We start from the raw sequence: 57,671 nt of genomic DNA, 5'->3' as shown, positions 1-57,671 counted from the left end.
GCGCTGCTCGGGGTCGCGCTGACCTGGAATCCGCTGCGGCTCCTCGGGGTGGCCGTCGCGGTGATCCTGGGCTCGGCCTTCTTCTCCTGCCTGTCGATGACCATCGCCGGGATCGTGCTGACCCGCGACCGGCTGATGGGCATCGGGCAGGCCATCACCATGCCGCTGTTCTTCGGCTCCAACGCGCTGTACCCGGTGGCCCTCATGCCCGGCTGGCTCCAGGCCGTCAGCACCGCCAATCCGCTGAGCTACCAGGTCGACGCGTTGCGCGGACTACTGCTTGGCACCCCGCACCATCTCGCACTCGACTACGCCGTCCTGCTCCTGGCCGCCGCGGCCGGTATCACGGCGGCCTCCTCCCTGCTGGGGCGGCTGGCGCGCTGACCAAAGGCGGACTGAACGCGGTCATCAGGGAGCTGGCGATCGACTATGCGCCCCGTGGCATTCGGGTCAACACCGTCGCGTTGGGCACGTGGACGGTGGCCAGAGCGCTGGACACTGAGTCAGCCGGTGACCCCGGCCCCACTCGGACATCGGGGGCGACGGCCGCCACACGTCCCGTGGTCGAGCCGACGTCTCGTGACCCCCTGGGGGATGGCGTGGTCAGACCGTGGTTGCCGTGGTCGTGAGCAGGTCGAGGGAGGTCTGCCACAGGCGGGCCGCGTGGCGAGCGTCCAGTGCGTGGGCGGCCACTCCGCGCCGGACACCGGGCTGGTGGGGTCCGGCCTCGTTGCAGTCCTCGAAGTACCGGCCGGTCACGCCCTCGGTCAGCGGGGAGGCGGCGAGCAGCACGGAGGTCGCGGCCCCCTTCTCGATGTTCTTCCAGGACACGTCGGTGCTGGTGGGGTCGAACGAGGCGGGGCTGTGGGAGATGTCCCCGATGTGGCGGCCGAGCCGGGTGCTCGACCCGGACCCTGCTCGCCGAGGCGATCGACCACCTGCTGTCGCCCGGCGAGGGCCGGTCGGCGGCGCGGCCGGAGGCCGACGCCCAGGACGTGCTGATGGCCCTCGGCGGGATCAGCCTCATGGCCGCCGGCGAGGACCAGCGTGAGCTGGCCACCCGGCTCATCGACCTGCTGCTGCGCGGCGTCGTGAGGAGCTGACACGGTCGGCCCTGCCGAGACGATGGAAGCCCTTTGGAACTCGTCGCCCGACGGCCGAGATACGACGCGCTGTGTCCACATCCGGACTGCCAAGATGAGCGAATGATCTATCCAGCCGATATAGACCGGTCGACTGCGAATCAGACACGGCTGTTACTGATCGAGGACGACCGGGAAACCGCAGACATGCTGGCCGAATTGTTCAGCTCAGAGGGTTACGACGTCGAGGTGGCATTCGACGGCCATCGGGGGCTTCATCTCGGGCTCAGCCGACGACATCAGGTGATGGTGGTCGATCGTATGCTTCCGGGTATCGAGGGCCTGGACCTGGTGAAACGATTACGGCGGGTCGGTGTGACCACGCGGGTCCTGGTACTGACCGCGCTGGGCGAACTCGGCGAGCGGGTCGCCGGCCTCGATTCGGGCGCGGACGACTATCTGGTCAAGCCCTTCGAAGTGGACGAACTGCTGGCCAGGGTGCGGGCGTTGCACCGGCGCGACCTCTCGGGCGCCGAAATCCTTCCGCTCGGCGACGGAGAGCTGGACCTGCGGCGCCGCGAGGTCCGCCTTGCCGACGGCACGGGCATCGAGCTGTCCTTGCGGGAATTCGGCCTGCTCCACGCGCTCGCCGAAGGCCCCAAGATCGTGCACGACCGTTCACACCTTCGCGAGCGGGTGTTTCCCGACACCTCTGCGGAGTCCATTGTCGACACCTATGTCTACTACCTGCGGCGGAAACTGGGCCGGGACGTCGTCCGCACCGTGCGCGGGCGCGGCTATCAGATGGGGACGCTGTGAATTCGATTCCGATCCGTTTCCCGCGTCGCACGGCGCCCGGCCCCGAGCAGCGGAGACTCTCCTCCGCCCAGTGGACGATAACCCGGCGCATCTCGCTGGTGATGTCGGTGATCATGCTGATCATCGGGGTCATCGTCTATGGCGTCATGCTGTTCGCCCAACGTGCCGACGCGGAGCGCGAAACCCAGTGGGGGATCGACCACAACACCATCGACAGCCCGCCGGTGTGCGTGTGGATGACCGTGGAGCGGGACGGAGTGATCAGCAGCACCCCCGGCACCCCCGCCGGGCTCCCCGTGAGAGCCAGCCTGGCCGCGGTCCGCGCGGGCGCTCCCGCGATGCTGGAACGGGTGAAGCGAGGTGGCGAGGAGTACACGGTGCGCACCGCGTGGCGTGGCGCGGAGGTCGTCCAGGCAGCTTACGGCGAACGGTTCCAGCGTGCCGACCGCAACCATCTGCTGCTCGCCTTCGCGGCGGCCGAGGCGGTCGGTCTGCTGCTCGTCGCCCTCGCCAGCGGCATGCTCGCGCGACGGGCGATGCGGCCGCTCTCCGAGGCACTGGACCGGCAGCGGCGGTTCGTCGCGGACGCCAGTCATGAACTGCGCACACCACTGACCCAGTTGCACACCCGCGCCCAGTTGCTGGTCCGGCGCTCCGGCACGGCCACCCCGCAGCAGCTCGCCACCGACCTGCGGCGCCTGGTGACCGGAACGCGGCAGCTCGGCGACGTCATAGACGACCTGCTGCTCTCCGCGCGGCTGTCCCAGTCGCCGGGATCCCGCGAGCCGGTCGACCTGGCCACGCTCGCCGAGGAGGCGGTGTCCGCCGAGGATGCCCGGGCCCAGACGATGCGGCTGACCGTGGGGCTTCGGTGCGGGCCGGGGCGGCATGTGGTGATGGGCACCACGTCGGCGTTGCGCCGGGTGATCGCCGCGCTGGTCGACAACGCGATGGGGCACACTCCGCCCGGTGGGGAGGTCGTGGTGTCCGTGGACGCCCCGCTTCCCGGCATCGTGTCGCTGTCCGTACGCGACACCGGCGTGGGGTTCGCACCGGAGGAGGCCACCCGCATGTTCGAGCGGTTCGCCAGGGGGGCCGCCGGCCGTGGCAGACGGTTCGGGCTCGGACTGGCACTGGCCCGTGAGGTGGTCGAAAGCCATGGCGGGCGGATCACCGCCGGTGGACGGCCGGGGCAGGGTGCGCTGTTCACCGTGGAGCTGCCGGCGGCGCGGGCGGGGGAGACCATTCCGCGGCAACGGACGATCGCCTCGTGCCTCTCCGCGGGAGGCGGACGGCCGGATGTTTCCGGGCACTGACGCGAAGGTCGGGCAGCCCGAGGACATATCGGTGCCAGGGCCGGTTCATGAGGCCTGCGGCCGACGCCAGTCGAGGGCACCGCTGTCGAGATCTTCGGCGAGCCCGGCCAGCGGCGACTCGGCGTCCCACACCAGCCGTGTCCGGCGCCACAGCCGGCCGTTCGCCAGCCGCTTCAGCGCGACCCCCGGGCAGTGGTCGCCCGGCGCGAAGAAGGCCCCGATCGCGTTCCCGGCGCTCACGATGGCCGACGCGGTCGTCTGGTCGGCGCCGAAATACCGGAACCGAGGGGTGAACCCCGCACGCTCACACGCGATCCTCAGGCTCAGGCCGAGACCGTCGGAGCGGTCGCCGGGGGCGACCCAGGTGTCCTCGGCCAGTTCTTCCAGGGTGATCAGCTGCCGATGGGCCAGCCGGTGGCCGGGGGAGAGGCCGATCAGCACCGGTTCGGTATCGAGGTCGCGGACGGTGAACTCGCGCACCGGGGGCGGCACGACATCCGGGAACTCACTGACGACCGCGAGCGCGATCTTCTCGGTGCGCAGCAACTCCAGCACGGCCTGGGAGGAGGGTTCCAGATAGGTCAGCTGTTCATGGTGCGGCAGCCGCTCCCGGATGAGTACGGCGATCAGCGGCACCCAGGGGTTGTCCACTCCGCCCAGCCCGACGGCCTGCGGCGGTTCGGCCGGCTGGGCCAGTGTCCGTGCCGTGGCGAGCAGATCACCGAACTCGTCGAGCAACTGCCGTGCTCTGCCCAGGACATGGACGCCGAGCTCGGTCGGCTCGACACCGTGCGGGCGGCGGCGGAACAGCGGCCCGCCGAATTCCTGCTCAATGCGTCTGAGCTGGGTGGACAGGCCGGATTGGGCGATCTGCAAAGTGGCGGCCGCATGGCTGATGCTGCCCGACTCAGCCACGGTGAGCACGATCCGAAGATGGCGCAGCCCCATGTCCACTTCCTGCCTCCGTCGTTGATGGTCGCGGCCGGAAATATCCGATGACGAGAACGGCACCGGCCACGGACAGCAGCGTCGTCCACGCGGCGGTGACGTACATGGCGTGCAGATAGGCCCGGTTCGCGGCGGCGAGGAGGTCGGGGCGGCTCAGCGACCGCGCCACCGCCCGGGCGGCCTCCGCCGAGTCCAGGGCCGTCTCCCGTGGCCCGGGAGGCAGATCGGTGAGCGAGGGCCGGATGGCCCCGCGGTAGGCGGTGGCGAGCACCGAGCCGAGCACCGCGACCCCGAGGGTGCTGCCCACCGGCCGGGCGGCGGCGTTGATCGCCGCACCGGCGCCGGTGTATCGCGCGGGCAGGGAGGCCATCATCTCCGCCGTCATCGGCGCCACCACCAGGCCGATACCGGCGCCCTGCGCGAAGAGCACCCCGGCGATCCAGGCCACCGGGGTGCCCGCATCGAAGAACACATAGCCGCCGAAGGTGACGCTGGACAGGAGTATCCCGGCGACCGCGCACCAGCGGACGGTCAGCCGCCGGGACAGCGCCGGGGATATCTGGTTGCCGAGCACGATGCCGCCCGCGGCGGCCGACATCACGGCCCCGGCGGCCAGCGTCGACAGCCCGTGCACCCCCTGCAGATAGAAGGCGCAGTAGAAGAGCTGCCCCGCCAGGCCGAAGAAGAGCAACAGCAGGGTCACCGTGCCGCCCGCGAAGCGCGGCTCGGCGAACAGGCGCACATCGAAACCCGGCGCGGCTCGGCGGCTCTGCGACCTCACGTACGCCGCCAGCAGGGCGAGACCGACCGCCAGCGGCAGCAGCGTGGCCGGGCTCGACCAGCCGGCCGGGCGGCCGCCCCGGATGACGCCGTACACCACAAGACCCAGCCCCAGTACGGACAGCGCCAGGCCCAGTGGGTCGAGCACCCTGCGCTCGGCGTAGCGCAGCCCGGGCACCAGGAGCCACACGCCGAGCAGGCACACCGCCACCACCGGAAGGTTGACCAGGAACACCGAGCCCCACCAGAACCGGGTCAGCAGCGCACCGCCCACCACCGGTCCCAGCGCCACGGCGGCGCCGCCCGCGGAGGCCCAGACCGCGATCGCCCGCGTCCGGTCGGCCGGTGCGCCGGCGCGGGTGACGATCGCCAGCGTCGCCGGGGTGATCAGCGCCCCGCCCGCGCCCATGACACCACGGGTGACGGTCAGCTCCGTGGCCCCGGCCGAGAACGCGGCCAGTGTGGAGGCGCCGGCCAGCACCACCAGCCCGGTGACCAGGATGCGCCGCGGCCCGTAGCGGTCGGCGAGCGCGCCTCCGGCGAAGCTGCCCGCGGCGAAGACCAGCGAGTACGAGGCGTTGGCCCACGCCAGGTCGGCGGAGCTCGCCCCGAGCCCGTGCACCGGATCGGCGAGGGTTTCCATCGCCACGTTGAGGACCGTGTTGTCCAGCAGGACCAGCGTCTGCGCCAGGACCGCCACGGCCACGGTCCACCACTGCCGGGCGGAGGTGGCCACGCCGCGGCCCTCGCCCCCGGCCGCGAGCGACACCGCGGGCCGGTGGCTCACGGCGCCAGCGCTCGTCTGCCCGCGACCAGGGTCCGGGTGAGCTCCGCGACCCGGTGCCCGAGATGTTCCGCGGTGGCGAGGTCGGACTTGTGCACCGCACCCGATCTGTCGTCCACCGCGGACTGCGCCGCGGCGCCCTGGAAGAAACCGAGCCGGTTCAGGTCGAACTCGCTGCCGGAGGAGGAATTCCACCCGGGAGGCAGGCCGAGGCTGGCCCAGAGCATGCCGTGCTGTGCGGCGAGAGTGGCGAAATAGCCCAGGGTGCCGGCCTTGTCTCCGGCCATCGAGCCGGAGTTGGTGAAACCCGCCGCCAGCTTGTCCTGCCAGCGGCGGGTGAGCCAGCGCCGGGCGCTCGCCTCCGCGAAGGCGTGGAACGCCGACGAGGCCGTGCCCATATAGGTCGGCGCACCGAAGACGATGGCGTCGGCATCGTCGAGCCGATGCCATTCCTGATCGGTGATCCGGTCGACCCGGATGGCGGCGACCTCGGTGTGCGGGACCCGGCTCGCCCCGGCTCGTACGGCCTCCGCCAGCCTGGCGGTGTGACCACGTCCGCCGTGACAGGCGATCGAGATGCGTACCGGATCGGTCAAGGCGGTCACAACAGCCTCCTCGAAAACGCGGTTTTCGGGCTCCGGCGTAATAGCCGTCGGACAGCCTGTCAGAGCAATCTCAGAAATTCCTCAGAGCCGCATAACCGCGGAGTGATGGAGATTCGATATCCGCTCGGCATTGCGCGGACGTGCCATTCTGGCCGAGCAATCCCCCTGCGTGGTTCGCCCCTTGGGAGAGGTGTGCCTGGCACATGACCGATATTGGTAAATCATTCCGGATGCGGCGGCTCTCGGGCGTCGGGGACGGAAGATATCTTTTCGTCCCGCTCGACCACAGTGTGTCCGATGGGCCGGTGGTGTCCCAGGCCCGCTGGAACGGGCTGCTCCGGGCGCTGGTCGACGGCGGCGCGGACGCGGTCGTTGTCCACAAGGGCCGGGCGCGGGCGATCGCACCGGACATCCTGCGCCGCTGCGCCCTGGTGGTTCACCTGAGTGCGGGTACGGTGCACGCGGCCGACACCGATGCCAAGGTGCTCGTCGGCGACGTCGAAGAGGCCGTACGGCTGGGCGCGGACGCGGTGAGCGTGCATGTGAATCTCGGATCGGACACCGAGCACCGGCAGCTCACGGACCTGGGGGCCGTCGCGGCCTCGTGCGACATGTGGAACATGCCGCTGCTCGCGATGATCTACCCGAGGGGGCCGCGGATCGCCGATCCGCACGATCCCGCGCTGCTCGCCCACGCGGTCAACATCGCCGCCGATCTCGGCGCCGACCTGGTGAAGACTTCGATCGCGCTGCCGATGGACCGGATGGCCGAGGTGGTGAACAGCTGTCCGCTGCCGGTCCTCGCCGCGGGCGGCCCGCCCGACGGCTCGGACCTGATCAGTCACGCGACCTCGTTGATGCTCGCCGGGTGCCGCGGCCTCGCGGTCGGCCGTCGGATCTTCTCCTCGCCCTCACCCTCCTCGCTGGTGGCGCGGCTGGCCGCCGTCGTGCACGCCGTCGACGCCGGAACGACCCCCCACCCCCCGACGATCGCGACAGGAGCCGTATGAAGTTCGCATGGATCGATCTCCGAGCCGTTCCGCAGACCCAGCTCGAATCCATCGTCGACGCCGCCATCCATACGCGGATGCAGGGCGTGCTCTGCGATGACGAAGCCGTCCTCGCCGCACTGCCCCCCACCGTCACCGGCGTCACCACCACGGTGGTGACCGAGGAGAAGGAGCTGTACGACCTCGGCGCCGACACCGCCGCGTGGGTCGACGTACACGACGAACCGTCGCTGCGGCTGGCGTGCGAGGCCGCCGTCGCGCTGCCCCTCACCGTGGTCCGCTTCGCCGACCCGACCAAGATCCCGCTGGAGATCGTGCTCGCCGCCGCGGACCGCTCCGCCGGAAAGCTGATCACCGTCTGCGCCGATCTGGAGGAAGCCGCCACCGTCCTGGAGGTGCTGGAACGCGGTTCGGACGGAGTCCTGCTGGCTCCCTCCGACGCCGGCGAGGTGTTCGCGCTGGCCCGGCTGCTCGAAGCCGGAACCTCCCCACTGGAGCTGACGACGCTGACCGTCGACCGCATCGAGCACCATGGGCTCGGCGACCGGGTGTGCGTGGACACCTGCACGCATTTCGCCGAGGACGAGGGCATCCTCGTCGGCTCGTACTCGACCGGCTTCATCCTGTGCTGCAGCGAGACCCATCCGCTGCCGTACATGCCGACCCGCCCGTTCCGGGTCAACGCCGGCGCCCTGCACTCCTATGTGCTCGGCCCGGAGAACCGGACCAACTACCTGAGCGAGCTGCGCTCGGGCAGCACGACCCTGGCCGTCAACGCCGAGGGCCGGACCCGGCCGGTCACGGTCGGCCGGGCCAAGCTGGAGTCCCGGCCGCTGCTGACCATCACCGCGAGATCGGCCGACGGCATCGTGGTGAGCCTCGCCGTCCAGGACGACTGGCATGTGCGGGTGCTCGGGCCCGGCGGCAAGGTGCACAACGTCACCGAGCTGCGGCGCGGCGACGAACTCCTCGGCTATCTGGCCACGGACCAGCGCCATGTGGGCTTTCCCATCGGCGAGTTCTGCAAGGAAAACTGATGAGCGTCCGCATGCGGGAGCTCCTTGAGCGGCTGTTCGACGCCCATCCCGACGAGCTGCCCTACCTCGTCCACGGTGACCACCCGGTGAGCCGCGGCGAGGTCCGGGCCGCCGTGGCCGCGGAAGCGGCGGTCTTCGCCGGGCACGGCGTCGGCGAGGGGCATACGGTGATGCTCCAGATACCACCGAGCTGCACCCAGATAGAGGTACTGCTCGCGCTGTGGCGGCTGGGCGCCCAGGTGATGCTGGTCGACCACCGGCTCAAACCGTCGGAAGTCGACGCCCTGCGCTCGTTGTGCCACCCGCAGTTCATGGTCGGCGCGGGTACGGCGGGCCGCTCGTCGCTCAGGTTCGAGCCCCGGTACGAGGTGGTCACCTCCCGGTACCCGGACGGCCGCCCGGCGGCGACCGAGCACCGGCTGGTGCAGTTCAGCTCGGGCTCCACCGGGCTGCCCAAGGTGATCGGGCGGACCGCGGCCTCCCTGGCGGCCGAGATCGAGCGGTTCACCCGGATCGAGGGGATGCCGGCCCCGGGCGAGCGGGTGTTGCTGCTGAGCTCGACCGCGCACAGTTTCGGCCTGATCGCCGGGGTGCTGCACTCCCTCGCCGCGGGCGTCTCGGCGGTCTTCGCGCGACGGGTGTCGGCCAAGGACATCCTGGCCGCCGCCGCGCGTCACGACGTCCACGTCATCTTCGGCACACCGTTCCACTACGAGCTGCTGAGCACCGCCCGGGACCTGCCCGCGCTGCCCGCCCTGCGCGCGGCGGTCTCGGGCGGGGAGATCATGCCGGCGCAGACCGCCATACGGTTCGCCGACCGGTTCGGCACCGGCGTCGGCGAGTCGTACGGGACCACCGAGACCGGCGTCATCGCGATGGAGGTGAGCGGCGCGTCGAGGCCCTCGGCCGGCCGGCCGGCCCCCGGGGTGCGGCTGCGCGTCCGCGAGGGCGAGCTGGACGTCTGGCTGCCGGACGGCTCACCGTATCTGCACGATTCCGGCGGCGACCGGTACGCGGACGGCTGGCTGCACACCCACGACCGGGCCGAACTGGATGCCTCCGGCGCCGTGCGGCTGCTGGGCCGTGGCGACTCCCTGGTGGTCATCGGCGGCCTCAAGGTCGATCTGACCGAGGTCGAAGCCGTGTTGTGCCGCCACCCCGGGGTCAACGGAGCCGTGGTCGTGCACGCCGGCGCCACCGAGGCCTATGTGTCCGTCGCGCCGGACGGCCCCTCGACGGGGGAATTACTGCGCTGGTGCCGGGACCGGCTGGCCGACTACAAGGTGCCCCGCGTCGTCCATGTCCTGGCGGACCTGCCCCGCACCTCCAACGGCAAGCTCGTCAGGCGCCGCGACACCCTGCTCGCCCGCGCTCCCGATCGCTGAGGACCCGCCGCCCCCGGCCCTTGCCGCCCGCCCCCACCGATTCCGTGGCACAGAAAGGTTGCGCACCATGCAGACGGCGTTGCAGAAGGAGATCCGCGACTTCGTGCTCAGCACGATCAGCGAGGAGATGAACCATCCGCTCGACGCGGACGAGATCAGCGATGACAGCCCCATGGGCACCGGCGGAATCGACATCGACTCCCTGGGCCTGATCGAGCTGCTTCTCCGTCTGGAGCGCCGGTTCGACGTGAAGTTCCCCGACGGTGACATCGAACAGGCCGGCGCCATGAACCTGGGCGACCTGATCAACGAGGTCGTCGGGCGGGGCGCCACGGCATGACCGCGGAATCCGAGACCCGGCCGGGGATCACCACCGACGCCGTGCGGGAGCTGCTGTCCGACCCCAAGATCTTCGCCGAACTGCCGCCCGGCCTGGACGACGACGCCGAACTCGCCCTGGACTCACTCGGGTTGGTGTGGTTTTTGCACCAACTGGAGCTGCGGTACGGCCTGGAGATCGAGCCGGCGGAAGCCTTCCTCGCCGAGTTCACCTCGATCCGCCGGATCACCGACTACCTGGTGGACATCCATGAGTCGTGAGGTGCTGCTGACCGGATTCGGGGTGCGTACGGCCTTCGGCACCGGGGCGGACGCGCTGCGGGAGGGTGTCTTCGACGGGAGACCCGCCTTCGCGCCGATCACCCGCTTCGACATCGGCCCGTACCGAACGGGCCTGGCCGCCACCTGTGGCCCGGCCGCCCCGCTGCGCGACGTGCTGGCCGAGGTCGCCGCGGCGGCGGTCGGCATGGCCGGGCTGCCGACGGGTGCGCGGGCCGCCGTCCTGGTGGGGACCGCGGGCGATTTCACCGGGCTGACCCGCTTCTGGCGCGCCCGGGACGCTCCCGGCACTCCGAGCACTCCCGGCCCTCCCGGCCCTCCTGGCTCTCCCGGCGCGGCGGCCTCCGGCGGCGCCGCTGAGACCGTGCCCGCCTGGCAGGCCGAGACCCTCGCGGACACGCTCGGCGTGCGCGGCCCCCGGCTGGCGTTCACCGGCGCGTGCGTCGCCTCGGCCGCGGCGATCGCGCATGGCTGCCGGCTCATCGCCTCCGGCCGGGCGGAGACCGCGATCTGCGCGGGGGCGTACCTGGTGGAGGAGGAGAACCTGGCCAAGTTCGACTCGGGATTCGCCCTGTCCCGGGACGGAATGGTGCGGCCGTTCTGCGCCGACCGCAGCGGTCTGCTGCTCGGGGACGGAGCCGCCGCCATCGTGCTCGAATCCGTCGACGGTGCCCGGCGCAGGGGAGCACGTGCGCTCGCCGCGCTGACCGGCTGGGGCGCCGCCGGCGACGCCCACCACATCGCGCGGCCCCATCCGGAAGGCGCCGGGCTGGTCGCGGCCGCCGGCCGGGCCCTGCGGCGTGCGGGCGGCCCGCGGATCGACTACGTGAACGCGCATGGCACCGGGACCCGGCACAACGACCCCGCCGAGACGCGCGGACTGCGCACGCTCTTCGGCGCGGACGCGGCCCGCGTACCGGTGAGTTCGACCAAGAGCACCACGGGACATCTGCTGGAGGCGGCCGGAGCGGTGGAACTCGTGATCACCCTGCTCGCGCTGCGGGACGGGGTCCTGCCGCCCACCGCCGGGTTCACCGAACCGGATCCACACTGCGATCTCGACTATGTGCCGAACCGCCCCCACAAGGCCGAGCTCCGGCGTGCGCTCACCGTCAACGCCGCGTTCGGTGGCGCCAACACCGCACTGGTACTGGAGCGAGCATGATCGCCGCGATATCCGGTCCGTCCGCGCCGCCAGTCGCCGGTTTTGTGGAGTCCACCTTCAGCCCGATGGTGCACCAGGCCGTCGAGCGATGTCTGACCGCCCGGCCGGGTGACGGCTCCAGAACCGCCATGGTCCTGGTCAGCACGATGGGGGACGCCGCCACCCTCGATCTCGGCAGCCGCCTGCTCGTGGCCGGTCAGGTGCACAATCCGCTGCTGTTCATGCAGTCCACCGCGAACGCGGTCCTCGGCCGGCTCAGCCTCGAGTTCGCCATCACCGGACCGCTGCTCTGCCTGTCCACCGTGGCGGACCCGGCCGGTGAGCTGCTGGCCACCGCGGAACTGCTGCGGGAGGACGAGGAGCTGGACCGGATCGTGCTCATCGGGGTCGAGCTGACCTGCACCGAGCGCACCACGGCGGCCTACCGCGAGCTGCGCACCGGCCCACCCGCCGCGGACCTGGCCGTGGCGATCGTGCTGGACCGGGACGACCCGGTCCCGAGCCTCCCGCCCGACACCCCGGCCACCCCCTCGGGGGAGTACGGCACCCTTCGCGGCCTGGTCGAGCTGGCCGCCCGAATCCAAGGAACCACATCATGATCACCAAGCAGGAACGCGCGCGGATCAGCGAGGACGCCGCCCTGGGGGCCGGGAATGTGATCCACCGGCTGAAGGCGTACGGCAGAGAGCTCGACGAGCAGGTCCTGTGGACCGACGCCACCTGGCAGGCCCCGGACGGCGGCCACCCCGAGGTGCTGACCCTGGGCGAGCTGCACGAGGCCGTGGAGATCTACGCGGGCTGGTTCCACGCACAGGGCGTCGGGCCCCGCGACCCGGTGGCGATCCAGACCTATTCCAGCACCGAGTTCGCCATCAACTTCCTCGCCCTCACCTCCCTGGGCGCGATCCCCTCCTTCGTCAACGGCAACCTCCGCCCGGAGATCGCCCGCGAGTATGTGCGGCGCCAGGGCGCGGTAGGGGCCGTCACCGACCGGGCCCATCACGCGGTCCTCGCCCCCGACTGCGCCGAACTGGGCCTCGGCTTCTGTGTCACGGCGGCCGACATCCGCACGGAGGAACGCGAGCCCCTCCCCGCGGCCTATCCGTACTCCCACCACGCCACCGATCCGATCATCATCTCGCACTCCTCGGGTACCACCGGGATGCCCAAGGCCGTTCCGCATACGCATCAGACCCTGCTCTATGCGCAACTGCACCGGCTGAAGCTGTCGGTCGGCTCCGCGATGGGCAGGCTGCTGGTCGCGCTGCCCGGCTCGCACAACGCCGCCATCTCGGTCATGCTGTTCGGCTTCCTGCTGCGCTCGCCCGTATCCATGCTGTCCAGCCAGCGGGGGACCGACGTCCTGGACGCCATGGAGACGTTCCGCCCCACCACGGTATTCGCGTTCGCCGGAACCTACGGGGAGATGGCGGCCCAGGATCTCTCCGCCCGCGATCTGTCCAGCGTGGAGGCGTGGTACAACACCGGGGACGCGGCGCACGAGACCCATATCAAGGCGCTGATCGAGCAGGGCAGCCATGAGACGGTCGGCCGGGACCTGAAGCGGCGCCGGGTGCCCGGCTCCGTCTTCACCGACGGGCTCGGCTCCTCCGAGACCGGCTACTCGCTTTTCCACAACGGACACAAGCCCGGCAGATCGTCCTTTTCGCGCTGCGTCGGCAAACCGATGAGCTTCGCCGAGGCGGCGGTGCTCTCCGAGGACGGCACACCACTGCCACCCGGCGAGATCGGCCGCCTCGGCGTGCGCTCGCCCACGCTCACCCCCGGATACTGGAACGACTCGCTGACCTTCCACCGGCTGCGGCTCGGTGGCTACTGGCTCACCGGCGATCTCTCCTATCGGGACGAGGAGGGAAACTTTTACCACCTGGACCGCGCACCGGACGCGATCCGCACCCCCACGGGCATCGTGTTCAGCACCCGCACCGAGGAGTTGCTGCTGCGCGAGATGTCCGAGCTGGAGGACTGCACGGTGGTGGCGGTCGCCCCCGAGGGCGTACGGGCGGACTGGGACGGCGACGGGACCGCCGACGCCTACGCCCTGCTGCAGATGCGCGCGGACGCGGCGGACACCAAGACCGACGACGCCCGATGGACGGCCGAGGTCAACCAGGTGCTGATCGCCGCGGGCTTCCCGCAGCTGACCGGAGCGCTGCGGATGGACGCGAGCGAGGTGGTGAAGGGAGCCACCGGCAAGGTGCTCAAGCGGGAGATGCGCGAACGCTTCCGGGCCCGGGTGGCCGCCGGCGAGCTGGACGGGAAGGTGCGATGACCGCGGTCGACCGTACGAGTCCCGGTACGAGCTCCGGTACGAGTCCCGGTACGACCCCGCGGCCCAGGACCATGGATGTGTACCGGCAGTGGTGGCTGCACGACGCCCGCTGGTACCAGGGGGTGGCGAAGCGGTTCGGACACGCGGTGGCCAATGAGATCAACGCCGAGGCGCTGCGGTATGTGGCCGTCCAGGTGGGCAAACGGATAGCCCGTCAGTTCGGCGGAAAGCCCGCGGCGGACCTCGAGGAGCTCCGCCGCCGGTATGACGCCTGCTCCGAGTGGATGTTCCCGAGCGAGCTGCGGGACGGGGCGACCGCGGTGCTCCCGGACGGGGAGATCGAGCTGACCATGCGGCAGAACTTCGCCGTGGTGATGGTCCGGATGGCCGGTTCGCTCGACGGCTACAAGTGCCCGTGCACGGACATCCACGCCGGCTGGTCGGAGGGGCTCGGGGTCGAACTCACCAGCAACTGCGCCACCGCGTGTCTGCGGGACGGCGATCCCGCCTGCCGGCTCCTGATGCGGGTCGGGAGCCCGGTATGACGGCGCGTGTCCTTGTCGCCGGGGCCACCGGAGTGATCGGCCGCGCACTGGTTCCGCTGCTCCGTGCCCGCGGCCATCATGTGACCGCGCTGGTCCGGGAGCCCTCCCGGGCGGCCGGCCTGCCCCTGGACGGCGTCGTGGTGGCCGACGCGCTGGAAGCCGAGGCGGTGCGCGCGGCGGTGCTCTCGGCCCGGCCCGAGGTGGTGGTGCATCAGCTGACCGCCCTGCGCGGCCCCACGGCTGAGGGCTTCGAGCGGACCGCCCGGCTGCGCACCGAAGGCACCGCACAGCTGATCGCGGCCGCCGAGGCCGCCGGGGCGGAACGGATGGTGGCGCAGAGCATCGCGTTCGCCACCGCACCCCGCGGCGGGCCGGTGCTCGCCGAGGACGCACCGCTGTATGCCGACGCACCGGATCCGGGCTGGGCGCTCACCACGCGCGCCATCGCCGAACTGGAGCGCCGGGTGCTGGGCGCCGCACACCTGTCCGGGACCGTACTGCGCTACGGAACCCTGTACGGGCCGGGCACCCTGTACCACCGCGCCGGTGCGATCGGCGGCGCGGTGGCACGCGGCAGGCTGCCACTGCCGGAGCCCGCCGCCGGCATCACCTCGTTCCTCCACATCGAGGACGCCGCACGGGCCGCGGTGTGCGCCGTGGAAGCGGATACCGACGGCGTGTTCAACGTGGCCGACGACGACCCGGCCGAGGCCGCGGTCTGGCTCCCCGAATACGCCCGCCTGCTCGGCGCGCCCCCGCCCCGTACGGTGCCGTCGCAACTGGCCGAGCGATTGCTGGGCTGGCTCACCCACTACCAGCTCACCGCCATGCGCGGCGCGGCCAACGACCGCATACGTGAGGCGCTCAACTGGAAGCCAGCGGTGTCGAGTTGGCGGACACGACTGGCCGACGACTGACAGGCTTGCCAAGCCTACGGATACCGGCAGGGCGAGCCCGGGAACGTCAGGCGCCGATCGCTTGTGGATAGCTGAAGAAGTTGGTCGGATCGTAGGTCCGATTCACTCGGACCAGCCGGTCGTAGTTCGCGCCGTAATAGGCCCGCCGCCAGTCCTTCAGTGTCGGATCCGGGAAATTCTGATAGGACTGCGGCGGGGGAGTGTCACCGAAAATGCTCTGGTAGAACTCGCTGAGCCAGTGAAGGTTCGCCGTGGCGACCCCTGGCGGGTCGTAATCCGCCCAGGAGGTCTCGGCGGCGAGGATGAAGACCCCGTTTCGGTGGACGAACGCCGTCGCGTCCGGCGGCACTTGGTTGATCTCGCCGCCGAGGGCGAACATGGCGAACCCGGCCCCGCCCTCGTTGTCGCTGCCGGGCCACTCCAGCAGCCGCTCGGTGGCGGCACCGATCTGCTCGTCGGTCAGGAGTGTCCGGGAGCTCAGAACCGCCGACTTGGCGGCGAACTGTTGCACCGGCGTGGTGGCGCTCAGCAGCGCGCTCGCCTGCCCCGGAGTGACCTCGCGGACGGACGCCTTGTTGCGGGCGCGCTCTTCCGCCGTGCCGATGGCGAGCAGCGGGGCCAGGATGGCGCGCAACTCATCGAGGTCACCGTAGTACTGGCCGATGGCATTGACACCCGCGTTGGCGTGGATCTGGTCCCTGGTGATTCCGCGGGTCCCCACGCCGACGCGGAGATGGAATCTCTTGTCGTCCAGGGTGTCCACGGCGATCTGCTGCGCGACGGCGATCACCGGCAGCACCGAGTCCAGGCTCCAGCGCACATCGTAGAAGCCCACATCGCCCTGGAACCGCTCGTACTGGAACGTGAAGGAGGTGTTGACACCGAAGTTGTTCCCCGCCCCGCCGCGACAGCCCCAGAACAGATCGGGGTGGGAGTCCTCGCCGGCCTCCACCACGCGGCCGTCGGCGAGGACCACGGTCGTCGAGACCAGCCGGTCACAGGTCAGGCCGAACATCTTGTCGCTGAAGCCGATACCGCCGCCGAGCACCAGCCCGGCCACCCCGACCGTGGGGCAGCGGCCGGTCGGCACGAACATGCCGCGGTCCTCCAGCATCGGGTGCAGATCGCCGTTGGTGACGCCGGCTCCCACGGTGAGGGTGCCCGCGTCGTGAACGACCCTCATCCGCCCGTAGGCCCGGGTCCGGGAGCGGGCGCCCGGCCGCGGGGTGGAGACGATGCTCTTCATACGGGCCATGTTGAGCAGCAGACCCGTGGTGGCGGAGTACCCGGCGTAGTTGTGGCCCAGCCCGGAACGAGGGACGGCGGGCAGCCCCACCGCGCGGGCCCAGCGGACCGCCGCACGGACATCCCTGGTCGTCGCGCACGCCACGATCCCCGCGGGGCGGATACCGGCGTACCGGTGGTTGAACGGAAGCGCCAGCGGTGGGTAGCCGGAATCGCCCGGCCGATAGAGCGTGGAGCGCGACGACAGCGCCTGAGCCAGCAGCTGCCAGTCCCGTTCGCCGACCCGCTCCGCCACCACGGTGGGTGGCGCGGCCGCGGCGGGCGATGACGGCAAGCCCACCACCTCCGTGCCCAGAACACCCACCGTGCCCGCCCGCAGTACGTTCCGCCTGTTGATCAACGTGGCTGCCCTCACAAGAAGTGCTCCGGAGACGCGAGGCGTCTCCCTCCCCCGCGAAGTCAACCGGCCGCTGGCCGCCACAGCCGCGAAGCGGATTCCCGCCCACGGGCCCGCAACCCGAAAGGAGGCCGACCTGCCGCTGAATGCCTCAGCCTGGTACGACGAATGGGTGCGCGCTCGTCCAAGCGCCCGCTCCCCGCGCACGGGATTGGGCTGCCTGCTACCGGGCGGTGACGTCCATGACGATGTTCTCGTCGCTGGATCACTGCATCTGGCGGTCGCCTCCAGGTGGTCCGTGCGCCGTCACCGCAACACGTCGAGGGGGTGGCGTTGCAACACGTCGAGGGCGGGGTGGCGTTGGCTACACCCTCGATTCGGGGGCCGGGCGTACTGACGTCGCGCCGAGGCCCTGGCAGGGTCGTCGGCGAGCGACCGATCGGCCCGCGCCGGCCGGGCCATGACCAGGGGGAAGACCTATGCAGCGCAAGCGCCTCGCCGCCGCAGTCCTGCTCGCCGCGACGCTTACCGGGGCGTTCGCCCCCGTGGCGGCGGCCCCCGCGGCGGCGGCCCACCGGCCCGATCCGGTGCAGCGGCAGCTGGATCGACTCGTCGACCGGGACGGGGTGCCGGGTGCCCTCGCGTACGACGGCAGCAGGACGCGTTCCGCCGGCGTCGCGGACCTGGAGTCGGGCCGTCCGATGGTCGATGCGCAGGGCCGATTCCGGTTGGCGAGCAACACCAAGGCGTTCACCGCAGCAGCCGTGATGCGCCTGGTGGCGGACGGGCGGGTACGACTCGACGACCACGCGGGCACCTACGTGCCACAACTCACCGAACGCCCCATCACCATACGGCAGTTGCTCAAGCAGACCAGCGGACTGCCGGAGTACTCCGCACTGGTCGACTGGAACCGGCCGGGCACGCCCGAGGACTATCTGGCCCTTGCCCTCAAGGAGGAGCCCGTCTTCGAGCCCGGGACCGACTGGGGCTATTCCAACACCAACTACCTGGTGCTCGGCATGGTGATCGACAAGGCATCGGGGGTCGACTTCCGCACATATGTCGACCGCACCATTCTGCGTCCACTGCGTCTGGACGACACCTACTGGCCCGCGCCCGGCGAGCTGTCCCTGCGCGGGACCCATGCCCGCAACTACGGGGTGCACCCCGCGCGTCCGGAGGCCGGCCGGGTGGATGTGACCGAGCTCCCCGGGTACGAGTTCGGCGCATCCGGCGGACTCGTCTCCACGCCCGGGGACCTCAACGCCTTCTGGGACGGCCTGTTCGGCGGACGGCTCCTGCCCGGCTGGGCGGTGCGCCTGATGACCCGGGACACCATCGACATCGGCGGCCGCGACGTCTACCCGGCGGGTAGCCGCTACGGCTACGGCATTGCCTCGATCCCGCTGAGCTGCGGTGGCGTCTACTGGGGCCACGGCGGCGATCTGCCCGGCGACTCAGTGGGCGGCGGCCGGGCCACGGCCGGCCGCGGCACCGTGACCGTCTACACCACGACATGGGCTGCTGAGGGCGAAAGCCTGCGCCATCTCCAGGGGGCGGTGGACGCGGCCCTGTGTGGCAAGAGCCGCTGGGGTCCGTCGTTTGGATCAGACCCCGCGAGCCCGGCCTGATCCGAACGACAGACCCCAGCCGCCATGCGCGCCGACGTGCCGCATCAGTCGAGGGCCTTCAAGTCGCCGATGACGTCGCCGAGTTCGAGCTCGGTACGGCCACGGGTCTGGAAGCCCCGCTTGGCCTTCGCGGCCTCGGCGGTGTATTCGGGCACTTTGGTCAGGTCGACGTGGGGGAAGAAGAAGTCGGGATCCGCGCTGTCGAAGACCACTACCCGGGCAGTCGTCGGTTGGGAGAGCTCTTCGAGCAGTCCGACCAGGTCGCGCACGACCTCGGGACCGATGAGGTTGATCGGCGGGGCGTCGAAGGTGGCGGACAGGACGTTGCCGTCCAGCCTGGTGCTGACTGGTTTCGTACGAGGCGGTCATGTTCTCTTCCTCTCGGCACTCATCACGGCCCGCTGGCCATCCCGGCTGTCAACGCTGGTGTTCATCGGGCCACCGCACGGCCGACGCGGCCATCTCCCCGCACTCCGTCACACATCCGTGTGAGCGAGTGCTCCGGTTGGCGGAAGTCGCAGGCCGGAGCACTCATTCGGCGGTCGTCGGGCGCGACCCGGATCGGATGCGAGATGGCAGGCTTCCCGGGGCGTGGCCCCTACCACGCTCCCCTCGGGAAGGCGGTACCGGATGCGTGGCCTCGAAGTCATCGTGGTGGTGCTCGCGGCGGTGCTGACCATGAGCTGGCTGGCTCGCCGCCTACGCTGGAACGAGCCGGTCATGCTGGTGGCGGGCGGCTGCCTGATCGGCCTGATCCCCGACTTCCGCGGGCCGGCCCTGTCGCCCGAGGTGGTCCTGCTGCTGTTCCTGCCCCCACTGCTCTACTGGGAGTCGTTGACCACCTCCCTCCGGGAGATCCGGACGAACGTGCGTGGCATCGTGCTGCTCGCGACCGGTCTGGTGCTGGCCACCGCCGCCGCCGTGGCCTCGGTGGGGCACGCGCTGGGCCTGTCCTGGCCACTCGCCTTTGTCCTCGGTGCCGTCGTCGCCCCCACGGACGCCATCGCCGTGGCGGCGGTCGCCCGCGGGCTGCCCCGCCGGATCCGGACCATCCTCCGGGCGGAGAGCCTGATCAACGACGGCACCGCGCTCACCCTCTATGCCGTGGTGGTCGGCGTCGCCGTCGAGGGGCTGGCCGTCACCTGGACGGACACCACCGTGCGATTCCTGCTCGCCTACGCGGGCGGTGCCGCGATCGGCTGTGGATGCGCCGCCGTCGTCGTGGCTCTGCGCAGGCGGTTGCGTGACCGCGAGGTGGAAAACGCCTTGGGCGTGCTCACCCCGTTCGCCACCTATCTGCCGGCACAAGTGCTGGGCGTCTCCGGCGTCCTGGCGGTGGTCACCTGCGGTCTCATCCTCAGCCAGGCGGGACCCAAGGTGATCAGCGCGAGCTCCAGAGTGCAGATCATCTCCTTCTGGGAGGTGAGCACCTCCCTCCTCAACAGCGCCCTCTTCGTCCTGGTCGGCGTCCAGACGCCCGCCATCGTCAGCGCGATCGGCTCCGTCTCCCCGGGACACGCGGTCATCACCGCCTCGGTGGTCAGCGGCGTGGTGATCGCCACCCGACTGCTGTGGCTGTACTCGGTGCCCTACCTCATCCGCGCCGTCGACCGCCGCCCGGTCCAGCGCACGCTGCGCTACGGTGCCCGGCAGAGGTTCCCGGTCGCCTGGAGCGGGGTGCGCGGTGCCGTCTCGCTCGCGGCCGCGCTCGCCGTCCCGACCGCCACCACCGCGGGCCGGCCGCTCGCCGGACGCGGGCTGCTGGTCTTCACCGCCGTGACCGTCATCCTGGTCACGCTGGTCCTCCAAGGGACGACGATGCCCGCGGTGATCCGCTGGTCCGGACTGCGCGGCGATCCCGACGAGACCACCGAGGAACGCCGCGCCCATCGCCAGATCATCGCCGCCGCGCTGGAGGCCCTGCCCGACCACGCCGAGCGTCTGGAAACGCCGCCGGAGATCGCCGACGCCATCCTGAGCGAACTGCGCCAGTACGCCGCCGAAAAGGCGGGGCCACCGGATACCGACGACACCGGTGTGCGGGCCGGGCTCGAACTGCGCCGCGCCCTGATCGGCGTCGAGCGCAGTGCCCTGATCCGCCTGCGGGACCAGCGCAGCATCGACGACATCGTTCTGCGCCGGCTGCAGTCGCTGCTGGACACCGAGGAGATCAGAATTGAGCTGGCCCTGCGTGCCTTCACCGGCCGGCCGCCGTAGCCGCCGGCGGCCGGACGGATCGCCCGGTACGGCAGCGGCTTGTCACATCGCCACGTTGCCGACGACCTCTGGGATCTCGAACAGGTTGCCGGTGTCACCGGTGTGCAGGAAGGCCACGTTGCTGCCCGGTTCGACTCGGCCCGATCGGACGTGGTCGAGCAGGCCGGCGAAGCCCTTCGCGGTGTACACGGGGCCGAGGAAGACGCCGTCGGCCATTGCCAGTTCCCTGATGGCGGCGACACCCTCGGGCGAGGGCACCGCGTAGTCCTCGCCGATGAACCGTTCGTCCACGTCGATCTCGGCTCGGATGACCTCGTCAGCGGGGACCGGGACGCCCAGGAGCCCGAGGATGTGCCGTACGCGCTCGACGATCACCTCGACGTTCATCCAGCCGCCGGGCTGGTAGCCGCAGATCGCGATGGAGCGGAACCGCACGGGGTGACCCGTCATCAGCTTCGCCGCGATCAGCCCCGGCAGGGCGGTCCCGGTGCCCGCGGTGTGGTAGACGTAGTCGAGGCCGACCCCATGGGTCTCGGCCTGCTCGATCATCTCCTTGAAGGTCAGCGCGTGCCCGACGAAGCCGTAGGGGTGGGCGCCGCCGGTCGGCACGATCAATGCCTTGTGTCCCTGCGCTTCGAGCTCCGCCTTCCTGGCGTTCATCGCGTCGGTGACCTTTTGCTGTTCGTCGGTCGCGTCCCAGTAGGCGCCGCCGCGGGTGGGCTGGTAGTGCAGCTCCACGTCCATGATCTTGTTCAGCAGCAGATTGCCCCGGTACTCGGTGAGTTCGCCGTGCCGGTTCTCGTCGCGGGTGAGGTAGAGGATCGGGGTCAGTCCGGCGACCCGGCAGGCCGTGGCGAACTGCATCCCGGAGTTGGTCAGGTAGACGCCCTGGCTGATGACATGGGTGACGCCCTCTCGCAGTGCCTGGCCGATGATGAACTCGGCGAGGCGGGTCTTGCTTCCGCTGAGGGTGCCCGGCCCGGCCATGTCCTCCCGCTTCAGGAAGAAGTTGACGCCGTGGGCGGCGGACAGGTTGTCCAGGCGGTGGAACGGCGTCGGGTAGAAGCCGATGCGCTTCCTGGGCAGTGTGGCGACCAGCCGGTCCAGTTCGGTGTAGTCCATGGGGTCCATGCTCCGTTCGGCTGTACATAAGCACAAGCGAACCTTGCTAATAGGAACATTAGCTACGATGATGTTCATGGCTGAATGGATCGAGCCCCGTCACCTGGTCACGTTGGAGGCAGTCGTCAGGCTGGGGTCGTTCGCGGCCGCCGCCGAGGAAGTGGGCTATACACAGTCCGCGGTGTCCCAGCAGATCGCCGAGCTCGAACGGCGGGCCGGGCTGCGGGTGATCGAACGACGCCCCGTCCGGCCCACCGCCGCCGGACGGGTCCTGCTGGAGGCCCAGGGTTCGGTACGCACGGCGATGACGCGGGCCGCCGCCGAGTTGGCCGCCCTGGACGCCGGGCTCGCGGGCGCGGTGCGGCTGAGCGCCTTCGTCTCCGCGGCGGGCAGCATCGTTCCCCCGGCGCTCGCCCGCTTCCGTGCGACCCATCCACGGGTGGACGTCACGCTGAACCAGCACGAGACCCAGGCCGGATACCAGGGTCTTCTGCGCGGGGACCTCGACCTCGCGGTCACCTTCGACTACGACCGGTATCCCCAGCCCGAGCCTCCGGGCGTGCACCGGACACTGATCGGCCGGGACCCCGTCCTGGTCGCACTGCCCACGCGGCACCCGCTGGCGCAGCGCCCGTCGTTGAGCCTGGCCGAGCTGGCCGACGAGGCGTGGATCGGCACCCCCGTCACCGGCGCCCAGCTCGACCTGCTCGCCGAACTGGCCCGGTCCACCGGCTTCACGTCACGGCTCGCGTTCGAGGGTGACGACTTCAGGACCGTGCTCGGGCTGGTCGCGCACGGGCTCGGGATCGCGCTTCTCCCGGCATTGGCCCTGACCGGTCCGGTGAACGGCATCGTGGCCCGGCCCATCACCGAGGAGCCGCTCGTCCGCTTCCTGTACTCCTGTCGCGTGGACACCAGCCGGGTGCCGACCATCGTCGCCCGGCTCGAGACCTGCCTGGCGGCGACCGCGGGTGACCTGCCGGCGAGCGGCTAGCCCGGTGGCCGGCCCGTGGCGTACCGTGACGGACGTCCGATGCCTCATCGCTTCATGCGCCCGCGGATCGCGAGGGCGGCGAGGCCGAGGAGGACCGGCTCCGAGAAGCGGGATGCCATCTCGATGTATCCGCCGGCTACGGTCAGGTCCTGCCCGCCGGAGCGGAACACGGCCGAGTTGAGCGTCACCCCCAGAGCCTTCTCCAGGCGTTTGCCGGTAAATCGGTCGCCGGTGGGGTTCTCCGGGTCCTCCTTGTCGATCTCGAAGGTGACCTTGCCGCCCGGGGGCGGCACCGTGGCCGTCGCCTCGTGCTTCGGGGAACCCTGGGGCAGGCCGAAGCTCGTCAGCAGCATGATGGTGAGGAGCATGGAGGCCGCGAGCCATCCGAGTGCGCGTGAGGCACGCAGACCGTAGCCGGACAGCAGCCAGTACGCCTGGAGCAGCCAGCGGTCCGCCTCGCTCCACGTACGGCTGTGGCGGCGCATCTCCATCTCGCCGTAATAGAAGTCGGCGGCTCCTGGTTCGTCGCGGGCGTCCTCGCGGGCCTTGCGCAGCTGCCGGTAGGTATCGGCCAGGGCGGCCGGGTACGGGGCCGGTCCCGGGGTCTGCCAGCCCCTCCACCACGCCTCTTCGACGATGACGTGCCGTCGGGTCCAGCGCCGGCCGCGGGGCGGTTCGGCGAACACGCAGGAGCCCTCGATCTGCAGTTGGTCGAGGTGGTGGGTGCCCGCGAAGACACACCGCGACAGGTCGACGTCGAAGAGGAGCAGCATGGACGCGTCGACACCGGAGAGCGAGGTGACCGAGGGGCGCTGGTCGGGCGCGGTCGGGTAGGCCGGGAGACCGGAGTGCGCCACATGGTGTTCCATCGACGTCAGGGTGCATCGCTCGGCAAGGCGGGCGCGCGTGAGGTCGATGGACGCGCCACTCGCCTTGAGGGTGACCGCCGCCTCGAACCAGGCCCCGGTGAAGTCGACGTGCTCGGCGACGACTTGGGCGACCGTCGGCCTGGTGATGTGGCTCTCCCGCAGGTCCAGCAGCCGGACGCCATGAGCCCCCATGAACCAGGGCCCGGTCGCGAACGACGCACCGCGGAAGGCCAGGTGCCCGGCCGGGGTTGTGCCGTCGGCCGTGCACCGCACCTCGTCGAAGTTGGCGAGGGCGTGGAATTCGGCCCCGTCGAACCGGGCCGCCGAACCGAAGATCACGCCGGCGAACACGGCGTCCTGCCTGAACGTCGCCTCCCTGAACCACGCTCCCTTGTCGAAGCACACCATGTTGAAGTGGGCGGCCCCGGTGAAGACCGCCTTGTCGAACCGAGCCCGCCCCAGGCGCGGCCGCTCCTCGCCGGGCCGGCACAGCGCGTCCAGCAGCTCATCAAGCAACTCACCGCTGATCTCGGTGCCTCGCGCGTCGATGTCGTCCCCGGGCGTCAGGGTCGCGAGATAGGCGTGGCGTTCCTCCTCGCCGAGGTGTTTGAGGCACCGCTCGGATCCGCCGATCCTGATCCCCGCGCATCCGACCGGCTCATCCCCTGTGACCCCGTCACCGCAGTGGGTCCACTCCGGCGCAGTGATATCCATGGGGGCCATCCCACCAGCGAGCAGGGGCCGTGCGCAGCCATTTCACGGGTGTCCGTACAGCGGGTGGGCATCCGGACGCGATACCGAGCGCGTTCACACTTCGGGGTCGATTTTCGACGAGAGGAAGAACAGGCCGCAAGCGAGCACCAGGAACAGCGCCGCCAACTCACTGTCCCGGAAGTACAGAACGACGGTCACGACGGAGGAGGCGAGCCCGAGCAGGCCGGTGATACGGCCGAGGATCCGCCGAGGGCGGGCGGAAGGCCCGGACAGGCGCTGGTGATCCGGGTCCTTGGCGTTCTGCCAATACGGAAAGGGCCCCGGCCGGTAGTGCCAGCCGTCCTCCCTCAGTTGCTGAACGGCGGGGTGGCGGCGCGCGTGGCGCAGATGGCGGGGCGCGATGCGGTCCCAGGGCAGCCACGCCTGGCGGGTCGCGATCCACACCAGTGCGGGAAGGCAGGCCACCACCGCCCATATCACCGCGGTGACCCTGCCGCCCGATGTGCTCGGCAGGATCCCGAGAAGCGTGTCCAACTGACCGCTGGCGGCGTAGGCGATCGGCGCGGCGATGGAGAGCGCCAGCATGGACTGCTCGATGATGTGGCCGTGATGGCACCGCTCACAGCGCGGCACACGGACGCTGTTGCTCTGCCACTTGGTGCGGACGCCCACATACCAGGTCGGGCCGGCCTGCACATCCCGGTGCAGGCCGACGACACGATCGTGCCGCGTGGCCGTGGTCTCGCTTGCGCAGAACCAGCACTGTCGCGTCATGAGCATCTCCTGGAACCTGCCGCCCGCCCCCGCGGGGCCGCCCCGACCCTAGCCGCTGTCAGATGACCGTGACAGCCCGTAGGTGCCGCCGTCTTCGTCAGGCGGATTGCGCGCGCCGCACCTCACGCCGGGGGCCGCCCCCGCAAGTGTGCGGAAGCGGCGCCTGAGCCCTGAGCCTCGCGTACGCCGGCGGGGGATGGAGGCAGGAGTGCATTCCGGCCCCCTCGGCCCCGTTACTCCTCGTCCGCTGCGGCGGCCGGGCGGGGACCGCCGAAGCCGTGCGCGGAGAGGTCGAACCAGTTGCCCTCCGGGTCCATGGCCCGGTACTCGGCGAAGGGGCGGTTGGTGAAGCGCTCGGCGGGTTTGTCGGCGCCGGCGGCGACCAGAGCGGCGGAGGTCTCGGATGTGTCGGCGACATGGAATCCGAAGTGGTTCATGCCCACGGGGGTGTCGCCGTCGAGTTGATGCTTGATCAGGGCGAGGCTGAGATACCCGTCGGAGAGGAAGCAGCTGCCATCGGGGTCCCGGTGGAAGAGCTCCATGCCGAAGATTTCGCTGTAGAACTCGGCCAGCTTCTCGGGGTCACGGGCCACGATGGCCAGATGCCGCAGCTTGGGCCGGTCCGGGGTGGGCGCGTCAGACATGGGCAATTCCTTCGGTTCTCGGAACTCGGTGGAGTGGCCGGTCGGTCGTGGTCATCGCCTCACACCGCCACCACGGCGTTGGTCCGTATCCGCAGCGGCAGTTCAGCGCAGGGCTGGTGAGGGTTCTCGGGTGAGGGCGGCGCCCAGGCGGCGAGGGCGTGGTACATGACATCGCCGCGGCGTTCCAGGTAGCAGATGAGGTTGACGGGCCAGCCCGTGTTGCCGAAGACGTGCTGATCCATCGGGGTGGGACGCTCACTGAGGATGAGTTTCCGCTCCTCCGGCGGGCCTATGCGATGCCAGTCGGGGTGCATGTGCACGGATCCCAGGATGTCCAGACCTTCGGCCTCGGCCTCGCGCGAGGCCCTCAGCAGGTCGTGGGAGTCGATCCACCAGCCACGTGTCTCGTTCTCGTACGCCGGGCCGAAGAGCGGCACGATCGACTCGGTGAACTCACGGCGCGCGGCCGGGTCGGTGGTACGGGCATTGCGGCCGAACGCGACGCGCTCGACGGTGAATGTCGCATGGTCCGCCGAACCTACGAGGAGAGCGAAGCACGGCAGTGGTGTTTCGGAGGTGATGCGCTGGTATTCACCGACGGCCACCTCGAGGAATTCATCGAGCGCCTGATCCTCTATCAGGACCGTACAACCTTCACCTAAATGCGTCGCGCGCATGTCAACCACCTCGTGGTGTGGATGTCGAATGCGGTGGGGGAGCGGAGCCGTCGTACTGTATCCCGATATTCTTGAAGTCTCAAACGGCATCCGTTCCTTCATTCCCGCCCTCGGGCGCCGGGCCCTGGCCGGCCCCGGGGGATGGCCGCATGTCACACCGCGACCGGCACGGCGGAGCCGCTCACCTCGATGCCCTGCTTCACTCCGTCGCGCCCCCGCGGTACGCCGGAAGGGGTGACGAAGGCCGCGTCTGGCCGCGGGGGTGCACGGTACGATTCAGATCATGTCAACACTCCGGCTCTCGACGACGTCGTACGTGGTTCTCGGGATGATCGCGATGCGTGGCCCGTCCACCCCCTATGACCTCAAGCGTGCGATCGGCCGGTCTGTGGGTTACTTCTGGAACTTCCCGCACGCTCAGCTGTACGCGGAGCCCAAGAGGCTTCAGGAGGCGGGGCTCCTGGATGTGCATGAGGAGGACACCGGGCGGCGGCGCAAGATCTACACGATCACCGAGGCGGGCGACGACGCGCTGCGGGGCTGGCTGGCCGAACCGGTCAAGGAGCACTTCGAGCTGCGCGACATCGCGGAGATCAAGTTGTTCTTCAACGAGTTGGCGGAGCCGGACGACGTGGCGCGCCTCGCCCGGGACCAGATCGAGCAGCACGAGCGGCGCATCGCGGAGTACGAGGAGATGCGGCGCCGTTACGGCGGGATCGAAGAGGTTTCCGGCCGTATGGTCACCCTCGAGCTCGGCCTCGGCATGGAATACGCCGCGCGCGACTTCTGGCACGGTGTCCAGGCGCGCGTCGAGCGCGGTGAGTTCTCGTCCGTGAAAGGGCGGCCGATGGCCCGGTAGGGCCATCACACGCTGACGCGCCAACCACTCTCGCCGGGCTTCGCGGCCTCCGTGCGCCGCATCATCCCTTGACGTCCGGCCGCAGGCCGCTGCGCGCTGCGCGCTCGCGTCACTCGCGCGGGCGACGCGCGACGCCGTCACTCGGGCCCCGATATGCGGTGACCGCCGCTTCCGGAGCGAGCATCGCACCGCGAAATGCCCCCGAAGGCTGGGCCGGTCGGCTCCGTGCCGCTTTCTTGCGCACGTGCCCGGAAGGGCGGGGTGCGCCGTCGACATCCGGACCGTTGACACGTCCCCCAGGTCGGCGTACCTTCCAACTCCAACCTTCAATGGTCTGAATCATACGGTGTGTATAGCACCGTATGATTCGCAGCTTCTGCCGAGCACCGGTAGGCGCGTGGGGAACGGAGAGGACCGCGATGGATCTGAGCACGGTTCTGCGCTGGACAGCCGAGCGCTATCCGCATCGCCGGGCGATCGGCGGCAGGACCCCGATGACGTACAGAGAGTGGGACGCCCACACCAATCAGCTGGCACGGGCGATGGCCGAGCTCGGTGTCCGTCCGGGGCAACGGGTGGTGCTTCTGAGCACCGGAGGCGAGCCGCTGGCCAGCCTCCATCTGGCGGCGCAGAAGCTGGGTGCCGTCTCCGTCCCCCTGTCCTTCCGCTTCGGCGCTTCGGAACTCGCCTACTGCATATCCGACGCGGAGCCGGCGCTGGTGATCGCGGACGACTCCACCTCGGCCCTCGCGCAGGAGGCACTCGGTGCCATCGAGGCGGTGCCGTGGATCCGCTCGGGAGACCCGGTCGAGGCGACGATCGAACGCCTGGCGCGCACCCAGGCGGACGGACCGCTCGACGTACAGGTGTCCGAGCGGGACATCAGCGTCATGCTCTACACCTCGGGGACCACGGGCAGGCCCAAGGGCGTGCCACGCACGCACAGCGCCGAGTACCACGCCTCGGTCGCCCACCTGCTGCAGAGCGGACAGTCACTCTTCGACACGACGCTCGGCGTGATGCCGCTGTTTCACACCATGGGGCTGCGCACGCTCATCTCCACCGTCGTCGCCGCGGGCACCTGGGTTCCCCAGACGAAATTCGACGCCGAGGAGATGCTCGGCCTCATCGCCGACGAGGAGGTCAGCTCGCTCTACCTGGTGCCCACGATCTACTGGTCGCTGTTGCGCACCGGCCGCCTGGAGCAGGCCACATCCGTACGCAAGCTGGCCTACGCCGGCGCCGCGATGACTCCGACGCTGGTGGAACGGTTGGTGGACACGCTGCGGCCGGAGTCCTTCGTCAACCACTTCGGCAGCACCGAGATCTACACCTTCACCATCGGGACCGACGTCATCGCGAAGCCGGGATGCGCGGGCCGGGCCGGGATCTTCTCCCGGGTCCGCCTGGTGGAGCCGTCCCCGGACGCCTCGCCCGATGCCGAGGTGGCGCCGGGCGAGCAGGGGCAGATCGCCGTCTCCATGCGGAACCCGGATGCCTTCGCCGGCTACTGGCGCCGGCCCGACGCGAACGCCAAGTCGATTCGCGGTGGCTGGTACTTCCCCGGTGACCTCGCCGTCGCCGACGAGGACGGCGACCTGTGGGTCACCGGACGCGTCGATGACATGATCAACTCCGGCGGCGAGAACCTCTATCCGGACGAGATCGAGGACAAGCTGATCGGCTGTCCGGTGGTCAGCGAAGTCGTCGTCGTCGGGCTCCCCGACGACCGTTGGGGACAGGCCGCCACCGCCTTCTTCGTCCCCGAGAGGGGGACGACCCCCGACCACGCGCTGGCGGAGCTCCACTCCTATGTGCGCGAGGGCTCCGGACTGCCGTCCCTCAAACGCCCCAAGCGGATCATCGCCGTCGAAGAAATCCCGAAGTCGGGCGCCGGCAAGATCCTCCGCCGCCGGCTGAGCTCCGGCGACTACCCCTCGCTGGCCGACAGCGACACGGCGACAGACAGGTGAACCACGTGACCGCGACCACGGGACGGACGGGCCCGCCGACCGCACGGATCGAGGACCCCGCGCTGCTCACCGGCAGAGGCCGCTTCCTCGACGATCTCGACCCGCTGCCGGGCACACTGACCGCCGCGGTCGTCCGGAGCCCGCACCCTCACGCCCGCATCCGCGGTGTGAATCTCGAACGGGCGCGGCGGCACCCCGGTGTGGCCGCCGTGATCGGCCCCGATGAGGTCACCGCGACATTGCGGCCGTTCCCGCTCTCCCTCAAGACGCCCATGCCGTACTACCCGACGGGCACCGACAAGGTCCGATTCGTCGGTGAACCGGTCGCCGTGGTGGTGGCCAAGGACCGCTACCTCGCGGAGGACGCCGCCGAACTCGTCGAGATCGACTACGACCCGCTGCCCCCGGTGGTCGACATCGAAAGGGCGCTCCTGCCCGACGCCCCGCGACTGCACGAGGGCGCCGACAGCAATGTGGCGACCGATCGGACCTTCGAATTCGGTGATGTGGACGGCTGCTTCGCCGCCGCCCACCACGTGGTGAAGGGCAAGTACACCTTCCCGCGGTACTCCTCGACCCCGATGGAGTGCTACGCGGTCATCGCGCATTGGCAGGACGAGGCCGACGGACCGGCCGTTCAGGCGTGGGCGAACTTCCACGGCCCGTTCTCCATGGTTCCGGTGCTGGCGGGGGCGCTGGGCGTACCCGCCTCCCGCGTCCGGCTGATGATCCCGTCCGACAACGGCGGCAGCTTCGGCATCAAGGCCGGTATCTACCCGTACGTGGCCCTGATGGCGCTGGCCAGCAAGCACGCCGGCCGCCCGGTGCGCTGGACCGAGGACCGCATCGAGCACATGCTCGCCAGTTCCGCCGGATCCGACCGCGTGATGTGGTTCGAAGCGGCGGTCTCCGCCGACGGCAAGGTGCGCGCGCTCAGCGCGGATCTGGTGGACAACGTCGGCGCGTATCTCCGCCCGCCGGAGCCCAGCACGCTGTACCGCTGCTTCGGCAACATCACCGGCGCGTACACGATCGACGCCGTGCGGATCCGCTCCCGCGCCGTCGTGACCAACAAGACGCCCACCGGACTCAACCGTGGATTCGGCGGTCAGCAGCTGTACTTCGGCCTGGAACGGCTGATGGACAAGATCGCCGGGGTCTGCGGTCTGGACCCGGTCGAGCTGCGGCAGCGCAACTTCGTCGGCAGTGAGGCATTCCCGTACGCCACTCCGACCGGCGGCATCTACGACTCGGGCGACTACCAGCGCGCCATGGACATGCTGCTGAAGAACGCCGACTACCAGGCGCTGCGGGAACAGCAGCGCGCGGCGCGTGAGCGCGGCGAATACTACGGAATCGGCGTCGCCACCATCGTCGACCCGTCGGCGACCAACATCGGCTATGTGAGCCTGGCCACCCCGGCCGAGCAGCGCACGGCGGGGCGGGGCAAGTCCGGCTCCACCGAGCACGTGCGCGTGAGCGTCGACCTCAACGGCATCGTGTCCGTCCTGCTGGGCACCGTGCCACAGGGACAGGGGCACGCCACGGTGGCACAGGCCGTGGTCGCCGAACAGCTGGGGCTGCCGCTGGATCAGGTCCGTCCGGTGGTCGAGATGGACACCGCAACCACCCCCTGGACGGTGACCTCCGGTAGCTATTCGTCGCGGTTCGCCCCCTTGCTGACCAGCGCGCTGGTCGAAGCCAGTGAAAAACTCGCGGAGACCGTCAAGGTCGCCGGCGCCACCTTGCTCGACGTCCGTCCGGACGAGGTGGAACTCGCCGACGGCCACATCCGGGTCCGGGACGAGCCCGAGCGGGCTGTGCCGTTCCGGCACGCGGCCGGGCTGATCCACTGGGACCCCGGTGCGCTGCCCGAGGGCACCACCGCGCGGCTGTACGAGGAGGCCGCCTTCACGCCCCCTCAGTCGAAGGCCGCAAGCAGAAGCGATCAGATCAACTCGAGCCTGTGCTACGGATTCGTCGCCGAACTCGTCACCGTACGCATCGATGCCGAGACCCGGCAGCTCCGGCTCGACCAGGTGGTGACCGTCCACGACCCGGGCACCATCCTCAACCACACGCTCCTCGAGGGTCAGATCCACGGCGCGCTCGCACACGCCATAGGCGGCGCGATGTTCGAGGAGATGCGCTACACCGACGCCGGACAACCGACGGCGACGTTCATGGACTATCTATGCCCCACCACGGCGGAGACGCGGTACGCGCTCAACAGCGACCACCTCGAGACGCCCTCCCCACTCACCCGCCTCGGCGCGAAGGGGTGCGGCGAGGGCAGCAGCATGAGCCTTCCCGCCGCGATCGCGGGCGCGGTCGCCGACGCGCTCGCTCCGGCGGGTGTGGACATCACCACCCTTCCCCTCCACGGCAACGTACTCAACGAGCTGCTCAACAGCAGTGACAGCGAAAGGGACCTGTGACATGGCACTGACCGGAGGCCAGATCAGGCTGGACCGCGGCCACGACGGACGTGTCGCCTACCTGACCCTCGATCATGGGAAGTACAACATCATCACCATGGAGACCCGCCAGGTGATGCCCGACCGCTTCGCCGAGATCGACGCGGACCAGGACATCCAGGCCGTGGTCATCCGGGCCGAGGGCGAGCACTTCACCTCGGGTGGCGACATCCCCGGCTTCATGGAGGTGGAGCCTGCCGACCTCACCGACCTGGGCCAGAACATCACGGCTCCGTCCCGCAGCCCGAAGCCGGTCATCACCGCGGTCGACGGCTACTGCTTCGGTGTCGGCTTCGAGCTCGCGCTGGCCACGGACATCCGTATCGCCACCGAGCGCAGCCAGTTCGCCCTTCCGGAGATGCGCCTGGGCATGATCCCCGGCTCCGGCGGCACCCAGCGCCTCGCCCGGCTCATCGGTCTCTCCCGCGCCAAGTACCACGTCATGACGGCCACCCGCATCACGGCGCGGCAGGCCGGGGACTGGGGCCTGGTGTCGGCCGTGGTGCCCGATCGCGTGGCTCTGGACGGGGAGGTCGAGCGGGTGCTGAAGACCATGCTGGGCTACTCGCCACTGGCCTTGCGCACCGCCAAGGAGGTCCTCGACAAGGGGGTCGACGCACCGCTCTACTCCGGGATCGAGCTGGAGCGCAAGGCCTACGCGATGCTGCGGTCGAGCCACGACTTCGCCGAGGGCGTCGCCGCGTTCGGCGAGAAGCGTGCCCCGAAGTTCCAGGGCCGGTGATCTGATCCATGAAGGCCGCACCGTTCGCCTACGTTCGTCCCTCGCGTCTGTCCGACGCGATCGCCGAGCTGGCGGAGACCCGCGGCGGCGGCAAGGTCATCGCGGGTGGGCAGTCGCTGGCACCGGTGCTCGCCATGCGGCTGGCCCGCCCCGACACGCTGATCGACATCAACTCCATCGAAGAACTCGGGGTGCTGACCCGCTCCGGGTCGGCGCTGCACATCGGCGCGGTCGTACGGCAGCGCCGTGTGGAGCGGGACCCGCTCAGCGGAAGTGTTCCCCTGCTGCGCCTGGCGCTGCCCTGGGTGGGCCACCGCGAACTGCGCAGCCGGGGGACGGTGTGCGGCAGCCTCGCCCACGCCGACCCGGCCGCCGAGCTGCCCGCCGTGGCCTGCTGCCTCGACGCGGAGCTGACGCTGACCGGCCCGAACGGCCACCGCCGCGTGTCCGCCCGGGAGTTCTTCCACGGCGCGATGACCACCGAGCTGACCCCCGACGAGATCCTCACCTCCGTACGGCTGCCCGTGGCCGCCGCGGGTGAGGGGTTCGGATTCGCCGAAATCGCCCGTCGCCACGGCGACTTCGCCCTCGCGGGCGTCGCCGTGAGAGTACGTCTGCCCGCCGGCCGTCCGGAGGCGACGCTGACCGCGTTCGGTGTGTCCGACCGGCCGGTCACCCGTGATGTCTCCGAGCAGCTCGCCGCCGCGGTCACCGACAGCGGCGAGGCGCCCGCGGACCGGCTCAAGGGGCCGCTCTCCGCTGTCGCCGACGAGCTCGTCGACACCGACGGCGACATCCACGCATCCAGGGACTACCGGCGCCGGCTGCTTCTCGCCCTGGCCGGCCGGGAGCTGTCCAAGGCTTACGAGCGCGCCCGCGACGGCGCCGAGGAGGTGGCCACGTGACCGTCAACGAAGCCGTGCCCCGCGGTGAGGGGGCGCCCTTCACCCCGCGCCCGGTGAAGGCGGGCGCGGACGATCCGGTCGAGGTCCGCATGACCGTCAACGGGACGCCCACGGCGCTCAGCCTCCCGGCGCGGGTCACCCTCGCCGACGCGCTCCGTGACCACCTCGGCCTCACCGGTACGCATGTCGGCTGCGAGCACGGGGTCTGCGGTATGTGCACCGTGCTCGTCGACGGCGAGGCCGCCCGCGCCTGTCTGCTGTTCGCCGTGCAGCTGGACGGGGCGGACATCGTCACCGTCGAAGGCCTGGGACGACCCGACGCCCTGCACCCGCTGCAGGAGTCGTTCGGGCGTCACCACGCCCTGCAGTGTGGCTTCTGCACCCCCGGATTCCTGATGAGCTCCTACGACCTGCTGACCAACCAGCCGGACGTCACCGAGGAGGAGCTGCCGGAGGAGCTGTCGGGCGTCATCTGCCGCTGCACCGGGTACCGGAACATCCTCACCGCGGTGGACGAGACCCGGCGCGCACACCCCGGGGGCGTCCCCGCGCCGGGCAACTGCGGGCGCACGGCGCTCGTCGGCCGTGCCGGGCAGGGCACGGACGCCACCGACGGTCCGGACGAGACCGAGAACGCGGCCTCGTCGGGCACCCAGGACATCGTGCTGCCCGGCGGCGATCCCACGATCGCGATGCGGATCACCACGGCGATCGACCTGCCCGAGGACAGGGTCTGGGGCGTTCTCGACGACATCCACCTGCTGGCGCGTTGTCTGCCGGGTGCGGAGCTCACCGACGACTACGGCCATGGCCACTACGCGGGCCGGGCCCGGGTCTCCGTGGGACCGGTCAAGCTGACGTTCAACGGGGTGGCGCAGATCCTCGAACACGACCGTGCGGCCGGTCGGCTGCGGGCCATCGCGCAAGGGCAGGACACCGGTGGAGCGCAGACACAGGCGGACATCACCCTGACCACCGAGGCCACGGAGGCCGGCACCACCATGCACGCCGACGCCAAGGTCTATCTCACCGGCCGCATCGCCCAGTTCGGGCGCGCTCTCGCCGGTGACGTCAGCCGCCGGATGTTCGAGCAGTTCGCCGACGCCGTCACCGAAGCGGCGGCATCCGGGCGGGCCCCGTCCGGCCCGGTGAAGGCCCCCAGCGCCTTGAGCCTGGTGTTCGCCCCCCTGCTCGACCGCGTCAAGCGGCTGCTGCGCAGGGGCGGAAGGCGTCGGCGCGGCGGCCGTGAGAAGGAGCACTAGGACCCAGGTGTTGGTGCCACCCCTCGTCGCCGACCGCGACGCCCCCGGATTCCCGCCGAAACCACGGGGCCCACCCGTATCACACTCCGACATTGAGGAGAGCACCTTGACTCCCGCCACCCAGGAGCGCTCCACGTCGCCCAGAGCCGCGATATTCGCGTCGGTCGCAGGATGGTCGTTCGACCTGTTCGATCTGTTTCTGCTGCTTTACGTCGCGGGGCCGGTCAGCAAGAGTATCTTTCCGACCTCGAATCCGACTCTCGGTATCGCCGCGGTGTTCGGCTCGTTCGCCGTCACGGTGATCATGCGTCCGGTCGGCGCCGCGGTCTTCGGTGAGGTGGCCGACCGCAGGGGCCGCAAGAAGGCCATGGTGGTGGTGATGGGCGGTGTGGGCCTGACCACGGCGGCCATGGGACTCGTGCCGAGTTATGCCGTGGTCGGCGTGCTCGCTCCCGTTCTCTTCCTGACCCTCCGGGTGGCGCAGGGCCTGTTCGTCGGCGGTGTCACCGCGACCACGCACACCTTGGGCACGGAGAGCATCGGGCCGCGCCGGCGAGGTCTGATGAGCGGACTGATCGGTGCCGGTGGGGCGGGCCTGGGTGCGGCGGTGGCCAGTGTGGCGTACATCGCCGTCTCCGCCGTGTTCCCCGGCCCGGCCTTCGAGGTGTGGGGCTGGCGGGTGCTGTTCTTCTGCGGGCTCGCCGGGGCGTTGCTGAGTCTGTTCGTCTCCAGGAAGGTCGACGAATCACCGGCCTGGGACGGGGGCGAGGCCGGCCGGGCCCCCGAGCCGGTGCCGTTCCGTGCACTCCTCCGCGGCACGGGCAAGAAGGTCCTCGCGCTGAACATCGCCGTCGCGGCTGGTGGCGGGGCGCAGTACTACCTGACGTCGGGCTTCCTGCCCACTCTGCTCAGTGACATCGTGCCCGTCGGCGAGAGCCTGCGCGGGACGATCCTGCTGGTCTGCAGCTTGGCTGTGGTGGTCGCGGCGATCGGCGCGGGGGAGTTGAGCGAGCGGCTCGGCCGCCGTAGGACCATGCTGGGATTCGGGCTGTGCAACCTCGTCGCCCTGCCGGCCGTGGTGTGGGCCATCAGGGGCGCCGGAGGCGAGCGAGGCGCCACGGTGACCGTGCTGTGCGTGATCATGGTGATGCTGTCCAACGCGGCCTATGCGCCACTGATGATCTTCCTGAACGAGCGGTATCCGACGGAGCTGCGGGCCAGGGGCACGGCGGTCAGCTGGAACATGGGCTTTATGCTCGGCGGCCTCACGCCGACGTTCGTCACCCTGCTCAGTCCTGATCTCGCCCATGTTCCTTCGCGGCTGGTGTTCTTCCTGGCCGGATCGAGCCTGGTGTTCGTCGTCGCGCTCATCGCCGTCCCGGAGACCCGGGGCTCGGTGTCCTTCGGCCGACGGCAGGAACGGGCCGGAAACGCGGATGACGTGACCGCTGACAGGGTCTGAAATCTCGCCTGGCGTCCAAAATATTCACCGCCCGGCACGGGCGGCACGGACAAGTCCGCACCGGCCTGTGCGACGAGAGCCTGCGGGGGGCGATCGTCGACACGGTGTTCCGCCACACCACCACGGTGGGGGTGCGCTGGTCGTCCTGGCAACGGGCCACTCTTGCCCGCCGGTCGGTGACCGTGGCCGTCGGACCCGAGGGGCGACGGCAGCGCATCAGCGTCAAGGTGTCCGAAGTCGGAGACGGGAGCCGTACGGTCGAACCGGAGCTCTCCGATGTGGAATCCGCGGCCGAAGCCCTGGATCTGCCGCTGCGTGGGGTGGTGGATCAGCTGATGACCGAGTTCCGGCGCCAGGACCCGTGAAACCGGTCCGGGGAGGGGCGCCATTGCCGCCTGCGAAGCAGACCCCTCCCCGGCAGCCCCGCGTACGGCTTCGCCGCAGGTGGCGGGTCCCCGGGTCAGCTGCCGCCGAGTGCGCCGGCGCCGAAGTACTTCTCGATCAGGGTGGTGGCCTTCTCCCGCTGGCGGACGCTGATCTCGGCGGCCCGCTCCTCCCAGCCGAACACACAGGAGGACACCACGCCGTCGAAGCCGACCGGGGCGAGCGCGGCGAAGACCTCGTCGAAGTCGACCTCACCACGGCCGATTTCGGCGTGCTGGTGCACCCGGGCGGGCGATCCGGGCGGGTTGACGATGTAGCGCAGCCCGTTCGAGGCGGTGTGGTCGAGCGTGTCGGCCAGATGCACATAGGTGACCTTCTCGCCGGCGTGGCGGATGATGCCGGTGGCGTCGTTGCCCTGGTGGAAGGTGTGCGGGGTGCAGTAGAGGAACGAGATCCAGTCCCGGTTGAGCCCGCGCACCAGGTTCACCGCGGCGTGGCCGTCCTCGATGAAATCGTCGGGGTGCGGTTCGAGCACCAGCTTCAGGCCCTCGCGCTCGAAGACCGGGATCAACTCGTCCATCGACCGCAGAAACTGGCTCTCGGCGAACTCCGCCGCTTCGGGGCGCCCGTTGAACTCGGAGTTCATCGTGTCGACGCCCAGATCGACGGTCATCCGGATGGCCCGTTTCCAGGCCCGGACCGCGGCCTGCCGTTCCTCCTCCCCGGGGCCGGACCAGCGCTGCACCGGCAGCACCGAGGCGATGCCCACCCCGGCGTCGGCTGCCCGCTTGCGCAGCTTGGCGACCGTGGAGTCGTCGGCGCGCGGGTGGCCGAAGAAGGGCACGAAATCGGCCTTGGGCGAGAGCTCCATCCAGGAGTAGCCCATGCGTGCGACCACATCGGGCAACTCCAGCACGGAGTGCGTCGCGTAGAACATCTGTGGATCCAGGGCGAGCTTCACCGCTGTCCTCCGTCGCGATGGGGGTGTGGGTGGTGCCGCGTGGCCCGGTGCCCGGCCCGCGGGAACGAGGGAACGTGGCTACGTGTAGGTAGGCGGGGCCACGTGTCGGTAGTCGGTCAGAGGCCGGCCGCGGCCTGGTTCAGGTTCTTGGCGGCCAGGGCGAGCCCCTCGGTCTGGGAGTACGCGGCGTCCTCGTGCTCGATGTTGACGGCCATGTCGGGATCGACCTCGGCGAGGGCGCGCAGGAATTCCGTCCAGTAGGCCACGTCGTGTCCGATGCCGACCGCGACGAACTTCCAGGCGGGATTCTCCGGCCAGGCGTTGCACCAGAACCCGTAGCCGGTGGGCACCTTGCCGGGGGCATGGGCCGGGACGCGGGTGAACGACGTGTCCAGCACGCCGCGAATGTCGGCGCCGGGGCAGAGCATGGCGTCCTTGGCGGCGGCGTGGAACACCAGCGGGCCCAGCCACTTGATGGCGGCGACGATGTCCATGCCCTGCCACATCAGATGCGACGGGTCCATCTCGGCGCCGAGGTTCGTGCCGCCCGTCTCGTCGATGAGCCGCTTGAGCGTGACGGGGGAGAACACCAGGTTGTGCGGATGCATTTCGATGGCGATCCGGACGTCGTTCTCGCGGGCCAGGGCGTCCATCTCCGTCCAGAAGTCGACGGCCGCACCCCACTGGTAGTCCAGGACGTCCATGTAAACGCCGTCCCACGGGTTCACGACCCAGGAGGGGTACCTGGCGTCGGGGTCCGAGCCGGGGGTGCCGGACATGGTCACCACATGCTTCACACCGAGCAGGCCCGCGAGCCGGATGGTACGGCGCAGGTCGTCCGCGTGCTTCGGCCCGACCCCCGGGAGCGGGTTGAGCGGGTTGCCGTTGCAGTTGAGCCCGGTCAGCTCCATCCCGCGGTCGGCGAACGTGGCCAGATACTCCTTACGCGCGGTGGCCGAGGACAACAGCAGGTCGACCGGGCAGTGCGGGGCGGGGATGAAGCCACCGGTGTTGACCTCCACCGAGGTCAGGCCGTTGGACCGCAACACATCGAGGGCCTCGGTGAGGGTCCGGTCGTGCAGACAGGCGGTGTAGGCGCCGAGCTTGAGGGCCATTGCTTGCTCCTTCGGTGTGGCGGGTCAGGCGTGGGGCGGAACCGTGGCGACCGCGCCACCGTCGCGGGAGGATGCGACGACCGCCTGGATGATTTCCATGGTTCGCAGCGCGTCGGCGAACGTGGCGCAGGCGGGCAGTGGTTCGGCGACGCCCGCCACCTGGTCGAGGAAGGCCCGGGCCTGGTAGGTGAACATCTCGGCGTTGCCGCCGCCCACGCCCGGCGCCTCCATCGGGTAGCCGCCGGCGAAGTACGGCAGGTGCGGACCGGCGATGATGTGGCGTGCGCCGCGTGTGCGGGCCTCCGGCTGCGCGTCGTCGAAGAGGTACTCGGCCGGCCGGTGCTGGTCGAACGCGGCCCGGCCGCCCAGCCCCACGACGTCGAAGGAGAGCCCGTTGGGCAGGCCGAAGGCGGTACGCGACAGCGAGAAGGTGCCCACCAGGCCGGACTCGAAGCGGGCGGTGAAGGACGCCGTGTCCTCGTTCTCGACCTCGCCCACCTCGTCCGAGACGGGCGCGGCGTTGTGTCCGACGACGGCACCCAGCGGCAGCGGTCGCTTGCGGATCTGCGTCGACAGCGAGGCGCCCGAGACCGAGGCGATGGGTCCGGCGATGTACTCGGCGACATCGATGACATGCGCGCCGACGTCCCCGAGCGCGCCGGAGCCGGGGCCACCCTTGAACCGCCAGCTCAGAGGCCCGTTCGGGTCGGTGGCGTAGTCGCACCAGTACCGGCCGCTGAACAGGCTGAGGTCGCCCAGCTCGCCACCCCGCACATGGTCACGGATCGCGGCGATGGCGGGGGAGCGCCGGAAGGTGTATCCGACGGCGGTGACGACATCGGCGGTGCGCTCGACCTCGGCCATCGCACGGGCGTCCGCGAGCGAGCCGGCCAGCGGCTTCTCGCACAGCACGTGTTTGCCCGCGGCGACGAGCGCCTCCGCGATCGGCCGGTGCAGGTCGTTGCCGACGACGATGCTGACGGCGTCGATGGACGGGTCCTCGACGACGGCCTCCCAGCTCGGAAGCGCCTTCTCGTACCCGTAGCGGCGGGCGGCGTCCTCACCGAGCTCGATGTTGGCGTCGGCGATCGCGGCCAGGCGGACCGGCGGCAGCCCGGCGCCGTAGACGGTGTTCACGTTGCGGTACCCCGCGGCGTGGGTGCGGCCGGCCATTCCGGCCCCGATCACCGCCACGGAGAGGGGCTTGCCGGAGCTGGGGTGGGTGGGCATGTCGGTGCCTTTCACGGTGAGGATCGGACTCCGGGATACGCGCGCTTAAAGCGCTTTAAGAGCGGCTTGCGCAGTACGATGCCCGGGCTCAAATGTCATGTCAATGGGGTGTCGCTACGCCGGTGCGGGTTTCTTGAAGCGATTTAAGTCCCTGGTACTATCGGCGCGTTTCCTGGGGTGTCACGGGTGTTGCCCGAGGAGATGGCCGCGGGAGGTATCAGTGGATGACGTCGGCTCCGGGCGCCACCGAAGGGGCACGGACAAGCGCCCCCGGCTGGAGGACGTGGCCGCCCGGGTGGGGCTGTCCACGGCGTCGGTGTCCCTGGTCCTGCGTGGTGTGCCCGGCCCCAGCGAACGCACACGGCAGCGCGTCCTGAAGGCCGCCGCCGACCTCGGCTACCAGGCGGACCGCACCGCCAGCCTGCTGGCCAGCAGGCGCACCCGGCTGCTCGGCGTGATGGTCGACATCCACAGCCCGTTCCACGCCGACCTGGTCGAGCACCTGCACACGGCCGCCGAGGAGGTCGGCTACGACCTCGTCCTCAGCACGCAGACCCGCACCCGCGACGAGCACACCGCCGTCGAAACCCTGCTGGCCTTCCGCAGCGAGGCCCTGATCCTGCTCGGCCCGGCCGCCCCCGCCGACACCCTCGCCGCTCTCGACCGCAAGGCCCCCGTGATCGCCGTCGGCCGCCGGATCGCCGACACCGAGCTGGACGTCGTCCGCACCGCCGACGACGACGGTGTGAGCCAGACCGTCGACCATCTGGTCGGCCTCGGCCACCGTTCGATCGTCTACGTCGACGGGGGCAAGGGCGTCATCGCCACCGACCGGCGCCGCGGCTACCGTACGGCCATGCGCCGCCACGGCCTCGGCGCGCACATCCGGATCCTGCACGGCGACCACACCGAAGCGGCCGGTGAGCGCGCCGCTCGCCACCTCCTCGACAGCGGCGAGCTGCCCACCGCGGTCGTGGCCTTCAACGACCAGTGCGCCATCGGTGTTCTGGCCGCCCTCTCCCGCGCCGACATCGCCGTCCCGGGCGAGGTGTCGGTGGCCGGTTACGACGACGACACCCTCTCCCGGCTCAGTTGCTTCGACCTGACCACCGTCAGCCAGAACGCGCGGGAGCAGGCGCGGCAGGCGGTGGCCGCGGCCGTCGAACGCCTCGACCAGGGCCGCACCGAACCCCGCGAGGTCGTGCTTCCGCCCCGTCTCGTCGTACGCGGCAGCACGGCCGGTCCGGCCTGAGCGGGCGGCTCCATTCGTTCGCACCGTCGGGCCCGGCCGCACACCGGCCGGCGACGCGCCGACGGAAATTCCCTACCGTGGTGGCCGGAACGGGCGGAGACTCCTCTCATGGCAGACATGGGGGCGTTCCGGGAAGCGGTCATCGCGTGGGCGGCCGGTGGGCCCGGCGACCGCGCGCACGAGCTGGCCACGCGGCTGCCCGTCCGGGCGGCGGTCCTGCTCGAAGGGCCGAGCGATGTGGCAGCGGTCGGCGCGCTGGCCGCGAGGCGAGGCCGGAACCTGGCGGCCGAGGGAATCTGCGTCCTGTCGATGGGCGGTGCGATGAGCGTCGGGCGCTTCGCCCGCCTCCTCGGCCCCTCCGGCCTGGGCCTTCGCCTCACGGGACTGTGCGACGAGGCGGAGCGCGGCTACTACGTGCGCGGCCTGGAGCGGGCCACCGCGGCACAGCCCGGTGCGGCACAGATCGATGCGGCACCGCCCATGGCAACACAGCAACGGATCTTCGTCTGCGCGGTGGATCTGGAGGACGAGCTCATCCGCGCGCTGGGTGTGACCCGGGTGGAGGAGCTCGTCCGGGCGGAGGGCGACCTGCGCCCCTTGCAGACCTTCCTGCGCCAGCCCGCCCAGCGGGGCCGCAGTTCACAGCAGCAGTTGCGGCGCTTCCTCAGCACGAAGAAGGGGCGCAAGATCCACTACGGCCGTGTCCTCGCCGAGGCCCTCGACCCCGACCGCATACCCGCCCCGCTCGACGGCCTGCTCACCAGCCTCTGACCGCCGGGCCGAGGGCAATCGCCTCTCGGTGCACGGGAGTTGCGGTGTGCGGGGCGGCCTACCGCGTCAGGGGCGGCTGGTCAGGTAGCCGCCCATGGAGGTGAAGTACTCCGTGGCACCCATCTCGCGGCCGTCCTCGGTCCGTACGCGTGTGATGGCCAGGCCGTGGTTGCGGCCGGTGCGGGCGTCGGCTCCGGCGACGATCACCACACCGTCGCCCTCGCGGTAGAAGATGCGGCCGGGAGTGCCGCCGTACCGGCCCTGGGACACCACCGCGGCCAGGATTTCGAGGCGCTTGCCCTTATGGAAGGCGTAAGTGCTGGGGTACGGCTCGGACTGGGCGCGGACCAGGCGTTCGAGGTCCTCCGCCGGCCAGCTCCAGTCGATGCGGATGTCCTCGATGGACCGCTTGTGGAAGAAGCTGGCCTGGGACCGGTCCTGCTTCGTGAACTCCGTCTGCCCGGAGGCGATGAGGCCGAGCGCTCCGATCGTGACCGGGGCGATGAGGTCGACGGTCTTGTGGAAGAGGTCGGTGGCGGTGTCGGTCGGCCCGACCGGAACCGCCTCCTGCCGGACGATGTCGCCCGCGTCGAGTTCGTCGTTCATCATGTGCGCGGTGACGCCCACTTCGGACTCGCCGTTGATCAGGGCCCAGATCAGCGGGGAGAAGCCGGCGTACTTCGGCAGCAGCGCATCGTGGATGTTCAGCGTGCCGTGGCGGGGCAGCCCGAAGATGCGCGGAGGGATCCATGTCCGCCAGTTGTTCGCCACGATGATGTCCGGGTCGACCTCCTTGAGGCGCTCGAACAACTCGTCGTCGTCAGGGCGGTTGCGGATCAGCACCGGGACGCCGTGCTCTTCGGCGAGGTCGGCGACGGAGTCGCTCCAGATCTTCTCGTACGCGTGCTCGCTCTTGGGGTGCGTAACGACGAGTACCACGTCGTGCTCGGAGTCCAGGAGGGCTTGCAGGGTGCGGTGCCCCCAGCTCTGGTAACCGAACATGACGACCCGCATGGGGTTCCTCCTCGAAGCAGGGGATGGCCGGAGCAAGTAAAGCAAGGCTTACCTTAGCCCGCAACGGGCCTATGTGATCGCGTAGTTGGCGAGCGCGGTTGTCTGACCGCCCTATCGACAGGCTCTCTGGTTTAGCTTAGGCTCACCTAAGTTTCGGCGGGCATGCCGCTTCATCGGCCTGCCCACCGCGGCTTCCCCACGCCTGACAGGCGATTGCCCCGCATGATGGGAGTGACATGTCACAGGTTCTTCCTGGTGGCGCATCAGTGGTCCACGACCTCATTGGCATCGGCTTCGGGCCGTCCAATGTGGCCATGGCGATCGCACTCAGCGAGCACAACGCACACGCCGCCGGGGGAGAGGAGATCAGCGCTCACTTCTTCGAGCAGCAGCCGCGCTTCGGCTGGCACCGAGGCATGCTGATCGACGACGCGACCATGCAGGTGTCCTTCCTCAAAGACCTGGTGACCCTGCGGAACCCGGCCAGTGAGTTCAGCTTCCTCTGCTATCTGAAGAGCAGGGGGCGGCTGATCGACTTCATCAACCACAAGAACCTCTTCCCGCTGCGGGTGGAGTTCCACGACTACTTCGAGTGGGCCGCGGCCAAGGTCGGGGACATGGTCTCCTACGGCCATGAGGTCGTCGGTGTCGCGCCTGTCGTCCATGACGGGGCCGTGGAGTACCTGGATGTGACGGTCCGGTCGGCGGAGGGGCTCGCGGTGCACCGCGCCCGCAACCTCGTCATCGGCACCGGGCTGCGTCCCCTCATGCCCGAGGGCGTGGAACGCGGTGACCGCGTCTGGCACACTTCTGAACTGCTGGCGAAGGCCGACGGCCTGGAAGGCACCTCGCCCTCCCGGTTCATCGTCGTGGGCGCCGGGCAGAGTGCCGCGGAGAACGTCGCCTACCTGCACCGTCGCTTCCCGGAGGCCGAGGTCTGCGCGGTCTTCTCCCGCTACGGCTACAGCCCCGCGGACGACAGCGGTTTCGCCAACCGGATCTTCGACCCCGAGGCGGTCGACGAGTACTTCGCCGCGCCCGAGGACGTCAAGCGCCGGCTGATGGACTACCACGGGAACACCAACTACTCCGTGGTGGACATCGACCTGATCGACGACCTGTACCGGCAGATGTACCAGGAGAAGGTCCTCGGCGTGGAGCGGCTGCGCTTCCTCAACGTGTCCCGGCTCGCCGACGTCAAGGAGACGGCGACGCAGGTGCGGGCCACCGTGACGTCCCTCGTCACCGGCGAGGAGACGCCGCTGGACGCGGATGTGGTGGTCTTCGCCACCGGCTACAGCCCCGCCGACCCCCTCGGCCTCCTCGGCGAGGTCGCCGAGAGCTGCCTCCGCGACGACGAGGGCCGCATCCGCGTCGAGCGCGACTACCGCGTCGCGACGGATCCCGGGCTGCGCTGCGGGATCTATCTGCAGGGCGGTACGGAGCACACCCACGGCATCACCTCCTCCCTGCTGTCCAACACCGCGACCCGGGTCGGCGAGATCCTGGACTCGCTCATCGACCGGGGCGTCCCGTTCGCCTCCGACGGGGCCCGGCCGGTCGCCGACGGAGTCGGCAGCACCGCTCGCTAGGGGGATGACGTACGGAGACATGAGCACCACTGCGATGGAGCGCCCCTTGGCCGGGGGCACGACAAAGGCCCGTCGGCGGCGGGTTGTGGGTCTGGGCACGCTGGTGGCGATCCTCGTGATCGCGGCGGCGGTGTCGCTGGCCGTCGGTGCGCGCGCGCTGAGCCCCGCCGAGGTGTGGCACGGGTTGTTCGCGGCGCCGGACTCCGACCAGCGGCTCACCGAGATCAGGCTCATCGTGCGGACCGTGCGGATGCCCCGGACGGTGCTCGCGATCGTGGCGGGCATCGCGCTGGGGGTCGGCGGGGCGCTGATCCAGGGGTACACGCGGAATCCGATCGCCGACACGGGCTTGCTGGGGGTGAACTCCGGCGCCTCGTTCGCCGTGGTGTCGGTGATCGCCGTGTTCGGGGTCGCCGACCCGTTCCAGTACGTCTGGTTCGCCTTCCTGGGGGCGGCCGGCTCCGGTGTCGTGGTGTTCGGGCTGGCGAGCATCGGCCGAGGGGCCGGCAATCCGCTGACGCTCGCACTGGCCGGGCAGGGGATCACCGTGTTCCTGACGGCGATGACCACGGCGGTCGCGCTCTCGGACCGGGCGTCGCTGAACGCGCTGCGGTTCTGGAACGCGGGCTCCGTGGCCGGTGTCGGGTTCGACGTCATCTGGCCGGTGGCCCTGTTCATCGCGGTCGGGCTGGTGCTGGCGCTGACCACACTGCCCGCCCTCAACCTGCTCAACCTGGGTGACGATGTGGCGCGGGGGCTGGGCGTGAACATCGCGCTGAGCCGGACCGTCGGCATCGCCGCCATCACCCTGCTGGCGGGCGCGGCGACGGCGGCGTGCGGCCCCATCGCGTTTCTCGGGCTCATGGTGGCCCATGTGGCCCGGTATCTGACCGGGCCGGACCACCGCTGGCTGGTGCCGTACGCGGGTCTGCTCGGCGCTGTCGTCCTCCTGCTCTGCGACATCGTCGGGCGCCTGGTGGTGCGGCCGGGCGAGTTGGACGCGGGTGTGGTCGTGGCTCTTCTGGGCGCTCCGTTCTTCGCGGCCCTGGTATGGCTCGGAAAGTTCAAGAGCGCGTGAACGGGACAGATGTGAAGCGATCGGTGGCGCCGGTGACGCCGGGCGTGCGGCTCGGTCAGGTGTCGTTCGTATGGCGGCCCTGGCTCGTCTGCGTCACGCTGCTGCTGGCGGCGGCCACCTTCCTGGTGTTCTGCCTGTCCATCGGCGTCGGGGACTTCCCCATCGGGCTGTCCCGGGTGATCGCCACGATCGTCGGCGGGGGCGAGCGGGTCGACAAGTTCGTGATCATGGACTTGCGGATGCCGCGCGCCCTGGCCGGGCTCGTCGTGGGGATCGCGCTGGGGGTCTCCGGCGCGCTGACGCAGTCCATCGCCCGCAATCCGCTGGCCAGCCCGGACATTCTGGGGATCACCGGGGGCGCCGGCGCGGTCTCGGTGTTCCTGGTGACCGTGTCGGGCGGGACCGCCGCGGCGGTCGTGAGCGCCGTGGGTCTGTCCACGGCGGCGCTCGCGGGCGGTCTCGGCACGGGGCTGTTGGTGTACTTCCTGGCGTGGCGGCGCGGGATCGACGGCTTCCGGCTCATCCTCATCGGCATCTCGGTGAGCGCCATGATGGAAGCGATCACGACATGGCTGCTGGTCACGGCCGATATCAAGGATGTGGCCCGGGCCCAGGCATGGCTGGTCGGCTCGCTGGACAACCGCTCGTGGAGCGAGGTCCGGGTGGCGCTGTGGTGCACGCTCGTCCTCCTGGCCGTCGTGTGCTGTGTGGCGTTCCAGTTCAAGCCGATGCACTTGGGTGACGAGGTCGCCGCGGGCCTGGGCGTCCGGTACGGGATGGTGCGGGCGGTCCTGCTGCTGTGCGCGGTCCTGCTGGCCGCCGTGGGGGTGAGCGCGGCGGGTCCGGTCCCGTTCGTCGCGCTGGTGGCGCCGCAGGTGGCGATGCGTCTGGCGAGGTGCCCCACACCGCCGATGGTGGCCTCCGGCATGGTGGGGGCGTTGCTGCTGACCGGTGCGGACCTGGTCGCGCGCACGGCGCTGCCGATCACGCTTCCGGTCGGTGTGGTCACCGCCGCGATCGGCGGCCCCTTCCTCGTCTATCTGCTGGTGCGGGCGAATCTGAGATAGATGGCAATGCAGTTCAGGCAGACCTCAATACAGGGGGACTTGTGAGCGCCGAGCGCACCACCGAGATCGAGCCCGGGGCCCAGGGCATCCCACGGCTGGCGGCCGAAGGCGTCTCGGTCGGGTACGGCGGCCGGGCCGTCATCGAGGATCTGGATGTGACGATCCCGCCGGGCGTGATCACCACGATCATCGGCCCCAACGGCTGTGGCAAGTCGACCCTGTTGCGCACCCTGACCCGGCTGCTCAAGCCGGCCAAGGGGGCCGTGGTGCTGGACGGCGAGGACATCGCGGGGCTCAGGACCAGGGACGTGGCCAAGAAGCTGGGCCTGCTGCCGCAGGCGCCGGTGGCGCCGGAGGGGCTGACGGTGGCCGACCTGGTCGCCAAGGGGCGGCATCCGCACCAGAGTTGGCTGCGGCAGTGGTCCTCGGACGACGCAGGTGTGGTGGAGCGTGCGCTGGCCATGACCGGGGTGTCGGAGCTGGCAGATCGCCCGGTCGACTCGCTGTCGGGCGGGCAGCGTCAGCGCGTCTGGATCTCGATGACCCTGGCTCAGGGCACCGATCTGCTGCTGCTGGACGAGCCGACCACTTATTTGGACCTGGCGCACGCGATCGATGTGCTGGACCTCGTGGACGACCTGCACGAGTCGGGCCGCACGGTGGTGATGGTGTTGCACGACCTCAATCTGGCCACGCGCTACAGCGACAACCTCATCGTGATGCGGGCGGGTTCGATCCTGGCGCAGGGGCATCCGCGTGAGGTGATCACCGCCGAGTTGCTGGACGAGGCATTCGGGCTGCGCGCCCTGGTGATTGACGATCCGGTGGGCGACCGGCCGCTCATCGTGCCGATCGGCCGTACCCACGTCCAGCTCGATCAGGTTCCGCCAAGCAATGCAAAAGTAAGGCTAGGCTAGCCTCACTTCGCCGGGATAAGGTTTGCCTGCCCTTAGTCAGGGGCGCAACGGACGGCGCGACAGCAAGGGATTCCGGATGCTCCTCCATCGAACGACGCGTAGGACGCCAAGGCGGCGGTTAGCGGCGGCGCTGTTGGCCGCGGCCCTCGGTGTCGGCCTCCTCGCGGGATGCGGTTCCGACTCGACGGACGAGGCGGGCGACGACACCCCGGCCGCCGCCTCCGGCGCGTTCCCCGTCACCGTGGAGCACGCGTTCGGATCCACGAAGATCACCAAGGCTCCCCGGCGGGTGGTCTCCGTCGGCTACACGGACGACCAGGCCATGCTGGCGCTCGGGGTCAGACCGGTCGGCATGGTCGACCAGTATCCGAACCCGGCGGGCAAGAAGCCCGACCTCAACACCCAGTGGCCCTGGGTGAAGGACAAGTGGGGCGACACCCGGCCCGAGGTCGTCATGAAGAACGGCGACACCGGTCCCAACTACGAGAAGATCGCCGCCCTGCGGCCGGACCTGATCGTGGCGGTGTACTCCGAGATCGACAAGGCCGCCTACGACAAGCTCTCCCAGATCGCCCCGACCGTCGGCCGCACCAAGGGCGAGAAGGAGCCGTTCAGCGCCCCGTGGCAGGACAACGCCGTCCAGATCGCCAGGGCGCTGGGCCAGGAGAGTGAGGGCACCAAGCTGGTGCAGGGCATCGAGGACAAGCTCGGCGCGGCCAAGAAGGCGCATCCGGAGTTCGCGGACCAGACCGCGGTCATGCTGTCCTGGTACAAGAACTCGGTGGCGCCGTTCACCTCCACCGATGTGCGCGGGCGGCTGGTCACGGGCATCGGCTTCACCTACCAGACCAAGATCGACAAGATCGCGGACGGGAAGTTCTACACCGTCCTGTCCCCCGAGCGCATCGACCTGGTCGACGCCGACCGCGTCTTCGTCATCAACGACAGGGCCGACCAGCAGGCGCTGAAGAAGTTCCAGCTCTTCACCAACCTGGACGCGGTGAAGAAGGGCAAGGTGTCCTACCTGCTGGACAGCGAGGGCCCGGCCGTCGGCGCGGCCATCTCCCAGGGCACCCTGCTGTCCCTGCCCTACGCGATCGACGAGCTCGTCAAGTCGGTCGGCCGGGGGTGAGCACCACCGAGGCGCGCCTCACCCCGGCCACGGCGACCCTGCGCACGGCGACCGGACGCGTGGCCACCCGATGGGTCGCGGCACACTGCCGCGAGGTGCCCTGGCTGACGGCCGCCACCGCGCTCACCACGGTGGCCGGGGCGGCGCTCCAGGTGCTCCCGGTGATCCTCCTCGGCCGGGTGGTCGACGGGGTGGTCGAGGGCGAGCCGCGCTCGACCCTGGTCACGATCGGGGTGGTGATGGGGGCCGCGGCGCTGTTCGGCGCGGCGGCCACCGCGGTATCGACCTACCTCATCGGACGGCTCGGCGCGGATCTGCTCGCGCGGCTGCGCGAAGGCGCCGTCCGAGCGGTGCTGGGGATGCCGAGCGCACGGATCGAGCAGGTCGGCCGGGGGGATGTGCTGTCCAGGGTCGGTGACGATGTGGCCGTGCTGTCCAAGGGTATCCGCACGGCCGTCCCCACGGTGTTCTCGGCGGGCGTGCTGGTCGTCATCGCCACGGCCGGCATGTTCGGCCTCGACTGGCGGCTCGGCCTGGCGGGCGCCGGTGCGCTGCCCGCGTACGCGCTGGCCCTGCGCTGGTATCTCCCCCGCTCCGCCCCGCTCTACCAGCGGCAGCGGGCGGCCCAGGCCGACCGTGCGCAGGCGTTGATCAGTGGCCTGAAGGGGATCGACACCGTCCGGGCGTACCGCCTCGAAGGCGCCTTCCGCGAGGAGGTCGGCGCCGAGTCATGGCGGGTGCGCGATCTCGGTATCGAGGTGTTCCGGTTCTTCGGCCGCTTCGTCGGCAGGGAGAACCGCGCCGAGTTCATCGGGCTGGTCCTGATCATCGTGGTGGGGTACTCCCTGCTGGAGGCCGATGCCGCCAGCCTGGGCGACGTCTCCTCGGCCCCCCTGATCTTCCACCGGCTCTTCACCCCGCTGGGCTCCATCATGTTCACCTTCGACGAGGCGCAGAAGTCGGGCGCGAGCCTGACCCGGCTGGTCGGGGTGGTGGGGGAGGCCGCCGAGGACCGGCTGGTGGGCGACGCGGCCGTCTCGCCGGCGGACACCGGGCCGTACTCGGTGACGGTGGAGGGGCTCACGTATCGCTACCCCGACACCGAGGAGCCGGTCCTCCGGGACGTCAGTCTGACGATCCCGGCCGGAGGTTCGCTCGCGCTGGTGGGGGCGACCGGCGCGGGCAAGTCCACGCTGGCCGCGCTGATCGCGGGCATCGGGACCCCGCAGGCCGGGTCGGTGCGCGTCGGGACGACCGACCTGGCCGGTCTGGACGAGGCCGGGGCGCGGGCCCTGGTGAGCATCCTGACGCAGGACACCCATGTGTTCTCCGGGCCGCTCGCCGAAGACCTTCGGCTGGCTGCGCCGCGGGCGAGTGATGCCGAGCTGATGGACGCGTTGCGCACGGTCGGCGCCGATAGATGGGTCGACGCGCTGCCCGATGGGCTCAACACCATGGTCGGCGAGGGCGGAGAGCGCCTGGACGTCACCAAGGCGGCCCAGATCGCCCTGGCCCGGCTGGTGCTGGGCCGGGCGCCGGTGGTGGTGCTCGACGAGTCGACCGCGGAGGCGGGCAGCGAGGGCGCCGCCGAGCTGGAGCGGGCCGTGCTGGCCGCGTGCTCGGGCCGGACCACGCTGTTCGTGGCGCACCGGCTGACCCAGGCGATGGCGGCGGACCGGATCGCCGTGCTGGACGCGGGCCGGGTGGTGGAGCAGGGAACGCACGCGGAGCTGGTGGCCCTGGGCGGCCGGTACGCACGACTGTGGCGGGCCTGGCGCGAAGGCAGTTAGACACCCCCTGATTCAGATGAGCTTTTCATGACGTGGAAGGGATGCTGAGTCTTCGATGTCTTCGATGGTGGAACCGGGCGCTCGTCGCGTACTGCTTTCTCCCGGACAGGCTGCCGACGTACGCCGGCGGATCGGTGACTTCTCCGACCGGACCATCGCCGAAGCGTGTGCCATCGGGCTGTCGTACTGGGCGACGGGCCTGAGCCCCGACGGCATCGACCTCACCCCCGCCACCCTGTTCGCCGATGTCCTCGGGTGGGTCGACAACGGCGGGGCGGGGCCGGCCGGTTGGGAGGTCGGCGCGGACGACCGGAGCATCACCGTCCCCGAAGGCGTCGGGCCGGACGATGCGCAGGTCGCGCTGGACGACCTGACCGACTTCCCCGACCGGCCCATCGGCACCATCTCCCCGGCCGGCGTGGCGGCCCGGCTCGAGGCCCTGGCCGGATGGAACGACACCGGGGCCGACCGGATCCGCCCGACCATCGTGGAGCTGTTCCGCGAGCAGGCGCGGACCAGGCCGGACGCCGTCGCCATCGTCGACGAGCACCGGTCGCTGACCTACCGTGAGGCCGCCGAGCTCTCCAGCCAGTTGGCCCACCACCTGATCGAGCGCGGGCTGGGCCCCGAACAGGTCGTCGGCATCTCACTGGGCCGCTCCGCCGAGATGGTGATCGGGCTGCTCGCCGTACTCCAGGCCGGGTGCGCGTTCGTGCCGCTCGATCCGCAGTGGCCCGCCGCGCGCCGGGCCGTGGTCATCGACGACGCCCAGGTCGTGGCGCAGCTGGGCGCCTCGGCCGAAGGCGACCCGGCCGAACCCGAAGCCGTGGCCGTCGACCTCGGCGACTGGCGCTTCGGTGCCCACCCCACCGGGGGCACCGGGGTCACCGTCCCCGGCAACGCCCTGGCGTACGTGATCTTCACGTCCGGTTCGACCGGGCGGCCCAAGGGCGCGATGATCCGGCACGAGGCGATCAGCGAGCGCCTGCTGTGGCAGGGCAACGAGATCCTGGGCTTCGGCCACGACGACGCGTCGCTGTTCAAGGCGCCGCTGTCCTTCGACATCTCCATCAACGAGATCTTCCTGCCGCTGGTGCACGGCGGCAGGCTGGTCATCCTGCGGCCCGGCGGCGAACGCGACCCGCACCACCTGCTGAGTGTGATCGCCGAGCAGCGGGTCACCTTCACCTATCTGGTCTCCTCCATGCTGGACGTGCTGCTGGAGATGGTGGGCGACTCCGGGCGGCTGGACAGCCTGCGCCATGTGTGGTGCGGCGGCGAGGTGCTGACCCCGGAGCTGTACGAGCGGTTCCGTACCCGGCTCGACATCCCGCTGTACCACGGCTACGGCCCGGCCGAGACCACGATCGGCGTCTCGCACGTCATCTACCGGGGCGCGGCCGAGCGCCTGTCGACATCGATCGGCAAGGCCAACCCGAACACCCAGCTGTATGTGCTGGACAACGAGCTGCGGCCGGTCCCGGTCGGCGTCGGCGGCGAACTGTACGTGGGAGGATTCCTCCTGGGCCGCGGGTACATCAACGCGCCCGGCCTGACGGCGTCCCGCTTCGTGGCGAACCCCTTCGCCGCGGACGGGTCCCGGCTGTACCGGACCGGAGACCTCGCGCGGTTCGCCCCGGACGGCTCGCTGGACTTCCTCGGCCGGGCCGACAACCAGATCAAGATCCGCGGCATGCGGCTGGAGATCGAGGATGTCGAGGTCGGTCTCGCGGAGCACCCCGGGGTGCGCTACACCTGCGTCCTCGCGAAGAAGAACGCGGCGGGCAGCACCTACCTGGTGGGCTATGTGATCCCGGCCGCCGGGAGCGAGGACCTGCGCGCGGACGAGGTCAGGGAGTGGGCCGCCGGGCACATGGTGGAGTACATGGTGCCCGCCCATGTCGTGGTGATGAAGGAGTTCCCGCTCACCGCGAACGGCAAGCTCGACCGCCGTGCGCTGCCGGAACCCGCGATCGGGACGGGCTCGATCGTCCAGCCCACCACCGAGAACGAGCGGGTGCTGTGCGCGGCGGTCGCGAAGGTGCTGCGGCTGGACGAGGTCGGCGTCGACCAGGACTTCTTCCAGCTCGGCGGAGACAGCCTGCTGGCGATCTCACTGCTGAGCGCGGTGCGCGACGCGGGTCTCCACCTCACGGCACGGCAGATCTTCACCAACAGCACGGTCGGGGCGCTGGCGGCGGTGGCGAGCCGGGAGGACGCCTCCACCGCGGACGACCGAGATGTGGCGACCGGTGCCGTCATGGGATCGCCCATCGTGCAGTGGCTCGGCGAGACCACCGACGCAATCGACGGCTTCGTACAGTCCGTTGTGCTGAACACCCCGGCGGAACTGACCGCCGACGCCCTCGACCCGATCCTCGCCGCCGTGGCCGCGCGGCACGACATGCTGCGCGCCCGGCTGGTGCGCGGCGAGCGCTGGAGCTTCGACATCCCGGCGGCGGACCGGGCCACGCCGTCGTGGCAGGAGAGCGACCGGCCGGTCGAGGAGTGTGTCGCGCTCGCCACCGGCGGGCTGGACCCGGACCGGGGCGTGATGCTGCGTGCCGTCTGGCGACGCGCGGCACGGCAGTTGGTCGTGGTCGTCCACCATGTGGTGATCGACGGGGTGTCCTGGCATGTGCTGATGGACGACCTGGCCACGGCGTGGCGGCAGTTGTCCTCGGGCGCGCCGATCGAACTGCCCCCGGTGGGCACGTCGTTCCGGCGCTGGACGCAGCTGCTGGGCAATGCCACGTTCGACGCGGACCGTGGCTACTACGAGCGTCCGCTGCCGGGAGTGGACGGCCCCGTGGGCAGGCGTGCGTTGCGCGACGCGGACACCGTCGCGCGGGAGCGGGTGCGGACCGTCTCGGCCGGACCCGAGGTCACCGCCGCGCTGCTGGGTGAGATCCCCGCGAAGTTCCACGCGGGCGTGGGCGATGTGCTGCTGACCGCGCTCGCCGTCACCCTCGCCCGATGGCGCCGCGACCTCGGTCAGGACCAGACGTTCGCGCATATCGAACTCGAAGGCCACGGCCGCGAGGGACGATTCGTGGCGGAGGCCGCCGGTTTCGAGCCGGAGCTGTCGCGGACCGTGGGCTGGTTCACCACTCTGTTCCCGGTGACCGTGGACCCCGGAGCGGCGGCCGATTTCACCGCGCCCGACTACCTGGCCGCCGCGCTCAAGGCGGTCAAGGAAGACCTCGCCCGCGTGCCGTCCAACGGCGTTTCCTACGGCGCCCTGCGGTATCTGCACCACACCGCGTTCGACGCCCCCGCACCGCAGGTGCTCTTCAACTACCTGGGCCGCTTCGACGCGGGCGCCACCGGGGACTGGCAACTCAGCTGCGCCACTGCCCAGTTGGGTGAGAAGCGCGACCCCAGGATGCGCCTGCCGCGCTCCCTGGAGTTCAACGCGATCGCCGAACCCGCATCGAGCGGCGCGTACGAGGAACCCGCGTCGAGCGGCGCGTACGAGCTGATCACCACCATCTCCTGGCCCGACGGGATGTTCACCGACGAGGACATAGCCACCATCGGCGGATACTTCCGGGAGACCCTGACCGCCCTGGCCGCGCTCGACCGGGGCGGCCACTCGCCCAGCGACTTCGGCCTGGTGCGGCTCACCCAGGCCGACGTCGACGTCCTGGACGGACCGGCGCTGCGGGACATCCTGCCGCTGACCCCGTTGCAGGAGGGCCTGTACTTCCATTCGGTCTTCGACGACGACTCGGCGGGCGCCTACGTCGAGCAGCAGCTGCTCAGCTTGGACGGGGAGGTGGACGCCGACCGGCTCGCGGCGGCCGCCACCCGGTTGCTCACGCTGTACCCGAACCTGGCGGCGCGGTTCACGGCCCTGGCCGACGGCCGTGTGGTCTCCGTGCTGGAGAGCGGGGTGCGGGCGCCGTTCACCACGCTCGACCGCCCCGGGATCACCGACGCCGAGATCCGCGCATACGCCGAGCGGGACCGCCGCGCCGGGTTCGACCTGGCCACCGGCCCGCTGATGCGGTACACCCTCATCCGCGCGGGCTCCGGCCGGAACGTCCTGGTGCAGACCGTGCACCACATCATCGCCGACGGCTGGTCGGTGCCACCGATGCTCCGCGCGCTGCTGGCCGAATATCACGCGCCGGGGACCGTGTACCCGCTCGGCGGCTTCCCCGACTACGTACGGTGGCTCGCGGAGCGCGACGACGACGAGAGCGACCGGATCTGGCGCGATCAGCTCGCCGAACTGCCCGGGCCCTCGCTGGTCGCCGAGGGGCACACCCCGTCCGGCCGGTTCGCCGACATCGCCGTGGCACCGGAGGAGGACATCGACGCGGCCGCCCGGTCGGCCGGTGTGCCGCTGAGCGTGGCCGTGCACAGCGCCTGGGCGGTCACGTTGGGCGGGATCCTGCACGGCAGCGATGTGGTGTTCGGCTCCACGGTGTCCGGGCGCGACGCACAGGTGTCCGGCATCGAGGACATGGTGGGTCTGTTCATCAACACGATCCCCGTGCGCGCCCGGTGGGCCGGCACCACCACGGCCCGAGACCTGCTCGCCTCGGTGCGGGAACACCAGAGCGCGGTACTGCCCCACCAGCATGTCTCGCTGGCGAGGATCGGCCGCCTGGCCGGTGCCGGAACCCTGTTCGACACCCTGGTGGTGTTCGATGTCGCGACCGATGTGGCCGCCCTGCGGGGGGCGGGCGACGAGCTGGTCATCACCGACATCGTGAACGAGGGCGCCCCGCACTACCCGTTGACCCTGGTGGTGGAGCGCGCTCCCGACGGCCGTCCCCGCTTCAACCTGATCCATGACGGCGAGCTGCTGCGGGAGGCGAGCGCCCAGGCGATCCTGCGCACGTTCACCCGGACCCTCACCGGCCTGCTCACCCGCCCGGGCGCCCTGGTCGGCGACGTGGTGCCCGAGGACACCCGGCGTCCCGCGCCGATCACCCCGACCACCCTGGGCGCACTGTTCGACGCCGCCGCGCGCCGCGACCCGGCGGCCACCGCCGTCACCCAGTGCGGCCTCGACGGCGCAACCCGGTCACTGACCTACGGCGAACTGGCGGCCGCGAAGAACGAACTGGCCTCCGCCCTGCGCGCGGCCGGTGCCGGACCGGGCAGGCGCGTCGCCGTGGCCGTACCGCGCTCCCTGGAGCAGGTCGTCGCCCTGGTCGCGATCGTCACCGCGGGCGGCGCGTATGTACCGCTGGACCTGGCGTACCCGGACGAACGGCTGCAGTACATCCTCGCCGACGCCGCTCCGCAGGTCGTTCTCGTGGACCGCGACCAGCGCGAGCGCTTCACCCGGCTGCTGGCCCGGGCGGGCGTGGCGGCCCGTGTGCTCGTATCCGGGGACGAGCTGCCGCGGGCCGACACGGAAGCCGGGCCGGAGGCGAGCCGGCACGACCCCGCCTACGTCATCTACACCTCCGGATCGACCGGCACACCCAAGGGCGTCGTCGTCCCGCACTCCAGTGTGGTGACGCTGCTGGCGAACACCCGGCCCGCCATGGATTTCGGCCCGCATGACGTGTGGGTCCAATTCCACTCCTTCTCCTTCGACTTCGCGGTCTGGGAGCTGTGGGGCGCGCTGGCGCACGGCGCCGAGCTGCTGGTGCCGGAGTACGGGCTGACCCGTTCGCCGGTCGACTTCCACCGGCTGGTGCGCGAGCGCGCAGTGACCGTGCTCAACCAGACCCCGTCGGCGTTCTACCAGTTCATCGAGGCCGACCGGCATGCGGGCGAGCCGGTCACCGCGCTGCGCCGGATCATCTTCGGCGGCGAGCCGCTGGATCTCGGGCGGCTGCGCGGCTGGGTCGACCGGCATGGCACCGGTGCGCCCGAGCTGGTCAATATGTACGGCATCACCGAGACCACCGTCCATGTCACCCACCGGGTGCTGACCGACGAGGACTTCGGTGTCGGCGGGGACGTCAGCCCGATCGGCGGCCCGATCCCGGGCCTGGCCACCTATGTGCTCGACGACCGGCTCCGGCCGGTGCCACCGGGCCGGGTGGGCGCCATCTACGTGGCGGGCGACCAGGTGTCGCTCGGCTATCTGGGCAGGCCGGGGCTGACCGCGGGCCGTTTCGTGGCGAACCCGTTCACGGGGGACGGCTCCCGCATGTATCACACCGGTGACCTCGCCCGCCGCACGCTCGACGGTGAGCTGGAGTTCACCGGCCGCGCCGACGACCAGGTGCAGCTCAAGGGCTTCCGTATCGAACTCGGCGAGGTGGAGGCCGCCGTCAGGGCGCTCGACGGTGTGGTGGACGCGGCCGTCACCGTGGCGGACAGCGGCGACCACCTGGTGGCGCATGTGGTGGGCCGGGTGCCCGCCGATGTCACCGCCCTGCTGTCGGCGAAGCTGCCCGTACATATGGTGCCGGGCCGGGTGCTGCCGGTGGACGCCCTGCCGCTGACGGTCAACGGCAAGCTGGACCGGAAGGCCCTGACCGCACGCGCCGCACAGGACGCCACCCCGGCGGCCGGCCCCTCGGACGGCGGGGACGCCGTACTCACCGCGCTGGTCGGCATCTTCGCCGACACCCTGCCCGAATCCGCCGTGGACGGCGACACCGACTTCTTCCGGGCCGGGGGCGACAGCATCGTCGCCATCACCGTCATCAACCGGGCCAGGGCGCTGGGCCTGCCGATCGCACCACGGGACGTGTTCCTGTTCAGGTCACCGCGCGCACTCGCCGAGCACCTGGGGACGAGCACACCGCAGGCCGGGCCGCCTGCGCCCGCCCGCCACCAGGACGGCCCGCTGCCGGCGACGCCGATCATCCTGCGCCAGCGCGAACTGGGCGGTTCGCTCGCCCGGTTCGCCCAGGCCAGAACGGTGGTGGCCCCCGACGGCACCGGATTCGCCGACGCCGAGCGCGCCGCGAACGCCGTCGTGGCCGCGCACCCGGCCCTCCGGCTGCGGCTGCGCGTCGAACACGGGGTGTGGGAGTTGCGCACCGAACCCGCCCGCGAGGTCCCCGTCGTACGGGCGGACACGGCCGACGCGACCACCGCGGCGAATGAGGCCGCCGGACGACTCGACCCCGAATCCGGGGAGGTCATCGCCTTCGCGTGGCTGGAGGCGAGCCGGA

48 protein-coding genes (2 of these 48 only partly in view) are annotated in these 57,671 nt (G+C 70.6%); 33 read left to right on the top strand and 15 right to left on the bottom strand.

Going from position 1 to position 57,671, the window contains the following annotated elements:
• A protein-coding gene (locus J8403_RS01845) for an ABC transporter permease (RefSeq protein WP_211121508.1) crosses the window boundary here: on the top strand, window positions 1–384 show its 3' end. The gene continues 486 nt to the left of window position 1, outside the view; the window shows 384 of its 870 coding nt (coding positions 487–870); its start codon lies off the left edge, out of view; its stop codon occupies window positions 382–384.
• Window positions 385–603: 219 nt separating this feature from the next.
• Here the strand turns inward: J8403_RS01845 and J8403_RS01840 are convergent, their stop codons facing one another.
• Window positions 604–831 (bottom strand): hypothetical protein, encoded by a 228-nt coding sequence (locus tag J8403_RS01840; RefSeq protein WP_425519740.1) that lies wholly within the window; start codon window positions 829–831, stop codon window positions 604–606.
• 374 nt (window positions 832–1,205) lie between these two features.
• Here J8403_RS01840 and J8403_RS01835 point away from each other — a divergent pair, with 374 nt between their 5' ends.
• Complete coding sequence (locus J8403_RS01835; RefSeq protein WP_211121507.1) at window positions 1,206–1,901, top strand: response regulator transcription factor; 696 nt, start codon at window positions 1,206–1,208, stop codon at window positions 1,899–1,901.
• Window positions 1,898–3,217 (top strand): sensor histidine kinase, encoded by a 1,320-nt coding sequence (locus J8403_RS01830; protein WP_211121506.1) that lies wholly within the window; start codon window positions 1,898–1,900, stop codon window positions 3,215–3,217. Before J8403_RS01835 ends, J8403_RS01830 begins: the two co-directional genes overlap by 4 nt.
• A 45-nt stretch (window positions 3,218–3,262) precedes the next feature.
• On the opposite strand, the gene J8403_RS01825 is transcribed toward J8403_RS01830, so the two are convergent.
• Genes J8403_RS01825 through J8403_RS01815 form a run of 3 tightly spaced genes read right to left on the bottom strand, consistent with a single transcriptional unit; the run spans window position 3,263 to window position 6,325 of the window.
• On the bottom strand, window positions 3,263–4,141 hold the full coding sequence (locus tag J8403_RS01825) for a LysR family transcriptional regulator (RefSeq protein WP_211121505.1): 879 nt from the start codon (window positions 4,139–4,141) through the stop codon (window positions 3,263–3,265).
• The gene (locus J8403_RS01820; RefSeq protein ID WP_246585644.1) at window positions 4,125–5,732 is read right to left on the bottom strand and encodes an MFS transporter; all 1,608 of its coding nucleotides are present in this window, start codon (window positions 5,730–5,732) and stop codon (window positions 4,125–4,127) included. The genes J8403_RS01825 and J8403_RS01820 overlap by 17 nt, the downstream gene beginning before the upstream one ends.
• Complete coding sequence (locus tag J8403_RS01815) at window positions 5,729–6,325, bottom strand: flavodoxin family protein (RefSeq protein WP_211128035.1); 597 nt, start codon at window positions 6,323–6,325, stop codon at window positions 5,729–5,731. The genes J8403_RS01820 and J8403_RS01815 overlap by 4 nt, the downstream gene beginning before the upstream one ends.
• A gap of 212 nt (window positions 6,326–6,537) precedes the next feature.
• On the opposite strand from J8403_RS01815, the gene J8403_RS01810 reads away from it, so the two are divergent.
• The 10 genes from J8403_RS01810 (at window position 6,538) to J8403_RS01765 (ending at window position 15,304) form a co-directional block, all read left to right on the top strand.
• Window positions 6,538–7,344, top strand: coding sequence for a 2-amino-3,7-dideoxy-D-threo-hept-6-ulosonate synthase (locus tag J8403_RS01810; protein ID WP_211121504.1), 807 nt, complete (start codon window positions 6,538–6,540; stop codon window positions 7,342–7,344).
• Window positions 7,341–8,381, top strand: a complete 1,041-nt coding sequence (locus tag J8403_RS01805) for a 3-dehydroquinate synthase II family protein (RefSeq protein WP_211121503.1) — start codon at window positions 7,341–7,343, stop codon at window positions 8,379–8,381. Before J8403_RS01810 ends, J8403_RS01805 begins: the two co-directional genes overlap by 4 nt.
• On the top strand, window positions 8,381–9,766 hold the full coding sequence (locus J8403_RS01800; RefSeq protein WP_211121502.1) for a class I adenylate-forming enzyme family protein: 1,386 nt from the start codon (window positions 8,381–8,383) through the stop codon (window positions 9,764–9,766). The genes J8403_RS01805 and J8403_RS01800 overlap by 1 nt, the downstream gene beginning before the upstream one ends.
• A 67-nt stretch (window positions 9,767–9,833) precedes the next feature.
• Window positions 9,834–10,106, top strand: a complete 273-nt coding sequence (locus tag J8403_RS01795; protein ID WP_078646301.1) for a phosphopantetheine-binding protein — start codon at window positions 9,834–9,836, stop codon at window positions 10,104–10,106.
• Window positions 10,103–10,366 carry a phosphopantetheine-binding protein gene (locus tag J8403_RS01790; protein ID WP_211121501.1) on the top strand — a complete coding sequence of 88 codons (264 nt, stop codon included), beginning with the start codon at window positions 10,103–10,105 and terminating at the stop codon, window positions 10,364–10,366. Before J8403_RS01795 ends, J8403_RS01790 begins: the two co-directional genes overlap by 4 nt.
• A complete protein-coding gene (locus J8403_RS01785; protein WP_211121500.1) occupies window positions 10,356–11,549 on the top strand; it encodes a beta-ketoacyl synthase N-terminal-like domain-containing protein in 1,194 nt (397 codons plus the stop codon). The genes J8403_RS01790 and J8403_RS01785 overlap by 11 nt, the downstream gene beginning before the upstream one ends.
• Window positions 11,546–12,148, top strand: coding sequence for a hypothetical protein (locus tag J8403_RS01780; RefSeq protein ID WP_211121499.1), 603 nt, complete (start codon window positions 11,546–11,548; stop codon window positions 12,146–12,148). Before J8403_RS01785 ends, J8403_RS01780 begins: the two co-directional genes overlap by 4 nt.
• Window positions 12,145–13,842, top strand: coding sequence for a class I adenylate-forming enzyme family protein (locus tag J8403_RS01775; RefSeq protein ID WP_246585643.1), 1,698 nt, complete (start codon window positions 12,145–12,147; stop codon window positions 13,840–13,842). The genes J8403_RS01780 and J8403_RS01775 overlap by 4 nt, the downstream gene beginning before the upstream one ends.
• Window positions 13,839–14,387 carry a hypothetical protein gene (locus J8403_RS01770; protein ID WP_246585642.1) on the top strand — a complete coding sequence of 183 codons (549 nt, stop codon included), beginning with the start codon at window positions 13,839–13,841 and terminating at the stop codon, window positions 14,385–14,387. The genes J8403_RS01775 and J8403_RS01770 overlap by 4 nt, the downstream gene beginning before the upstream one ends.
• Window positions 14,384–15,304 (top strand): NAD-dependent epimerase/dehydratase family protein, encoded by a 921-nt coding sequence (locus J8403_RS01765; protein WP_211121498.1) that lies wholly within the window; start codon window positions 14,384–14,386, stop codon window positions 15,302–15,304. Before J8403_RS01770 ends, J8403_RS01765 begins: the two co-directional genes overlap by 4 nt.
• A 46-nt stretch (window positions 15,305–15,350) precedes the next feature.
• Here the strand turns inward: J8403_RS01765 and J8403_RS01760 are convergent, their stop codons facing one another.
• Window positions 15,351–16,889, bottom strand: a complete 1,539-nt coding sequence (locus J8403_RS01760) for an FAD-binding oxidoreductase (protein ID WP_246586293.1) — start codon at window positions 16,887–16,889, stop codon at window positions 15,351–15,353.
• 536 nt (window positions 16,890–17,425) lie between these two features.
• On the opposite strand from J8403_RS01760, the gene J8403_RS01755 reads away from it, so the two are divergent.
• A complete protein-coding gene (locus J8403_RS01755; RefSeq protein ID WP_211121496.1) occupies window positions 17,426–18,580 on the top strand; it encodes a serine hydrolase domain-containing protein in 1,155 nt (384 codons plus the stop codon).
• A gap of 44 nt (window positions 18,581–18,624) precedes the next feature.
• On the opposite strand, the gene J8403_RS01750 is transcribed toward J8403_RS01755, so the two are convergent.
• Window positions 18,625–18,849, bottom strand: coding sequence for a hypothetical protein (locus J8403_RS01750; RefSeq protein ID WP_211121495.1), 225 nt, complete (start codon window positions 18,847–18,849; stop codon window positions 18,625–18,627).
• A gap of 361 nt (window positions 18,850–19,210) precedes the next feature.
• Between J8403_RS01750 and J8403_RS01745 the strand changes: the two genes are divergently transcribed.
• Window positions 19,211–20,797 carry a Na+/H+ antiporter gene (locus J8403_RS01745; RefSeq protein ID WP_211121494.1) on the top strand — a complete coding sequence of 529 codons (1,587 nt, stop codon included), beginning with the start codon at window positions 19,211–19,213 and terminating at the stop codon, window positions 20,795–20,797.
• Window positions 20,798–20,839: 42 nt separating this feature from the next.
• Here J8403_RS01745 and J8403_RS01740 read toward each other — a convergent pair whose 3' ends face one another.
• The gene (locus J8403_RS01740; protein ID WP_211121493.1) at window positions 20,840–21,919 is read right to left on the bottom strand and encodes a 1-aminocyclopropane-1-carboxylate deaminase/D-cysteine desulfhydrase; all 1,080 of its coding nucleotides are present in this window, start codon (window positions 21,917–21,919) and stop codon (window positions 20,840–20,842) included.
• A gap of 76 nt (window positions 21,920–21,995) precedes the next feature.
• On the opposite strand from J8403_RS01740, the gene J8403_RS01735 reads away from it, so the two are divergent.
• Window positions 21,996–22,913 carry a LysR family transcriptional regulator gene (locus tag J8403_RS01735; protein ID WP_211121492.1) on the top strand — a complete coding sequence of 306 codons (918 nt, stop codon included), beginning with the start codon at window positions 21,996–21,998 and terminating at the stop codon, window positions 22,911–22,913.
• A 44-nt stretch (window positions 22,914–22,957) separates the two neighbouring features.
• Here J8403_RS01735 and J8403_RS01730 read toward each other — a convergent pair whose 3' ends face one another.
• The 4 genes from J8403_RS01730 to J8403_RS01715 form a co-directional block, all read right to left on the bottom strand.
• The gene (locus tag J8403_RS01730) at window positions 22,958–24,496 is read right to left on the bottom strand and encodes a pentapeptide repeat-containing protein (RefSeq protein ID WP_211121491.1); all 1,539 of its coding nucleotides are present in this window, start codon (window positions 24,494–24,496) and stop codon (window positions 22,958–22,960) included.
• A 93-nt stretch (window positions 24,497–24,589) separates the two neighbouring features.
• Window positions 24,590–25,270 (bottom strand): hypothetical protein, encoded by a 681-nt coding sequence (locus tag J8403_RS01725; protein ID WP_211121490.1) that lies wholly within the window; start codon window positions 25,268–25,270, stop codon window positions 24,590–24,592.
• Window positions 25,271–25,503: 233 nt separating this feature from the next.
• Entirely contained in the window at window positions 25,504–25,914 is a 411-nt protein-coding gene (locus J8403_RS01720; protein ID WP_246585641.1) for a VOC family protein, read from the bottom strand.
• A gap of 59 nt (window positions 25,915–25,973) precedes the next feature.
• On the bottom strand, window positions 25,974–26,591 hold the full coding sequence (locus J8403_RS01715; RefSeq protein WP_211121489.1) for a hypothetical protein: 618 nt from the start codon (window positions 26,589–26,591) through the stop codon (window positions 25,974–25,976).
• Window positions 26,592–26,874: 283 nt separating this feature from the next.
• Between J8403_RS01715 and J8403_RS01710 the strand changes: the two genes are divergently transcribed.
• The 8 genes from J8403_RS01710 (at window position 26,875) to larC2 (ending at window position 36,636) form a co-directional block, all read left to right on the top strand.
• Window positions 26,875–27,450, top strand: coding sequence for a PadR family transcriptional regulator (locus J8403_RS01710; RefSeq protein WP_246585640.1), 576 nt, complete (start codon window positions 26,875–26,877; stop codon window positions 27,448–27,450).
• Window positions 27,451–27,869: 419 nt separating this feature from the next.
• Window positions 27,870–29,423, top strand: coding sequence for a class I adenylate-forming enzyme family protein (locus J8403_RS01705; RefSeq protein WP_211121487.1), 1,554 nt, complete (start codon window positions 27,870–27,872; stop codon window positions 29,421–29,423).
• A 5-nt stretch (window positions 29,424–29,428) separates the two neighbouring features.
• Window positions 29,429–31,861 carry a xanthine dehydrogenase family protein molybdopterin-binding subunit gene (locus tag J8403_RS01700; protein ID WP_211121486.1) on the top strand — a complete coding sequence of 811 codons (2,433 nt, stop codon included), beginning with the start codon at window positions 29,429–29,431 and terminating at the stop codon, window positions 31,859–31,861.
• A 1-nt stretch (window position 31,862) separates the two neighbouring features.
• Entirely contained in the window at window positions 31,863–32,642 is a 780-nt protein-coding gene (locus tag J8403_RS01695; protein ID WP_211121485.1) for an enoyl-CoA hydratase/isomerase family protein, read from the top strand.
• An 8-nt stretch (window positions 32,643–32,650) separates the two neighbouring features.
• Window positions 32,651–33,547 (top strand): FAD binding domain-containing protein, encoded by an 897-nt coding sequence (locus J8403_RS01690; protein ID WP_211121484.1) that lies wholly within the window; start codon window positions 32,651–32,653, stop codon window positions 33,545–33,547.
• A complete protein-coding gene (locus J8403_RS01685) occupies window positions 33,544–34,809 on the top strand; it encodes a xanthine dehydrogenase family Fe-S subunit (protein ID WP_211121483.1) in 1,266 nt (421 codons plus the stop codon). Before J8403_RS01690 ends, J8403_RS01685 begins: the two co-directional genes overlap by 4 nt.
• Before the next feature lie 106 nt (window positions 34,810–34,915).
• Window positions 34,916–36,271 carry an MFS transporter gene (locus J8403_RS01680; RefSeq protein WP_246585639.1) on the top strand — a complete coding sequence of 452 codons (1,356 nt, stop codon included), beginning with the start codon at window positions 34,916–34,918 and terminating at the stop codon, window positions 36,269–36,271.
• Window positions 36,268–36,636, top strand: a complete 369-nt coding sequence (gene larC2 / locus J8403_RS01675; RefSeq protein ID WP_211128031.1) for a nickel pincer cofactor biosynthesis protein LarC2 — start codon at window positions 36,268–36,270, stop codon at window positions 36,634–36,636. Before J8403_RS01680 ends, larC2 begins: the two co-directional genes overlap by 4 nt.
• Window positions 36,637–36,731: 95 nt before the next feature.
• On the opposite strand, the gene J8403_RS01670 is transcribed toward larC2, so the two are convergent.
• The 3 genes from J8403_RS01670 to J8403_RS01660 form a co-directional block, all read right to left on the bottom strand.
• Window positions 36,732–37,616 (bottom strand): sugar phosphate isomerase/epimerase family protein, encoded by an 885-nt coding sequence (locus J8403_RS01670; RefSeq protein WP_211121482.1) that lies wholly within the window; start codon window positions 37,614–37,616, stop codon window positions 36,732–36,734.
• Between the two features lie 116 nt (window positions 37,617–37,732).
• Window positions 37,733–38,731, bottom strand: coding sequence for a sugar phosphate isomerase/epimerase family protein (locus tag J8403_RS01665; protein ID WP_211121481.1), 999 nt, complete (start codon window positions 38,729–38,731; stop codon window positions 37,733–37,735).
• Between the two features lie 24 nt (window positions 38,732–38,755).
• A complete protein-coding gene (locus tag J8403_RS01660; protein WP_211128030.1) occupies window positions 38,756–39,961 on the bottom strand; it encodes a Gfo/Idh/MocA family protein in 1,206 nt (401 codons plus the stop codon).
• A 220-nt stretch (window positions 39,962–40,181) separates the two neighbouring features.
• Between J8403_RS01660 and J8403_RS01655 the strand changes: the two genes are divergently transcribed.
• Complete coding sequence (locus J8403_RS01655; protein WP_246585638.1) at window positions 40,182–41,213, top strand: LacI family DNA-binding transcriptional regulator; 1,032 nt, start codon at window positions 40,182–40,184, stop codon at window positions 41,211–41,213.
• A 108-nt stretch (window positions 41,214–41,321) separates the two neighbouring features.
• Window positions 41,322–41,984, top strand: coding sequence for a TOPRIM nucleotidyl transferase/hydrolase domain-containing protein (locus J8403_RS01650; protein ID WP_211121479.1), 663 nt, complete (start codon window positions 41,322–41,324; stop codon window positions 41,982–41,984).
• A gap of 66 nt (window positions 41,985–42,050) precedes the next feature.
• On the opposite strand, the gene J8403_RS01645 is transcribed toward J8403_RS01650, so the two are convergent.
• Window positions 42,051–42,998, bottom strand: coding sequence for a methionyl-tRNA formyltransferase (locus J8403_RS01645; protein WP_211121478.1), 948 nt, complete (start codon window positions 42,996–42,998; stop codon window positions 42,051–42,053).
• A 236-nt stretch (window positions 42,999–43,234) separates the two neighbouring features.
• Here J8403_RS01645 and J8403_RS01640 point away from each other — a divergent pair, with 236 nt between their 5' ends.
• From J8403_RS01640 to J8403_RS01610, 7 genes are all read left to right on the top strand, one after another.
• Entirely contained in the window at window positions 43,235–44,590 is a 1,356-nt protein-coding gene (locus tag J8403_RS01640) for a lysine N(6)-hydroxylase/L-ornithine N(5)-oxygenase family protein (protein WP_211121477.1), read from the top strand.
• 19 nt (window positions 44,591–44,609) lie between these two features.
• Window positions 44,610–45,668, top strand: coding sequence for a FecCD family ABC transporter permease (locus tag J8403_RS01635; protein ID WP_246585637.1), 1,059 nt, complete (start codon window positions 44,610–44,612; stop codon window positions 45,666–45,668).
• Window positions 45,665–46,735, top strand: a complete 1,071-nt coding sequence (locus tag J8403_RS01630; RefSeq protein WP_211121475.1) for a FecCD family ABC transporter permease — start codon at window positions 45,665–45,667, stop codon at window positions 46,733–46,735. Before J8403_RS01635 ends, J8403_RS01630 begins: the two co-directional genes overlap by 4 nt.
• A gap of 41 nt (window positions 46,736–46,776) precedes the next feature.
• A complete protein-coding gene (locus tag J8403_RS01625) occupies window positions 46,777–47,652 on the top strand; it encodes an ABC transporter ATP-binding protein (protein WP_281427896.1) in 876 nt (291 codons plus the stop codon).
• Between the two features lie 76 nt (window positions 47,653–47,728).
• Window positions 47,729–48,784, top strand: coding sequence for an iron-siderophore ABC transporter substrate-binding protein (locus J8403_RS01620; protein ID WP_211121474.1), 1,056 nt, complete (start codon window positions 47,729–47,731; stop codon window positions 48,782–48,784).
• Window positions 48,781–50,574 carry an ABC transporter ATP-binding protein gene (locus J8403_RS01615; protein ID WP_211121473.1) on the top strand — a complete coding sequence of 598 codons (1,794 nt, stop codon included), beginning with the start codon at window positions 48,781–48,783 and terminating at the stop codon, window positions 50,572–50,574. The genes J8403_RS01620 and J8403_RS01615 overlap by 4 nt, the downstream gene beginning before the upstream one ends.
• Before the next feature lie 64 nt (window positions 50,575–50,638).
• A protein-coding gene (locus tag J8403_RS01610; RefSeq protein WP_211121472.1) for a non-ribosomal peptide synthetase crosses the window boundary here: on the top strand, window positions 50,639–57,671 show its 5' portion. Its footprint extends 3,902 nt past the window's final position; 7,033 of the gene's 10,935 nt are visible here — the first part of the coding sequence; it begins with the start codon at window positions 50,639–50,641; the stop codon falls past the right edge of the window.

The sequence above is a fragment of the Streptomyces yatensis genome (assembly GCF_018069625.1).
GTDB lineage: Bacteria > Actinomycetota > Actinomycetes > Streptomycetales > Streptomycetaceae > Streptomyces > Streptomyces yatensis.
The sequence above is the reverse complement of the archived record's forward strand: the minus strand, read 5'-3'. Positions and strand labels throughout refer to the sequence as shown.

Excerpts from the sequence above, each read along its gene's own strand:
- J8403_RS01835 (WP_211121507.1), top strand. The coding sequence starts at position 1,206 with ATGATCTATCCAGCCGATATAGACCGGTCGACTGCGAATCAGACACGG.
- J8403_RS01810 (WP_211121504.1), top strand. The coding sequence starts at position 6,538 with ATGACCGATATTGGTAAATCATTCCGGATGCGGCGGCTCTCGGGCGTC.
- J8403_RS01805 (WP_211121503.1), top strand. The coding sequence starts at position 7,341 with ATGAAGTTCGCATGGATCGATCTCCGAGCCGTTCCGCAGACCCAGCTC.
- J8403_RS01800 (WP_211121502.1), top strand. The coding sequence starts at position 8,381 with ATGAGCGTCCGCATGCGGGAGCTCCTTGAGCGGCTGTTCGACGCCCAT.
- J8403_RS01795 (WP_078646301.1), top strand. The coding sequence starts at position 9,834 with ATGCAGACGGCGTTGCAGAAGGAGATCCGCGACTTCGTGCTCAGCACG.
- J8403_RS01790 (WP_211121501.1), top strand. The coding sequence starts at position 10,103 with ATGACCGCGGAATCCGAGACCCGGCCGGGGATCACCACCGACGCCGTG.
- J8403_RS01785 (WP_211121500.1), top strand. The coding sequence starts at position 10,356 with ATGAGTCGTGAGGTGCTGCTGACCGGATTCGGGGTGCGTACGGCCTTC.
- J8403_RS01780 (WP_211121499.1), top strand. The coding sequence starts at position 11,546 with ATGATCGCCGCGATATCCGGTCCGTCCGCGCCGCCAGTCGCCGGTTTT.
- J8403_RS01775 (WP_246585643.1), top strand. The coding sequence starts at position 12,145 with ATGATCACCAAGCAGGAACGCGCGCGGATCAGCGAGGACGCCGCCCTG.
- J8403_RS01770 (WP_246585642.1), top strand. The coding sequence starts at position 13,839 with ATGACCGCGGTCGACCGTACGAGTCCCGGTACGAGCTCCGGTACGAGT.
- J8403_RS01765 (WP_211121498.1), top strand. The coding sequence starts at position 14,384 with ATGACGGCGCGTGTCCTTGTCGCCGGGGCCACCGGAGTGATCGGCCGC.
- J8403_RS01755 (WP_211121496.1), top strand. The coding sequence starts at position 17,426 with ATGCAGCGCAAGCGCCTCGCCGCCGCAGTCCTGCTCGCCGCGACGCTT.
- J8403_RS01745 (WP_211121494.1), top strand. The coding sequence starts at position 19,211 with ATGCGTGGCCTCGAAGTCATCGTGGTGGTGCTCGCGGCGGTGCTGACC.
- J8403_RS01740 (WP_211121493.1), bottom strand. The coding sequence starts at position 21,919 with ATGGACTACACCGAACTGGACCGGCTGGTCGCCACACTGCCCAGGAAG.
- J8403_RS01735 (WP_211121492.1), top strand. The coding sequence starts at position 21,996 with ATGGCTGAATGGATCGAGCCCCGTCACCTGGTCACGTTGGAGGCAGTC.
- J8403_RS01730 (WP_211121491.1), bottom strand. The coding sequence starts at position 24,496 with ATGGATATCACTGCGCCGGAGTGGACCCACTGCGGTGACGGGGTCACA.
- J8403_RS01725 (WP_211121490.1), bottom strand. The coding sequence starts at position 25,270 with ATGACGCGACAGTGCTGGTTCTGCGCAAGCGAGACCACGGCCACGCGG.
- J8403_RS01720 (WP_246585641.1), bottom strand. The coding sequence starts at position 25,914 with ATGTCTGACGCGCCCACCCCGGACCGGCCCAAGCTGCGGCATCTGGCC.
- J8403_RS01715 (WP_211121489.1), bottom strand. The coding sequence starts at position 26,591 with ATGCGCGCGACGCATTTAGGTGAAGGTTGTACGGTCCTGATAGAGGAT.
- J8403_RS01710 (WP_246585640.1), top strand. The coding sequence starts at position 26,875 with ATGTCAACACTCCGGCTCTCGACGACGTCGTACGTGGTTCTCGGGATG.
- J8403_RS01705 (WP_211121487.1), top strand. The coding sequence starts at position 27,870 with ATGGATCTGAGCACGGTTCTGCGCTGGACAGCCGAGCGCTATCCGCAT.
- J8403_RS01695 (WP_211121485.1), top strand. The coding sequence starts at position 31,863 with ATGGCACTGACCGGAGGCCAGATCAGGCTGGACCGCGGCCACGACGGA.
- J8403_RS01690 (WP_211121484.1), top strand. The coding sequence starts at position 32,651 with ATGAAGGCCGCACCGTTCGCCTACGTTCGTCCCTCGCGTCTGTCCGAC.
- J8403_RS01665 (WP_211121481.1), bottom strand. The coding sequence starts at position 38,731 with ATGGCCCTCAAGCTCGGCGCCTACACCGCCTGTCTGCACGACCGGACC.
- J8403_RS01660 (WP_211128030.1), bottom strand. The coding sequence starts at position 39,961 with ATGCCCACCCACCCCAGCTCCGGCAAGCCCCTCTCCGTGGCGGTGATC.
- J8403_RS01650 (WP_211121479.1), top strand. The coding sequence starts at position 41,322 with ATGGCAGACATGGGGGCGTTCCGGGAAGCGGTCATCGCGTGGGCGGCC.
- J8403_RS01645 (WP_211121478.1), bottom strand. The coding sequence starts at position 42,998 with ATGCGGGTCGTCATGTTCGGTTACCAGAGCTGGGGGCACCGCACCCTG.
- J8403_RS01640 (WP_211121477.1), top strand. The coding sequence starts at position 43,235 with ATGTCACAGGTTCTTCCTGGTGGCGCATCAGTGGTCCACGACCTCATT.
- J8403_RS01635 (WP_246585637.1), top strand. The coding sequence starts at position 44,610 with ATGAGCACCACTGCGATGGAGCGCCCCTTGGCCGGGGGCACGACAAAG.
- J8403_RS01620 (WP_211121474.1), top strand. The coding sequence starts at position 47,729 with ATGCTCCTCCATCGAACGACGCGTAGGACGCCAAGGCGGCGGTTAGCG.